At 59.2% G+C, this 56,663-nt stretch carries 52 protein-coding genes, 4 tRNA genes, 1 rRNA gene and 1 pseudogene (2 of these 58 only partly in view); 26 read left to right on the top strand and 32 right to left on the bottom strand.

What is annotated here, in order from left to right:
* The 4 genes in view from ACEN8E_RS25485 to thiO are tightly spaced (at most 56 nt apart) and all read left to right on the top strand, a layout consistent with a single transcriptional unit that may run on beyond the window.
* On the top strand, positions 1-360 hold the 3' portion of the coding sequence (locus tag ACEN8E_RS25485) for a pilus assembly PilX family protein (protein ID WP_495590328.1). It extends 120 nt beyond the left edge of the window; only the last 360 of its 480 coding nucleotides appear in the window; its start codon lies off the left edge, out of view; it ends in the stop codon at positions 358-360.
* On the top strand, positions 347-760 hold the full coding sequence (locus tag ACEN8E_RS25480; protein WP_495590327.1) for a hypothetical protein: 414 nt from the start codon (positions 347-349) through the stop codon (positions 758-760). Before ACEN8E_RS25485 ends, ACEN8E_RS25480 begins: the two co-directional genes overlap by 14 nt.
* A gap of 14 nt (positions 761-774) precedes the next feature.
* Positions 775-1,176, top strand: coding sequence for a type IV pilin protein (locus ACEN8E_RS25475; RefSeq protein WP_495590326.1), 402 nt, complete (start codon positions 775-777; stop codon positions 1,174-1,176).
* A gap of 56 nt (positions 1,177-1,232) precedes the next feature.
* The gene (gene thiO, locus ACEN8E_RS25470; protein ID WP_429372518.1) at positions 1,233-2,333 is read left to right on the top strand and encodes a glycine oxidase ThiO; all 1,101 of its coding nucleotides are present in this window, start codon (positions 1,233-1,235) and stop codon (positions 2,331-2,333) included.
* A gap of 72 nt (positions 2,334-2,405) precedes the next feature.
* Here thiO and ACEN8E_RS25465 read toward each other — a convergent pair whose 3' ends face one another.
* The 4 genes and pseudogenes from ACEN8E_RS25465 to ACEN8E_RS25450 all read right to left on the bottom strand — a co-directional run bounded on the left by ACEN8E_RS25465 (position 2,406) and on the right by ACEN8E_RS25450 (position 5,469).
* Positions 2,406-3,743: a sigma-54-dependent transcriptional regulator gene (locus ACEN8E_RS25465; protein ID WP_495590325.1), complete on the bottom strand. Its 1,338-nt coding sequence runs from the start codon at positions 3,741-3,743 to the stop codon at positions 2,406-2,408.
* Positions 3,740-4,042: pseudogene (locus tag ACEN8E_RS25460) on the bottom strand (hypothetical protein); the annotation flags it as partial. The gene ACEN8E_RS25465 and the pseudogene ACEN8E_RS25460, both read right to left, overlap by 4 nt.
* A 46-nt stretch (positions 4,043-4,088) precedes the next feature.
* A complete protein-coding gene (locus ACEN8E_RS25455) occupies positions 4,089-4,322 on the bottom strand; it encodes a PP0621 family protein (RefSeq protein ID WP_495590324.1) in 234 nt (77 codons plus the stop codon).
* A gap of 124 nt (positions 4,323-4,446) precedes the next feature.
* Positions 4,447-5,469, bottom strand: coding sequence for an outer membrane protein assembly factor BamD (locus tag ACEN8E_RS25450; RefSeq protein ID WP_495590323.1), 1,023 nt, complete (start codon positions 5,467-5,469; stop codon positions 4,447-4,449).
* Positions 5,470-5,620: 151 nt separating this feature from the next.
* On the opposite strand from ACEN8E_RS25450, the gene rluD reads away from it, so the two are divergent.
* From rluD to ACEN8E_RS25415, 7 genes are all read left to right on the top strand, one after another.
* A complete protein-coding gene (gene rluD / locus ACEN8E_RS25445; RefSeq protein WP_008052092.1) occupies positions 5,621-6,583 on the top strand; it encodes a 23S rRNA pseudouridine(1911/1915/1917) synthase RluD in 963 nt (320 codons plus the stop codon).
* Complete coding sequence (gene pgeF / locus ACEN8E_RS25440; protein ID WP_495590322.1) at positions 6,580-7,305, top strand: peptidoglycan editing factor PgeF; 726 nt, start codon at positions 6,580-6,582, stop codon at positions 7,303-7,305. The genes rluD and pgeF overlap by 4 nt, the downstream gene beginning before the upstream one ends.
* Positions 7,306-7,435: 130 nt before the next feature.
* Positions 7,436-10,000 (top strand): ATP-dependent chaperone ClpB, encoded by a 2,565-nt coding sequence (gene clpB, locus ACEN8E_RS25435; protein ID WP_495590321.1) that lies wholly within the window; start codon positions 7,436-7,438, stop codon positions 9,998-10,000.
* Between the two features lie 300 nt (positions 10,001-10,300).
* Positions 10,301-10,376 (top strand) — tRNA-Asn (locus ACEN8E_RS25430).
* A gap of 9 nt (positions 10,377-10,385) precedes the next feature.
* Positions 10,386-10,462, top strand: a tRNA-Pro gene (locus ACEN8E_RS25425).
* Between the two features lie 5 nt (positions 10,463-10,467).
* Positions 10,468-10,543, top strand: a tRNA-Lys gene (locus ACEN8E_RS25420).
* A 95-nt stretch (positions 10,544-10,638) separates the two neighbouring features.
* Positions 10,639-10,715: transfer RNA gene (locus ACEN8E_RS25415), tRNA-Pro, on the top strand.
* Between the two features lie 173 nt (positions 10,716-10,888).
* On the opposite strand, the gene ACEN8E_RS25410 is transcribed toward ACEN8E_RS25415, so the two are convergent.
* The 4 genes from ACEN8E_RS25410 to ACEN8E_RS25395 are packed head-to-tail and all read right to left on the bottom strand — an operon-like array spanning position 10,889 to position 13,623.
* Positions 10,889-12,187 (bottom strand): NAD(P)/FAD-dependent oxidoreductase, encoded by a 1,299-nt coding sequence (locus ACEN8E_RS25410; protein WP_495590320.1) that lies wholly within the window; start codon positions 12,185-12,187, stop codon positions 10,889-10,891.
* Between the two features lie 60 nt (positions 12,188-12,247).
* Complete coding sequence (locus tag ACEN8E_RS25405; protein ID WP_007970531.1) at positions 12,248-12,421, bottom strand: DUF3094 domain-containing protein; 174 nt, start codon at positions 12,419-12,421, stop codon at positions 12,248-12,250.
* Positions 12,422-12,472: 51 nt separating this feature from the next.
* Positions 12,473-13,000: an MOSC domain-containing protein gene (locus tag ACEN8E_RS25400; RefSeq protein ID WP_495590319.1), complete on the bottom strand. Its 528-nt coding sequence runs from the start codon at positions 12,998-13,000 to the stop codon at positions 12,473-12,475.
* Positions 12,997-13,623, bottom strand: coding sequence for a DUF1780 domain-containing protein (locus ACEN8E_RS25395; protein WP_057400461.1), 627 nt, complete (start codon positions 13,621-13,623; stop codon positions 12,997-12,999). Before ACEN8E_RS25395 ends, ACEN8E_RS25400 begins: the two co-directional genes overlap by 4 nt.
* Before the next feature lie 137 nt (positions 13,624-13,760).
* On the opposite strand from ACEN8E_RS25395, the gene ACEN8E_RS25390 reads away from it, so the two are divergent.
* Positions 13,761-14,450: an energy-coupling factor ABC transporter permease gene (locus tag ACEN8E_RS25390; protein WP_495590318.1), complete on the top strand. Its 690-nt coding sequence runs from the start codon at positions 13,761-13,763 to the stop codon at positions 14,448-14,450.
* A 34-nt stretch (positions 14,451-14,484) separates the two neighbouring features.
* Here the strand turns inward: ACEN8E_RS25390 and yacG are convergent, their stop codons facing one another.
* Genes yacG through ACEN8E_RS25370 form a run of 4 tightly spaced genes read right to left on the bottom strand, consistent with a single transcriptional unit; the run spans position 14,485 to position 17,393 of the window.
* On the bottom strand, positions 14,485-14,685 hold the full coding sequence (yacG, locus tag ACEN8E_RS25385) for a DNA gyrase inhibitor YacG (RefSeq protein ID WP_495590317.1): 201 nt from the start codon (positions 14,683-14,685) through the stop codon (positions 14,485-14,487).
* Positions 14,682-15,305 carry a dephospho-CoA kinase gene (gene coaE, locus ACEN8E_RS25380; RefSeq protein WP_495590316.1) on the bottom strand — a complete coding sequence of 208 codons (624 nt, stop codon included), beginning with the start codon at positions 15,303-15,305 and terminating at the stop codon, positions 14,682-14,684. The genes yacG and coaE overlap by 4 nt, the downstream gene beginning before the upstream one ends.
* On the bottom strand, positions 15,302-16,174 hold the full coding sequence (locus ACEN8E_RS25375; RefSeq protein WP_495590315.1) for a prepilin peptidase: 873 nt from the start codon (positions 16,172-16,174) through the stop codon (positions 15,302-15,304). The genes coaE and ACEN8E_RS25375 overlap by 4 nt, the downstream gene beginning before the upstream one ends.
* A 1-nt stretch (position 16,175) precedes the next feature.
* Positions 16,176-17,393, bottom strand: coding sequence for a type II secretion system F family protein (locus ACEN8E_RS25370; RefSeq protein WP_495590314.1), 1,218 nt, complete (start codon positions 17,391-17,393; stop codon positions 16,176-16,178).
* 227 nt (positions 17,394-17,620) lie between these two features.
* Between ACEN8E_RS25370 and ACEN8E_RS25365 the strand changes: the two genes are divergently transcribed.
* Together ACEN8E_RS25365 and ACEN8E_RS25360 are read left to right on the top strand one after the other, a co-directional pair.
* Entirely contained in the window at positions 17,621-18,034 is a 414-nt protein-coding gene (locus ACEN8E_RS25365) for a pilin (RefSeq protein ID WP_495590313.1), read from the top strand.
* 447 nt (positions 18,035-18,481) lie between these two features.
* Positions 18,482-18,838, top strand: a complete 357-nt coding sequence (locus tag ACEN8E_RS25360) for a BON domain-containing protein (RefSeq protein WP_008022426.1) — start codon at positions 18,482-18,484, stop codon at positions 18,836-18,838.
* Between the two features lie 180 nt (positions 18,839-19,018).
* Here the strand turns inward: ACEN8E_RS25360 and ACEN8E_RS25355 are convergent, their stop codons facing one another.
* The 16 genes from ACEN8E_RS25355 to dksA form a co-directional block, all read right to left on the bottom strand.
* Positions 19,019-19,315 (bottom strand): DUF2845 domain-containing protein, encoded by a 297-nt coding sequence (locus ACEN8E_RS25355; protein ID WP_495590312.1) that lies wholly within the window; start codon positions 19,313-19,315, stop codon positions 19,019-19,021.
* The gene (locus tag ACEN8E_RS25350) at positions 19,315-22,272 is read right to left on the bottom strand and encodes a DUF748 domain-containing protein (RefSeq protein ID WP_495590311.1); all 2,958 of its coding nucleotides are present in this window, start codon (positions 22,270-22,272) and stop codon (positions 19,315-19,317) included. Before ACEN8E_RS25350 ends, ACEN8E_RS25355 begins: the two co-directional genes overlap by 1 nt.
* A gap of 93 nt (positions 22,273-22,365) precedes the next feature.
* Complete coding sequence (locus ACEN8E_RS25345; protein WP_495590310.1) at positions 22,366-23,382, bottom strand: class I SAM-dependent rRNA methyltransferase; 1,017 nt, start codon at positions 23,380-23,382, stop codon at positions 22,366-22,368.
* A gap of 146 nt (positions 23,383-23,528) precedes the next feature.
* Complete coding sequence (locus ACEN8E_RS25340) at positions 23,529-24,395, bottom strand: oxygenase MpaB family protein (RefSeq protein WP_495590309.1); 867 nt, start codon at positions 24,393-24,395, stop codon at positions 23,529-23,531.
* Positions 24,396-24,523: 128 nt separating this feature from the next.
* A complete protein-coding gene (gene acs / locus ACEN8E_RS25335) occupies positions 24,524-26,461 on the bottom strand; it encodes an acetate--CoA ligase (RefSeq protein WP_495590308.1) in 1,938 nt (645 codons plus the stop codon).
* 192 nt (positions 26,462-26,653) lie between these two features.
* Entirely contained in the window at positions 26,654-28,318 is a 1,665-nt protein-coding gene (pgi, locus tag ACEN8E_RS25330) for a glucose-6-phosphate isomerase (protein WP_495590307.1), read from the bottom strand.
* Between the two features lie 223 nt (positions 28,319-28,541).
* Positions 28,542-28,922: an aspartate 1-decarboxylase gene (gene panD / locus ACEN8E_RS25325; protein ID WP_003228271.1), complete on the bottom strand. Its 381-nt coding sequence runs from the start codon at positions 28,920-28,922 to the stop codon at positions 28,542-28,544.
* Between the two features lie 204 nt (positions 28,923-29,126).
* Positions 29,127-29,987, bottom strand: a complete 861-nt coding sequence (gene panC, locus ACEN8E_RS25320; protein ID WP_495590306.1) for a pantoate--beta-alanine ligase — start codon at positions 29,985-29,987, stop codon at positions 29,127-29,129.
* A complete protein-coding gene (panB, locus tag ACEN8E_RS25315) occupies positions 29,984-30,784 on the bottom strand; it encodes a 3-methyl-2-oxobutanoate hydroxymethyltransferase (RefSeq protein WP_495590305.1) in 801 nt (266 codons plus the stop codon). The genes panC and panB overlap by 4 nt, the downstream gene beginning before the upstream one ends.
* A 276-nt stretch (positions 30,785-31,060) precedes the next feature.
* A complete protein-coding gene (gene folK / locus ACEN8E_RS25310) occupies positions 31,061-31,546 on the bottom strand; it encodes a 2-amino-4-hydroxy-6-hydroxymethyldihydropteridine diphosphokinase (protein ID WP_495590304.1) in 486 nt (161 codons plus the stop codon).
* 3 nt (positions 31,547-31,549) lie between these two features.
* The gene (locus ACEN8E_RS25305) at positions 31,550-32,950 is read right to left on the bottom strand and encodes a polynucleotide adenylyltransferase PcnB (RefSeq protein WP_495590303.1); all 1,401 of its coding nucleotides are present in this window, start codon (positions 32,948-32,950) and stop codon (positions 31,550-31,552) included.
* Positions 32,951-33,772: 822 nt separating this feature from the next.
* Positions 33,773-35,212, bottom strand: a complete 1,440-nt coding sequence (locus ACEN8E_RS25300) for a sigma-54-dependent transcriptional regulator (protein WP_057400438.1) — start codon at positions 35,210-35,212, stop codon at positions 33,773-33,775.
* A 22-nt stretch (positions 35,213-35,234) separates the two neighbouring features.
* A complete protein-coding gene (locus ACEN8E_RS25295; RefSeq protein ID WP_165798740.1) occupies positions 35,235-38,189 on the bottom strand; it encodes a sensor histidine kinase in 2,955 nt (984 codons plus the stop codon).
* Positions 38,173-38,349, bottom strand: coding sequence for a hypothetical protein (locus ACEN8E_RS25290; RefSeq protein ID WP_003176118.1), 177 nt, complete (start codon positions 38,347-38,349; stop codon positions 38,173-38,175). The genes ACEN8E_RS25295 and ACEN8E_RS25290 overlap by 17 nt, the downstream gene beginning before the upstream one ends.
* Positions 38,350-38,426: 77 nt before the next feature.
* Positions 38,427-39,320 carry a tRNA glutamyl-Q(34) synthetase GluQRS gene (gene gluQRS, locus ACEN8E_RS25285; RefSeq protein WP_495590302.1) on the bottom strand — a complete coding sequence of 298 codons (894 nt, stop codon included), beginning with the start codon at positions 39,318-39,320 and terminating at the stop codon, positions 38,427-38,429.
* 201 nt (positions 39,321-39,521) lie between these two features.
* The gene (gene dksA, locus ACEN8E_RS25280; protein WP_007995322.1) at positions 39,522-39,962 is read right to left on the bottom strand and encodes an RNA polymerase-binding protein DksA; all 441 of its coding nucleotides are present in this window, start codon (positions 39,960-39,962) and stop codon (positions 39,522-39,524) included.
* A gap of 333 nt (positions 39,963-40,295) precedes the next feature.
* Between dksA and ACEN8E_RS25275 the strand changes: the two genes are divergently transcribed.
* Positions 40,296-41,468, top strand: coding sequence for a pyridoxal phosphate-dependent aminotransferase (locus ACEN8E_RS25275; RefSeq protein ID WP_495590301.1), 1,173 nt, complete (start codon positions 40,296-40,298; stop codon positions 41,466-41,468).
* Positions 41,468-42,181, top strand: coding sequence for a DNA/RNA nuclease SfsA (gene sfsA / locus ACEN8E_RS25270; RefSeq protein ID WP_495590300.1), 714 nt, complete (start codon positions 41,468-41,470; stop codon positions 42,179-42,181). Before ACEN8E_RS25275 ends, sfsA begins: the two co-directional genes overlap by 1 nt.
* On the opposite strand, the gene ACEN8E_RS25265 is transcribed toward sfsA, so the two are convergent.
* From ACEN8E_RS25265 to ACEN8E_RS25250, 4 genes are all read right to left on the bottom strand, one after another.
* Positions 42,178-42,495: a Rieske (2Fe-2S) protein gene (locus tag ACEN8E_RS25265; RefSeq protein WP_495590299.1), complete on the bottom strand. Its 318-nt coding sequence runs from the start codon at positions 42,493-42,495 to the stop codon at positions 42,178-42,180. The genes sfsA and ACEN8E_RS25265 overlap by 4 nt on opposite strands.
* 453 nt (positions 42,496-42,948) lie before the next feature.
* Positions 42,949-43,221: a TfoX/Sxy family protein gene (locus ACEN8E_RS25260; protein ID WP_008020494.1), complete on the bottom strand. Its 273-nt coding sequence runs from the start codon at positions 43,219-43,221 to the stop codon at positions 42,949-42,951.
* Between the two features lie 245 nt (positions 43,222-43,466).
* On the bottom strand, positions 43,467-43,811 hold the full coding sequence (locus ACEN8E_RS25255; RefSeq protein ID WP_008020496.1) for a pentapeptide repeat-containing protein: 345 nt from the start codon (positions 43,809-43,811) through the stop codon (positions 43,467-43,469).
* A 91-nt stretch (positions 43,812-43,902) separates the two neighbouring features.
* A complete protein-coding gene (locus ACEN8E_RS25250) occupies positions 43,903-45,459 on the bottom strand; it encodes a bifunctional aminoglycoside phosphotransferase/ATP-binding protein (protein WP_495590298.1) in 1,557 nt (518 codons plus the stop codon).
* Between the two features lie 115 nt (positions 45,460-45,574).
* On the opposite strand from ACEN8E_RS25250, the gene mrcB reads away from it, so the two are divergent.
* From mrcB to ACEN8E_RS25200, 10 genes are all read left to right on the top strand, one after another.
* Entirely contained in the window at positions 45,575-47,893 is a 2,319-nt protein-coding gene (gene mrcB / locus ACEN8E_RS25245; protein ID WP_495590297.1) for a penicillin-binding protein 1B, read from the top strand.
* Positions 47,894-47,909: 16 nt separating this feature from the next.
* The gene (locus tag ACEN8E_RS25240; protein WP_495590296.1) at positions 47,910-48,647 is read left to right on the top strand and encodes a tetratricopeptide repeat protein; all 738 of its coding nucleotides are present in this window, start codon (positions 47,910-47,912) and stop codon (positions 48,645-48,647) included.
* Entirely contained in the window at positions 48,647-48,982 is a 336-nt protein-coding gene (locus tag ACEN8E_RS25235; RefSeq protein WP_495590295.1) for a YqcC family protein, read from the top strand. Before ACEN8E_RS25240 ends, ACEN8E_RS25235 begins: the two co-directional genes overlap by 1 nt.
* Positions 48,983-49,465: 483 nt before the next feature.
* On the top strand, positions 49,466-51,190 hold the full coding sequence (locus ACEN8E_RS25230; RefSeq protein ID WP_413426283.1) for an acetolactate synthase 3 large subunit: 1,725 nt from the start codon (positions 49,466-49,468) through the stop codon (positions 51,188-51,190).
* 2 nt (positions 51,191-51,192) lie between these two features.
* Positions 51,193-51,684, top strand: a complete 492-nt coding sequence (ilvN, locus tag ACEN8E_RS25225) for an acetolactate synthase small subunit (protein ID WP_003205610.1) — start codon at positions 51,193-51,195, stop codon at positions 51,682-51,684.
* A 45-nt stretch (positions 51,685-51,729) separates the two neighbouring features.
* The gene (gene ilvC / locus ACEN8E_RS25220; protein WP_003228216.1) at positions 51,730-52,746 is read left to right on the top strand and encodes a ketol-acid reductoisomerase; all 1,017 of its coding nucleotides are present in this window, start codon (positions 51,730-51,732) and stop codon (positions 52,744-52,746) included.
* Positions 52,747-52,890: 144 nt separating this feature from the next.
* Positions 52,891-53,745, top strand: coding sequence for a CDP-diacylglycerol--serine O-phosphatidyltransferase (pssA, locus tag ACEN8E_RS25215; protein ID WP_495590294.1), 855 nt, complete (start codon positions 52,891-52,893; stop codon positions 53,743-53,745).
* A 58-nt stretch (positions 53,746-53,803) separates the two neighbouring features.
* Positions 53,804-54,817, top strand: a complete 1,014-nt coding sequence (gene msrP / locus ACEN8E_RS25210; protein WP_495590293.1) for a protein-methionine-sulfoxide reductase catalytic subunit MsrP — start codon at positions 53,804-53,806, stop codon at positions 54,815-54,817.
* On the top strand, positions 54,817-55,437 hold the full coding sequence (msrQ, locus tag ACEN8E_RS25205) for a protein-methionine-sulfoxide reductase heme-binding subunit MsrQ (RefSeq protein ID WP_495590292.1): 621 nt from the start codon (positions 54,817-54,819) through the stop codon (positions 55,435-55,437). The genes msrP and msrQ overlap by 1 nt, the downstream gene beginning before the upstream one ends.
* 486 nt (positions 55,438-55,923) lie before the next feature.
* A 16S ribosomal RNA gene (locus tag ACEN8E_RS25200) occupies positions 55,924-56,663 on the top strand (it continues 797 nt past the right edge of the window).

Below are 56,663 nucleotides of genomic sequence, written 5' to 3'. Positions count from 1 at the left end.
GAAAAAATGGCCGGCAGCGTCGCCTTGCGCAACCAGTCGTTTCAGGGGGCCGAAGCCGCCTTGCGGGTGGGCGAAAGTGCAGTGCAACGGGACAGTTATGCACTACCTGTTTGTAGCGGCATCGTTCAATGTGCACCGCCATCCGAGTCCTCGACAATTACCGCTGCCGGTTTCAATGCCACTTCCGGAGTGACCTGGATTGCATCGGACAACGGCTTTTATGGCGTGCAAAACATCGGTGTCAGTCGAGATGCGGTGAATGTGCCAATCAATACCCCGGCGACGTTGTATCGGGTAACGGCAGTAGGCATCGCGGGTCATTTGCGCAGTGTGGTGGAGAGCATCTATGCGAAATACTGAGCGATATATCCGGCTGTGGCCGCAACTGTTCGGATTTGTAGCCGCGCTTAACCTGTCGGTGCCGGCGTACGCAGCCACGCCACCGGATTCGCCGGCGCTGAACCGGCCAACCTGTCTGGCGAATGGCAACTGGTACGGGTTCTACCACAGCAATCAGGGATTGATAGCCGTCTGCCTGAGGCTGCCCGATGCGATCAGCGTTAAGATGCTCGACAGCAATGCCGATGGCGTGGTCGACAACATCGACACGCTGTCCGATGGTGTGATCTTTGTTGGAGAGCATTCGACCCAGGACGTCAGCGACAATGGCGGGGCCGTGAACGATTCCACTGGCGACGATACGCCGGGAATGGAAAAATCCGGCGGTAGCCGTCGCATCATGTGGCGACAAATACAGTAAGTGAGAGTTGAGGCATGCGTAGTACCAACCGCGGTTTTACCCTGATCGAAATCATGATCGTGATTGCGATCATCGGGATTGTCATGACCATTGCTGCCCCGAGTTTCACCGAATACCTGAACAAGGGCCGTCGCGCAGAAGTGGCGGGTCTGCTCTCGGAGCAGGCACAGACCCTGGAACGCTTCTACTCGCAGAAAAATGTCTACACCGACGCGACGGGCCTCAGTGCCGGCAATGATTACTACAGCATCACACCGACCCTGACCGACCAGACTTTTCTGCTGACGGCGGTGCGCAAGGCTGGCACGAGCATGGCCACTGACAAGTGCGGTGATCTGACCATCACCAACACCGGTGTCCTCGGCATGGTCAACGCAAAGTCCGGCCTGACCAGCAAAGACTGCTGGGGGCGCTGAGTTTCCATTTCGGGTGTCTTTTGCACCCTCTGTCTATTTAACGATTGGATCAGAACATGACCAGGCAACAGCAAGTGGTGATCGTCGGCGGTGGGGTGATTGGGTTGCTGACGGCCTTCAATCTCGCCTCCGAAGTGCAAAGCGTTGTGCTGCTGGATCGCTCGAGCGTCGGCCAGGAGTCGTCCTGGGCTGGCGGTGGCATCGTTTCGCCGCTTTATCCGTGGCGCTACAGCCCGGCGGTCACTGCGTTGGCTCATTGGTCCCAGGATTTTTATCCACAACTGGGCGAGCGCTTGTTTGCCGCCACTGGCGTTGATCCTGAAGTGCACACCACCGGTCTGTACTGGCTGGATCTGGATGACGAGGCTGAAGCGCTGGCCTGGGCTGCCCGGGAACATCGTCCGTTGAGTGCGGTGGATATTTCGGCTGCGCACGACGCCGTGCCGGTGCTGGGCAGTGGTTTTTCCCGGGCGATCTACATGGCCGACGTCGCCAATGTGCGTAATCCGCGCCTGGTGAAGTCGCTCAAGGCCGCGTTGCTGGCGCTGCCGAACGTGACGATCCATGAGCAGTGCGAAGTCAGCGGGTTTGTTCGTGACGGCAACAAAGTGGTCGGCGTGCAGACATCCACAGGTACTGTCCTTGGCGATCAAGTCGTCCTGACGGCGGGGGCCTGGAGCGGTGACTTGCTCAAGCATCTTGACCTGACACTGCCGGTCGAGCCGGTGAAAGGGCAGATGATTCTCTACAAGTGCGCGGCGGATTTCCTGCCGAGCATGGTCCTGGCCAAGGGCCGTTATGCGATTCCCCGGCGTGACGGGCACATACTGATCGGCAGTACGCTGGAGCATGAAGGCTTTGACAAGACGCCGACCGGGTCGGCGCTGGAAAGCCTGAAGGCGTCTGCGGTGGAGTTGATCCCGGCGCTGGCCGATGCAGAAGTGGTGGGGCATTGGGCCGGATTGCGCCCGGGATCTCCCGAGGGCATTCCTTATATCGGCCCAGTGCCGGGGTTTGACGGGCTGTGGCTCAACTGCGGGCATTACCGTAACGGGCTGGTGCTGGCGCCAGCGTCATGCCAGTTGTTTGCCGATGTGATGCTGGGCCGGGCGCCAATTATCGATCCGGCGCCTTATGCGCCTGCCGGGCGGCTCTGACTGGCGGCCAGTGGATCCCCATCGCGAGCAAGCTCGCTCCTACAGGGAGCGAGCTTGCTCGCGATGGCGGTCTCAATCCAGTCCCAACTTCTTGAGCCGGTAGCGCATCGACCTGAATGACAGATTCAACCGCTGAGCCGCCGCCGTGCGGTTCCAGCGGGTTTCTTCCAGTGCCTGGAGCAGCAGCTGGCGTTCGACGTTTTCCAGGTAGGTTTCCAGATTGTCGATCCGGGTCAGGTCCGGCAGGCCAGCTTCAGCCCCATGGTTGCCTTCGGCCAGGCGCAGGTCCTCGGCTTCGATCTGATTGTTTTCACTCAGGGTATGCGCCCGTTCGAGCATGTTTTCCAGTTCCCGCACATTGCCCGGGAAGCGATAGTTTTTCAGCGCATCGAGGGCTTGGGGGTGGAGTCTCGCCGCGGGTTGACCGGTATTGGCGGCCAAGCGCTTGAGCATGTGGCTGGCCAGCATTTCGATGTCGTCACGACGCTCGCGCAAGGGCGGCACCCGGAGTTCGATCACGTTCAACCGGTAGTAAAGGTCATGACGAAATCGCCCAGCGGCGACTTCGGCGTCAAGGTCCTTGTGTGTGGCGCAGAGAATGCGCACATCCACCGCCACTTCCTGCTGCCCGCCAACGCTGCGTACGGCTTTCTCCTGAATCGCGCGCAGCAGTTTGACCTGCATGGCCAGCGGCAGGTCAGCCACTTCGTCGAGGAGCAGGGTGCCGCCGTGAGCGGTCTGGAACAGACCGGGTTTGTCTTCGATGGCGCCGCTGAAGCTGCCTTTGCGGTGGCCGAAAAACTCACTCTCCAGCAGTTCCGAAGGGATTGCCGCACAGTTGATCGGAATGAACGGCTGATTGGCGCGGGGGCTCTGATCATGGATCAGGCGCGCGACCAGTTCCTTGCCGCTGCCGGACTCTCCGCTGATGTATACCGTCGCATGGCTGCTGGCCAGTTTGGCGATGTGTTTTCGCAGGTTGCGCATGGGCAATGAATCGCCCAGCAAGCGACGATCGATGCCGACCCCGCGGGCAGGAAGCAGCAGGGCGCTGGTGACCAGTTCACGCAGGCGGGTAAGGTCCACCGGTTTGGTCAGGAAGTCGAATGCCCCGGCCTTGAGCACATCGATCGCGGTTTCGAGACTGGCATAGGCGGTGATCATCGCCACCTGTACCTGAGGGTGACGTTGCTGGATGTGCTGCACCAGCTCCAGGCCGGTACCGTCCGGCAACTGCATGTCGGTCAGGCATAGATCGAAGCTTTCGCGTTTCAGCAGGGATTGCGCTTCGCCGAAGTTGCGGGCGTTGAACGTCTCCAGTTTCATCCTTCCCAGGGTGATTTCCAGGAGTTCGCGTATTTCCGGTTCGTCATCGACGATCAAGACTTTTTGTCGGGGTCTGGTGTTCAACGTGGGTTCCGTCCGTGAGCAAGGGTCATGCAAAAGCAGCCGCTTTCCTGGCGTGCCTTGAAGTCTAGGCGCGACAGAATGCTTTCGCCCGGCTCGCCGGACAGATAAGGCCCCAGGCCCCTGGTTTGGGGGACGGGGGTTTCGTTATCGAGTATTTCCAGTGATTTCAGATTGAGCCGTAGCGGCGACATTTGCTCGCGGCGCTGCAGCTGCAGAACGTTTTCGATTACCCGGTTCATTCGCAGAGTGTGGTCTTGAATAATCTGCGTCAGACGTCGACCGACGCCTTTCAGTTCCTTGGGTGCGTGCGATAGACCTCAATCGGTCGCCATTCTGAGTGAGGTGTCAGCGGCCACTGGAACCCTTGTCTTGCTCGAGATGAGCCTGGCTGCAATACCACCGCTGGTCGAGGCTCAGCGCGCGGTCACGGGGCAGGTGAACGCCGCAATGGGCGCAACGGACCATAGGCGCCGCTTCCCGCTCGGTTGGGGACCTGGGGGTGGACGCCTGCCCCTTGAACTTGCGCCAGAACCATACTGCAGCGGCAATCAGGGCAATCCAGAACAATAAACGAAGCATGGTGAACTGCTTTTCGACGGATGATTCGGCAGTTTAGCCAAGGACCTGTCAGGCGCACAGTGCAATAAATCGCTGAAACAAAAAAGGGAGACTCGAAAGTCTCCCTTTTTGCACAACCCGAGTGTCAGTCGAACACGCCGAAGGTCATGTAGCTGAACCACGAACGGTCGCTGTTGTTGCCTTGCGCTTCGTGATCTTCTTCTTTGATCGCGTCGTCATTGTTGTCTTTAGGCTTGAGTTCGGCCGGGATTGCATCCTTGGCGTCCTGGAACTGCTTCTGCACGTCCTGGTTGGCGCGGGTTTCTCCCGGTGGCAGCGGCGGACGGGACTCGATCAGGCCCAGGGTCGCCTTGCTCAGCCACGAACGGTTGTCGGCTTCGGCGACGGTTGGCACGAACTGACCGTCCACCAGTGTCGGGTGGTTCGGGTAGTTGAGCTTCAGGGTTTCCAGGCTGGTAGCAGCCAGATCGTCCAGGTGCAGGCGCTGGTAGGCCTCGGTCATCACCGCCAGGCCGTCGCCGACCGAAGGGGTTTCCTGGAAGTTTTCCACCACGTAGCGACCGCGGTTCGCGGCGGCGACATAGGCCTGACGGGTCAGGTAGTAGTCGGCTACGTGAATTTCGTAGGCCGCCAGCAGGTTGCGCAGATAAATCATGCGCTGCTTGGCGTCTGGCGCGTAACGGCTGTTCGGGAAGCGGCTGGTCAGCTGGGCGAACTCGTTATAGGAGTCGCGGGCGGCGCCCGGGTCACGCTTGGTCATGTCCAGTGGCAGGAAGCGCGCCAGCAGGCCGACGTCCTGGTCGAAAGAAGTCAGGCCCTTGAGGTAGTAGGCGTAATCGACGTTCGGATGCTGTGGGTGCAGGCGAATGAAGCGCTCCGCAGCTGACTTGGCCGCCTCTGGCTCGGTGTTCTTGTAGTTGGCGTAGATGAGTTCGAGTTGTGCCTGATCGGCATAACGACCGAACGGATAACGCGACTCCAGAGCCTTCAGCTTGGCGATGGCGCTGGTGTAGCTACTGTTGTCCAGGTCTTTTTGAGCCTGTTGGTACAGTTCGACTTCACTGAGGTTTTCGTCTACGACTTCCTTCGATGAGCAAGCAGCGGTCAATGCGAGGATGGCGATCAGCAGCAGGTGTTTCACTTGCATGGCGGCTTGCGTCCCTATGACGGCCGCTGTCTTGGGCGTGGCCGTCCTGTTATGATGAGCGCCCCGTTGAATAGCCTCGGGGCAAAAGACGCCGTATTTAACCACAAGCGCGCAGCCGAAACCAAAGGCTGTGCCGACGCCTAGTCTGAGCATGTCCGATAAAATTGAACTTCGCGCAGAGGTGCCGTCCGAACTGGGCGGCCAACGCCTCGATCAAGTCGCCGCACAATTATTCGCTGAGCACTCGCGCTCGCGCCTTTCCGCCTGGATCAAAGACGGCCGCCTGACTGTGGATGGGGCGGTTATCCGCCCGCGAGACATCGTCCATGGCGGCGCCATCCTTGAGTTGACTGCCGAGCAGGAAGCTCAGGGCGAATGGGTCGCTCAAGACATTGCCCTGGACATCGTCTACGAAGACGACGACATCCTGGTGATCAACAAGCCTGCGGGCCTGGTGGTGCACCCGGCTGCCGGCCACGCTGATGGCACCTTGCTCAACGCCTTGCTGCACCACGTGCCGGACATCATCAATGTGCCCCGCGCCGGTATCGTGCATCGCCTGGACAAGGACACCACCGGTCTGATGGTGGTGGCCAAGACCATTCAGGCGCAGACGCAACTGGTAACGCAGTTGCAGAGCCGCAGCGTCAGCCGCATCTATGAATGCATCGTGATTGGTGTGGTGACAGCCGGCGGCAAGATCAACGCGCCGATCGGTCGCCACGGCCAGCAGCGCCAGCGCATGGCCGTGATGGAAGGTGGCAAGCAAGCCGTCAGTCATTACCGTGTGCTTGAGCGCTTCCGCTCCCACACTCACGTGCGGGTGAAGCTGGAAACCGGTCGCACGCACCAGATTCGCGTGCACATGGCGCACATCAACTACCCGTTGGTCGGAGATCCTGCCTACGGCGGTCGTTTCCGCATTCCGCCGGCCGCCAACCCCACCATGGTCGAATCCCTGAAAAACTTCCCGCGTCAGGCGCTGCATGCGCGTTTCCTGGAACTGGATCATCCGACCACCGGTCAGCGCATGAGCTGGGAATCACCATTGCCGGAAGATTTCGTCTGGCTGCTGACCCTGCTCAAGCAAGACCGCGAGGCGTTCATCGGATGAGTGACTGGCTGATTCCTGACTGGCCCGCACCGGCCGGGGTCAAAGCCTGTGTCACCACCCGTGCGGGCGGCGTCAGTGTGGCGCCGTTCGACAGCCTCAATCTTGGCGATCATGTCGATGACAGCCCTGAAGCTGTTGCCGAGAATCGCCGTCGTCTTACCGATCATTTCTCCATTCGACCGGCCTGGCTGCAGCAGGTCCACGGCATTGCCGTGGCCCATGCCGATCCAGCCCGAGTGGACACTGCCGATGCGAGTTGGACGTCGACACCCGGTATCGCCTGTGCGGCGATGACCGCCGATTGCCTGCCTGTGCTGTTTTGTGACTGTGCCGGCACTCGCGTTGCTGCGGCCCATGCCGGTTGGCGCGGGTTGGCGGCGGGCGTGCTGGAAGCCACCCTCGACAGTCTGGCGGTGCCACCTGCCGAGGTATTGGTCTGGCTTGGTCCAGCCATTGGTCCGCAAGCCTTTGAAGTCGGCCCGGAAGTGCGCGAAACCTTCGTCGACCAATTGCCTGAGGCTGCCAAAGCCTTTGTACCGAGTCAAAACCCCGGCAAGTTCATGGCCGACATCTATATACTGGCCCGCTTGCGTCTGGCGGTTCGCGGCGTCACCGCTGTCTACGGTGGCGGTTTCTGCACAGTGACCGACCCCCGCTTCTTTTCTTATCGCCGTGCCCCTCGCACCGGTCGATTCGCCTCCCTGATCTGGCTCGCCCGCTAAGCTTCCCTGACCTGCATCAACGTCACGACGCTTGAAACTCCCAGAATCGACCACATCTATTGCGGTATCTGGCAGGTTTCTTCATTCAGGATGTTTTATAGGTCCGGCCTGCTCAAAAGGAAGGTGACCCATGCGTATAGACCGTTTAACCAGCAAATTGCAGTTAGCGTTGTCCGATGCCCAATCCCTGGCTGTCGGCCACGATCATCCGGCCATTGAGCCGGCGCACTTGATGCAAGCCTTGCTCGAACAGCAGGGCGGCTCGATCAAGCCCCTGCTGATGCAGGTGGGCTTCGACGTCAACAGCCTGCGTAAAGAGCTGACCAAAGAGCTCGACCAGCTACCGAAAATCCAGAACCCGACCGGCGACGTGAACATGTCGCAGGATCTGGCGCGCCTGCTCAACCAGGCAGACCGTCTGGCTCAGCAGAAAGGCGACCAGTTTATCTCCAGCGAGCTGGTGCTGCTCGCCGCCATGGACGAGAACAGCAAGCTCGGCAAACTGTTGCTCGGCCAGGGCGTGAGCAAGAAAGCCCTGGAAAATGCGATCAACAACCTGCGCGGTGGCGAGGCCGTCAACGACCCTAACCACGAAGAGTCTCGTCAGGCCCTGGATAAATACACGGTCGACCTGACCAAGCGCGCCGAAGACGGCAAGCTCGATCCAGTGATCGGTCGAGACGATGAAATTCGCCGGACCATCCAGGTGCTGCAACGGCGTACCAAGAACAACCCGGTTCTGATCGGTGAGCCTGGCGTGGGTAAAACCGCCATTGCCGAAGGCCTGGCCCAGCGCATCATCAATGGTGAAGTGCCGGATGGTCTCAAGGGCAAGCGCCTGTTGTCCCTGGACATGGGGGCGCTGATTGCCGGTGCCAAGTATCGCGGTGAGTTTGAAGAGCGGCTCAAGGCGTTGCTCAATGAACTGTCGAAGCAGGAAGGGCAGATCATTCTGTTCATCGACGAACTGCACACCATGGTCGGCGCCGGCAAGGGCGAAGGCTCGATGGATGCTGGCAACATGCTCAAGCCGGCCCTGGCCCGCGGTGAGCTGCACTGTGTGGGCGCCACGACGCTCAACGAGTACCGCCAATACATAGAGAAAGACGCCGCTCTGGAGCGACGTTTCCAGAAAGTGCTGGTGGATGAACCGAGCGAAGAAGACACCATCGCCATCCTGCGTGGCCTCAAGGAACGCTATGAGGTTCACCACAAGGTGGCGATCACCGACGGCGCGATCATTGCCGCGGCCAAACTCAGTCATCGTTACATCACTGACCGGCAGTTGCCCGACAAGGCCATCGACCTGATCGATGAAGCCGCCAGCCGCATCCGCATGGAGATCGACTCCAAACCGGAGGTGCTGGACCGTCTGGAGCGTCGCCTGATTCAGCTGAAGGTGGAATCCCAGGCACTGAAGAAAGAAAGCGACGACGCGGCGAAGAAACGTCTGGAAAAATTGCAGGACGAAATCGCTCGTCATGAGCGTGAGTACTCTGATCTCGAAGAAATCTGGAATTCGGAAAAAGCCGAGGTCCAGGGTTCTGCGCAGATCCAGCAGAAAATCGAACAGTCCCGTCAGGAACTGGAAGCGGCCCGCCGCAAAGGCGACCTGAACCGCATGGCCGAGTTGCAGTACGGGGTGATCCCGGACCTGGAACGTAGCCTGCAAATGGTCGACCAGCATGGCAAAGCTGAAAACCAGTTGCTGCGCAGCAAGGTGACTGAAGAAGAGATCGCCGAAGTCGTGTCGAAATGGACCGGTATCCCGGTGTCGAAGATGCTCGAAGGCGAGCGCGAAAAACTGATGAAGATGGAAAGTCTGTTGCACCAGCGTGTGATCGGCCAGGACGAAGCGGTGGTCGCGGTTTCCAACGCAGTGCGGCGTTCGCGTGCCGGGTTGTCCGACCCGAATCGCCCGAGCGGCTCGTTCATGTTCCTCGGCCCGACCGGTGTCGGTAAAACCGAGCTGTGCAAGGCGTTGGCCGAATTCCTCTTTGATACCGAAGAGGCGATGGTGCGGATCGACATGTCCGAGTTCATGGAGAAACATTCCGTGGCTCGCCTGATCGGTGCGCCACCGGGCTACGTGGGGTATGAAGAGGGCGGTTACCTGACCGAGGCGGTGCGTCGCAAGCCGTATTCGGTGATCCTGATGGATGAGGTCGAGAAGGCGCACCCGGATGTGTTCAACATCTTGCTGCAAGTGCTCGAAGACGGTCGCCTGACCGACAGCCATGGCCGCACGGTGGACTTCAAGAACACCGTGATTGTCATGACCTCCAACCTGGGGTCGGTGCAGATCCAGGAACTGGTCGGTGATCGTGAGGCGCAGCGTGCAGCGGTGATGGATGCGATTTCCAGCCACTTCCGGCCGGAGTTCATCAACCGGGTCGACGAAGTGGTGATCTTCGAGCCGTTGGCGCGGGATCAGATCGCCGGTATTACCGAGATCCAGTTGGGTCGTCTGCGCCGCCGCCTGACCGAGCGGGAGCTGAAGCTTGAACTCAGCCCTGAAGCCATGGACAAGCTGATTGCGGTCGGTTACGACCCGGTGTACGGCGCACGGCCGCTCAAACGAGCGATCCAGCGCTGGATCGAGAACCCGCTGGCGCAGCTGATCCTGTCCGGTCGGTTCATGCCGGGCGATACCGCTCACGGCGTGGTGGAAAGCGACGAAATCGTCTTCGTCTGATCCGGATCGGCAACAAAATTGAAAAGGCCTCGCATAACGAGGCCTTTTTTTCGTTAGGCTGTTGAACTCAAAGGAAAAGGCTTGTAAAGTGCGCCCCGCAGTAAGTCACCCGCCAGGGTTTCCGCTCCCCAAGCAGGAATCCAAAATAAGTTGCAAATCATTAACTTGAAAGCAATTTAGGGGGTTGACAGAGGTTCTGAAGATTGTAGAATAGCGCGCCTCAGACACACGAACGCAGCGATGCAAACGGGTTGAAGAGAACGCAGTAAAGCTTCAAAGTTGTAAATTGAAATGTGTAGTTCCGTGATAGCTCAGTCGGTAGAGCAAATGACTGTTAATCATTGGGTCCCAGGTTCGAGTCCTGGTCACGGAGCCAATTTCAAACCGGGGTATAGCGCAGTCCGGTAGCGCGCCTGCTTTGGGAGCAGGATGTCAGGAGTTCGAATCCCCTTACCCCGACCATTTTTGGGTCGTTAGCTCAGTTGGTAGAGCAGTTGGCTTTTAACCAATTGGTCGTAGGTTCGAATCCCACACGACCCACCATTTTTGAAACCAGTTAACACTGGAATCGAATCTTAAGATCAGACGCCAAAAGCTCTGTTCGCAGAAGGCGCCTTTCGAAGGTGCCTTTTTTTTACCGGGGTATAGCGCAGTCCGGTAGCGCGCCTGCTTTGGGAGCAGGATGTCAGGAGTTCGAATCCCCTTACCCCGACCATATTAAAAATCCTCGTATCGAAAGATACGGGGATTTTTTTTGTCTGCGAGAAACTCAGGACATCGCAAAACCAATGTGGGAGCGAGCCTGCTCGCGAAAGCGGTGTGCCAGTCAACATTGATGCCGGCTGACTCGACCTCTTCGCGAGCAGGCTCGCTCCCACAGGTTTTACATCAATGCAGCTTCAGCCGCGGCTCGGTGCCACGTCCGATCTTGCTGCCCAGCATCAGCATCGCTGTGCGGAACGGCCCGTACAGCGCCATCTGGTGCATGCGGTACAGCGACACGTAGAACATCCGCGCCAGCCAGCCTTCGAGCATCACACTGCCGGTGAGGTTGCCCATCAAGTTACCCACAGCCGAAAAGCGCGACAGCGAGATCAGCGAGCCGTAGTCGGTGTACTTGTACTCCGGCAATGCCTTGCCTTCGATCCGCAGTTTCAGCGATTTGGCCAGCAACGAAGCCTGTTGGTGAGCGGCCTGGGCGCGTGGCGGCACATTGCGGTCGCTGCCCTGTTGAGGGCAGGCGGCGCAGTCACCGAATGCGAAGATGTTCTCGTCGCGGGTGGTTTGCAGGGTCGGCAGCACTTGCAGCTGATTGATGCGGTTGGTTTCCAGGCCATCGATGTCCTTGAGGAAACCCGGTGCGCGAATCCCCGCGGCCCAGACTTTCAGGCTGGCCTTGATTACGTTGCCGTCGGCGGTGATCAGGCTGTCGGCCGTCACTTCGCTGACCGCGGCATTGGTCATGACGTTGACCCCGAGTTTCTCCAGGGTTTTATGCACAGGTCCGCCAATCCGTTCTGGCAGAGCCGGCAGGACGCGTGGACCGGCTTCGATCAGGGTGATGTGCATGTTTTCCGGCTTGATCCGGTCCAGGCCATAGGCCGCCAGTTCATGGGCGGCGTTGTGCAGCTCGGCGGCCAGCTCGACCCCGGTGGCACCGGCACCGACGATGGCCACACTGATTTGCTCGACCGTATCGGTCTGACCGGCATGAGCGCGCAAGTAGTGATTGAGCAGTTGCTGGTGGAAGCGCTCGGCCTGTTTACGGGTGTCGAGGAACAGGCAGTGTTGCGCAGCACCCTGGGTGCCGAAATCGTTGGTGGTGCTGCCGACGGAGATCACCAGCGAGTCGTAAGGCACTTCACGGGCTGGCACCAGTTCCAGGCCGGCTTCGTCATAGGTGGCGGCCAGCTGGATTTTTTTCCTCGCGCGATCGAGCCCGCTCATGCGCCCCAGCTGGAACTCGAAGTGGTTCCATTTGGCCTGGGCGACATAGTTGAGTTCGTCTTCGGAAGAGTTCAGGGAACCGGCGGCCACTTCGTGCAACAACGGTTTCCAGATGTGGGTCAGGTTCGCGTCGACCAGCATCACACTGGCCGTGCCACGCTTGCCCAGAGTCTTACCCAGACGGGTAGCCAACTCCAGACCGCCGGCGCCGCCGCCGACAATGACAATACGATGGGACATGGGGATAACTCGCAAGGCTAAAGGAAATCGGTGCAATTACCCGAGCGAGCGCAAGGCAGCTCATAGCGTCAGGTAACTGATAAGGCGGCTCAACAGGCCCAGACCAATGGTCACTGCCAATACCAGTACAAGGAGCATCCACGGCCGGAAAGGCCGGCGCTCGACTTGGTGCTGGGACAACTGCAGGTACTCTTCGACATGCTTTTGGTCGTCGGGGTTCAGGCGGCTGGTCATAAAGGCCTCGTCAGGTAGACGTAGCTAAATGTGTAGAAGCTACAGGCTGATTTAACGAACGTTGAACGGAGCATAGCCGCTGTCCGCAAGGGGCTCGACGCTCACCGTATCGTCCAGGCGAATGATTCCACTTTGTAACACTCGGGCAGTGATTCCGCCATGTCCGCGCACGGCCTGAAAGGTGCCGATGCCCAGGTTGCTTTCAAGGCGCGCGCAGGGCTGGCACCAACCGGTGGTTTCGAACGTTGCCTGGCCAATCCGGAAGCGGCGGCCCTTGAGGCTGAACAGATTGATGCCACTGATAACCAGATTGCGCCGTAGATCTTCAGGCCGGACCGGATGATCGTGCGCACGCCCCATCAACGAGCTGATCACCGCCAGGTGCTCCCACTGAATCAGCGTGACCTGCCGCGCATTGCGCACGCCGGGGCGGGCGTGGTCGCCGGTCAGGCCGGCCTCGAGGCGCGCTTCCACGGCCTCGAGTGCAAGCATCGGCGCACGTGATTGCGGACGCACGCCGATCCAGCGTACGCGACCTTGTTGCGGCACCTCGGCGATCAGCTCCTGCAGCGGGCTCACAGGCTGATCCCGACGTCAAAAACAATGCTGCGCCCCAGGTTGCTGCGCAAGAAGTCCGGCGCATCCGGGTGAGCGAACAGCACGCGGGCGAATGTCGGCCCGACCAATGACAGCGAGCGCCAGCCCTGGCGCAGGTATTCGGTCGGCGGCGGGAAATGGCTGTTGAGGTCCAGCACTTCACGTTTGAGGCTGGCGAAGGCAATGATGTCCAGTTCACCCAGATCCATGCCGCGCTCTTTGTAGTTGTGCGCTTTTTTGCGCAAGGTCGGCGCCAATCGCAGCAAGAACTCGTTGGCGGGAATACGTCGTGGCTTGGCCTCGCGGCGCACCAGTTGGCTCAGGGAAAACGCGCTGCGCCGGCGTTGCAGTTCGTCGCGCCATTCATCGTTGAGACGCCGGCCTTCGTCGAGCACGAAGAACACCTCGAAACTGGCATCGCGAAACAACACATCCGGTGGCTCCCCGGCGGGAGTGAACTCATCGGCACGATAGGGAATGTTCAAGCCTTGCAGCAGGCGCTGGCAGACCCAACGCTCACGCTCCCATTTACGGGCGTTGGACAGGAACGCGTTGGCTTGCTCGGCCGCGATGGTCAGCAGGCGTAAATAATCTGAGTCATCCATAGGCCCAAGCTTAGCGTTCAATTGCGACAAGCAGAAAGCTTTGCATCGACTGGAGCGACTTCATCGCCGTAGTAGACTGCCAGGTATCGGGTCTGAACAACCAGGGAGTTTGCAGTGAAGGACAGAGGATTGCTCAGGTGATCGGCGCAGAGTTGCTGTCACCGGAAACACTGTCAGTCGGCTGGCTGATTTACCTGCCGGTGTTGATCTGGGCGGTCTGTCGCGCGCCGTGGGTTGAACTGTTCACCGACAGCCGTCGTCAGCATCTGCTGTTTGGAACGGTGTTTGCGCTGTTTCTGCTGTGGCTGGTGCGACAGGATTTCGATACCGGCGTGTCTTATCACCTCATCGGCATGACAGCGGTAACCCTGCTGCTGGACTGGCCGCTGGCGCTGGTCGGTGGGTTGGTTGCACAAACGGGGCTGGTGTTGCTCGGCCGACAGGACCTGGCGGCGGTCGGGGTCAATGGTGCGTTGTTGATTGCGCTGCCGGTGCTGGTCACCGAGTGCTGCGCCATTCTGGTGGAGCGTGCGCAGCCACGAAATCCCTTCGTGTATATCTTCGTTTCCGGATTCTTTGCCGCCGCGCTGTCGGCGTTGCTGTGCCTGCTGCTGGGGCTGTGGTTGCTGTGGTTCGATGAGCGTTTCGAAATGCCATATTGGCTCGAGGATTTTGTCGGTTACCTGTGGCTGATCATTTTTCCCGAAGCGTTTATCAACGGCATGATCGTCAGTGCGCTGGTGGTGTTTTGTCCGGAGTGGCTTGAGACGTTCAACCGCACCCGCTACCTCTCGGCTCCCTGGAAGGACGACGATCCCAAGTCCTGATCCCCTCAAAACCTGGAATCGCCCACCCGATGGATCAGTGACGCGGGTCGAAATCGCCGCTGAACAACTCGTCCTCGGCATCGGGAGCCAATGGAATCTTGTGTTCTTCGGACGCCCAGGCGCCCAGGTCGATCAGTTTGCAGCGGTCGGAGCAGAAGGGCCGGAATTTGCTCTCGGCGCTCCATTCCACGGGTGCACCACAAGTTGGGCATTCGACGGTTGTTGGTTGGCTCATGACTGGCCTCCACGCAAAGTAAGATAAAAGTGATGCAGGCGTTCGACCTCGCTGTGCAGCCAGGCAAGGTCGCGGTCATTGATCACGACGTCGTCGGCATGGCTCACGCGATCCTGGCGGCTGGCCTGGGCCTTGAGGATTGCCTGGACTTGCTGTTCGCTGGTCTGGTCACGTTGCAGGGTGCGTTCAACCTGCAATTGTTCCGGGGCATCGATCACCAGTACGCGTTGGGTCATGGCGTATTGCCCGGACTCGATCAGCAGCGGCGAAACCAGAATCGCATAAGGCGATTTTGCCAGTGCCAGGTGGTGAGCGATTTCCTCGCCGATCAGTGGATGCAGGAGGGCCTCCAGCCAGCGGCGTTCTTCAGGCACTTCGAAGATCAATTTGCGCAGCGCCGCGCGGTCCAGTTGCCCGTCGCTGTGCAACACGCCGGGGCCGAAGTGCCCGGCGATCTGTGCCAGGGCCGGGCGGCCAGGCTCAACGACCCAGCGAGCAGCATGATCGGCGTCGACCACGTGCACGCCCAGATCGATGAAGTGCTGGGCGGCCGCGCTTTTGCCGCTGCCGATGCCGCCGGTCAGGCCGAGAATCCAGGGTTTTTCCACAGGGCTATTCATTTCAAACCGACAAACTGCCAATAAGGGTCGGTTATTTGACCACCCCAGAGCAACGCAATCCAGCCGGCAATGGCCAGATAGGGACCGAAAGGGATCGGCGTCGAGGTTTTCGCATTGCGCCAGCGCAGCAATATCATCCCGATAATGGCACCCACCAGCGAGGACAGCAGGATGGTCAGTGGCAAAATCTGCCAGCCACCCCAGGCGCCCAGCATCGCCAGCAGCTTGAAATCACCGTAGCCCATGCCGTCCTTGCCCGTGATCAGCTTGAACAGCCAGAACACCGCCCACAGCACGCTGTAGCCGGCTATTGCACCCCAAAGCGCCTCGTGCAACGACACGAACAGGCCGAAACTGTTGACGATCAACCCCAGCCATATCAACGGCAGCACCAGCACGTCCGGCAATATCTGATGTTCGGCGTCAATCAGGCTCATCGCCAGCAACCCCCAACTCAGGATCAGCATCAGGCAGGCTGGCCAACCGAAGCCGAAATGCCAGGCCACAAACGCCGACAGCGCACCACAGGTCAGTTCGATCAACGGATAGCGCGGGCTGATCGCTGCTGCACAGGATGAACAGCGACCGCGCAAAAACACATAGCTGAGCAGCGGAATGTTTTCCCAGGCGCGGATCCGGTGACCGCAATGCGGGCACTGGGAATGGGGTAGCAGCAGGTTGTAGGTCGGCACCGGCGTTTCGCCGGGCAGCCCGAGAATGTCATGGGCCTGCACACGCCAATCGCGTTCGAGCATTTTCGGCAGGCGCCAGATCACCACATTGAGGAAGCTGCCGACCAGCAGGCCGGTAACTCCGGCGAGAAGGACAAAGGCCAGCGGATAGTGAATCAGGATTTCATTCAAGGGCATGTCAGATCGCTGAGCCGAGTTGGAAGATGGGCAGGTACATGGCAACTACCAGTCCACCGACGATAACACCCAGCACCACCATGATGAACGGCTCCATCAGGCTGGTGAGGTTATCGACCATGTTGTCGACGTCGTCTTCGTAGAACCCCGCGACTTTGTCGAGCATATTGTCGAGGGTGCCGGACTCTTCGCCGATGGCAGTCATCTGTATGGCCATGTTCGGAAATACGCCAGAGGTGCGCATGGCGAAATTCAACTGCATGCCGGTCGAAACGTCTTGCCGGATGCGCAATACGGCGCGCTTGAACACGCTATTGCCGGTCGCACCGGCCACTGATTCCAGGGCCTCCAGCAGTGGCACGCCGGCAGCGAAAGTAGTCGACAGTGTGCGGGCGAACCGGGCCACGGCGGACTTGTACATCAAGGTGCCCACCAGTGGCAGTTTCAGCAGCCAGCTGTCCATCCGGTCACGAAAGGCCGGGGATGTCCCGAGGGCGTGGCGCACACCGAAGGCCATTGCGATCAGCGCGCCAAGGACCGTCCACCACCAGGCCTGCATGAATTGCGACAGGCCGATGACCATCACGGTGAAGGCCGGCAGTTCAGCGCCAAAGCCTTTGAACACCGACTCGAACTGCGGTACGACATTGACCAGCAGAATCCCTGTGACAATCGCCGCAACGAACACCACCACCAGCGGGTAGGTCATGGCTTTCCTGATCCTGGCCTTGAGGCTTTCGCTTTTTTCCTTGTAGGTCGCGACCCGTTCCAAAAGGGTGTCGAGGGCACCGGCCTGTTCGCCGGCATCCACCAGGTTGCAATACAGTTCATCGAAATACCGGGGCTGCTTGCGCAGGGCGGTGGCGAAGCTGTTGCCTGCCGCGACTTCCTGTTTCAGCTCATCCACCAACCGGCGCATGGCCGGATTGTCGAAGCCTTCGCCGATGATGTCGAACGACTGTAACAAGGGCACGCCGGCCCTGATCATCGTCGCCATTTGCCGGGTGAACAGGGCAATGTCCTGAGCCTTGATGCGCTTGCCCATGTTGAAAACCGAATGGTTTTTTTTGCGAACCTTGCCCGGGTTGATGCCTTGCTTGCGCAATTTCGCCTTGAGCAGCGCCGGGTTTTGAGCGCTGAGCTCACCGGTTACCTTTGTGCCTTTGCGGTCGATGCCTTCCCATGCATACACACTTATTTTCGCTGCCTTGACCGCCATGTTCAGTCCTGGGTAATCCGGTTGAGTTGCTCTTATAGCCTAGTCAATCAACGGAGCCAAACCAGCAAGGGTGAGGTGACAAAAAACGTCAGATAGTGCTGATCCTGGTAGTAGGACAGGGCTTTGCAACCGCTACGGCCCCAGCCAACAGGGGGCTTTTGCCTTGGCACAGGCTGTGCTGCCAGGGGGCAGGTCATGAGCTTTCGTCTCATGCATGGAGCCTGTATATGAATCAAAAAGGTTTTACCCTGATCGAGTTGCTCGTCGTGGTGGCGATCATCGGGATCCTGGCAACACTGGGTCTGCCGATGTATTCCAAATACCAGGCTCGGGCCAAAGTCACGGCGGCGTTGGCCGAACTGACGGCGATGAAAGTACCGTTCGAGGATGTGATCAGTCAGGGGGACACCCCGACTATTGCCAACGTGGCGCCCGCCGGCGCGACATCGACTATCCACTGCGCCCTGGCTGTAACGGCTTCGACTCCGGAGGGCGCGGGATCAATCGTTTGTACGTTGCAGAATGCCCCGGGGACGGTCCTGGGCAAAACCGTCGTCCTGACACGGGACGAAACCAAAGGTTGGTCGTGTAAAAGCACGGTATCCCGGGATTACTTGCCGAAAGGGTGTTCCGCGACGTGAATCGGTGCCTCAAGCCCCCGCCATTGCGGTAGTACTGTTCAGTCAAGAATTCTGTAGGAGCGAGCTTGCTCGCGATGGTCGTTAACGATGCCGCGTGTTTACTGACTAAACGCAGCGCTCTTGAATCCATCGTCGGATCGCCGCCCGGAGCAAGCTCGCTCCTACAGCAGATCATTACCGCCATTGCGGGTTCGTCCTGTCGTCAAAAACTTCAGAGAAAGCGTAGGAATTCAGGATCTTAGGAACTTTCCACAAACCCGCAACTTGCATGCAGCGTTTCGGCGCCTCGTGCATTTTGCATGATTTCGAAAATCAAACTAATTTCTAAGATGTTGATTTATAAGGTTTTATTGTTTTTTTCAAAGTTGGCACAGCGTTCGCAATACCCCTGGTAACCCTGCCGACATGACACCCGGCAGACTTTTCAGAAAAACAGGAGTTACTCGTATGAAGAAGTTCGCTATCGCTGCCGCTACTGCTACCGCGTTGACTCTGACCATGGCAAATGCGGCATTCGCCCAGACCACTCAAGCCACCCAGTCTCCAATGACCCTGGCGGCGGGTGAAATGACCAAGGCTAAAGAGGCTACTTCCGATACCTGGATCACCACCAAAGTCAAAGCCGACCTGATGACCGAAAAAGGCATTCCAGGTACCGACATCAAGGTTGAAACCAACAAGGGCGTGGTATCGCTGTCGTCGACCGCTGCCGTGACCGATTCGCAAAAAGACATGGCTGTGGCCATCGCCAAGAAAATCAAAGGCGTCAAGGCGGTTTCCGCTGACGGCCTCAAAGCCGAATAAGGCAGGCTTCTCGCCTGGACCGGGAGAGGGCGCGACAGACGGGCCGAGTCATACGTCTGTTGCAGCCTGACAGTTCATGCGAGCGGCCAAACGGAGTTTGGCCACCACAGGCCCCGCGCATTTTTGCCGGGGCCTGTTTTATTTACAGCGGTGCCAATCAACTGTGGGGGGCGTGCCTGATCAATTGCCGCGTTTGCTGGTGATCTGTTTCAGCCGATTACCTTCGAAACGCAAGTATTGATACATGCCGCCATTCGGTCCGTATGTCCATTCCTCGACCTGAAATTCCTCGCGCCGGTCTGCACTGCGCTTGTAACCCAGCAAGTCGCGACTGACCGGCTCACCGCATTTCTGCAGAACCTCACTCGAACGATCACCGACACTGATCAATTGGCTGCCACAGCGCAGGGTATCGGCTGCCCCGGCCTGACTGGCGGCCAGCGCCAGAATCAGGCCTGTCAGCAGCCGTCGAATCATCACTCGGCATCCAGATGCATCGGCGTCACCACGCTGCCATCGCTTTGCGCTTCGCCCAGATTGGCGTCGATGAAATACACCCGGTCATCTTCCAGCTGGGCCTTGTCGACCAGGTAATCCTTGATGCTGCTGGCGCGTTCCTGGCCCAGTTGACGCAACAGCACGTCGCTGGAGCTCCAGAACTTGATCACCTCGGCACGCATTTTCGCGGTGCGCTCTTCCTTGCCCAGATCCTTCCATTCGGCTGGGGGCTGGGTTTTCAGGCGGGTGCGGTAGATACCTTCGAGCAACGGGCCTTTTTCCCCGTCCGGCACTTCCAGCAACGAAGCCTGGGCCGGGACCTTGTCGCCGCGGCGCTGGAGCATTTTGTAGTAGTTGTACTGATATTCACGTTCCAGGCGTTGTTCGGCGATCAATGGGCCATCGCTGCTCTGGGCGGCGGTGCCTTCGATTTCCAGGCGCAGTGCCGGGCGTTCCTTGAGCGCTTTGGACAGTTTGTCCAAGGCGCCTTCGGCGTCCTTGCTCAGGTCGCTGGAACCCGCTGCGAACGACACGCTGCCCAGATCCTCCGCGCCACCGCCGTTGATCAGCCCGCCTATGAGCTTGAACGGTGCTGCCGCCGCTTTGACGATCAGGTTGCGCAGGGTCTGCCAGATAATCGGCATGACACTGAACTGGGGGTTGTTCAGGTCGCCGGTCACCGGCAGTTCGATGGAGATCTTGCCGTCGACGTCCTTGAGCAAGGCAATGGCCAGTTTCAGCGGCAGGCTCACGGCATCCGGGCTGTCGACTTTTTCACCCAGTTGCAGTTGTTCGACCACCACTTTGTTTTCAGCTTTGAGCTGGCCCTTGGTGATCTGGTAGTGCAGGTCGAGATTGAGCCGGCCCTTGCGGATTCGGTAGCCGGCGAACTTGCCGGAGTAGGGCGTCAGCGTGGTCAGTTCCACGCGTTTGAAGCTGGTGGCGATGTCGAGGCTGGCCATCGGGTCGAACGGATTGACGGCGCCCTTGATGGTCACCGGCGCGTAACGATCGACCTTGCCCTTGACGTCGACACCGGCCGGTTTCGGCTGGCGACTGTCGATGGTGCCGATCTGCCCGTTGAGTTGCTGGATGGCGGTGGCGAAGTTCGGGGTCAGGCTGAAGTCGGCGAAGTTGGCCGAACCATCATTGATGAAAATGCCGCCGATATGGATGCCCAGCGGTTTTTCGTTGCTGGCCGGTTTGTTCGCTGCCGGTTTTGCCCCGGAGTCCGGCGGCTGTGGAATCAGCAGGTCATCGATGTTGGTGGTGCGATCATCGTTGATCATGAAGCGCGCATAGGGCTGGAACAGGTTGATCCTGTCGATCGAAAGGCTGTCCCCGTGCTGATAGTTCAGGCCTTCGAGCACGACCTGTTGCCACTTGAGGAAATCGCGGGTTTTCAGGGTGTCCAGGGTATGCAACTGATCGACCTGGGCGCGGCCGGTGACGTTGAACGCCAAAGGCTCGGTGCTTTTCAGGTTGACCGCCAGATCGCTGCCGAGCATGCCGCTGCGCAGTTCCAGGCGAATGAATGGCGTGATGTAGGACTGGGCAACCCGCAGGTCGATGTCCCTGGTCTGTACCTTCAGTTGGGCGCTGACGGGGGCCAGGTTGACCTCGCCGTCGGCGATGATCTTGCCTTGCTTGCCCACGCCGGTATCGAGCTTGAGGGTAAAGGGCGAGCCGTTGAGGCTGTCGAAGTTTTGCAGGTCGAGGTTCAGCGGGCTCAGATCCAGGGCGACGGCAGGTTGTGCCTTGCGGTCAGCCAAGTGCACCCGGTAATCGCGCAACTGCACATCCTTGAGCAGCACCTGCCAGGGTTTGCCTGGCGCGGCCGGCTCAGGTTTCGGTGAGTCTGCCGCCGCCGGAGCGCTGGCCGGTTCGGCATCTGCCTTGGCTTTGGCGGAGGGTTTTGACGGTTGGCTGGCGAAGAGTTTCTGCCAGTCGAGTTGGCCGTCGGTTTCCAGCGCGGCCCAGGTTTCCAGTTTGTTGCTGCGGATCTTGCCGACCACCACTTGCTGCCTGGCCAGGTCCACTGTGGTTTCACTGACGTCCAGGCGTTCAAGCTTCGCCAGTTGCCGGCCATCCGGGGCCTTGATCGCGAAGGGGGCAATGTTGACCGCCAGATTGCTCAGCAGCAGCTCGGTTTCCTTGGCCAGGTTGAGTTTGTAGTCGGTACTGATGCTCATGATGCCGCTTTCGAGGTCCAGTGGTACGGCATCGCGCACATAGGGCCAAAAGGCTTTCATCTTGCCATCGGTGATTTTCAGCTTACCTTCGGAGGCGATCGGGATCAGGCTGAAGTTACCGGTCCAGTCGATCTGGCCACCGTTTGGGCCGATAGCCACCAGGTTCATGGCGGCGCTGTCATCGGGCAAGGTGCTGAGGTTGTTCAGCTCGAAATCGAGCGAGTCGTAGAGAAACTCGATGGGCTCGCTGGGGCGGGCATCTTCAAAGTGCACGGCGCCGCCCGCCAGTTTGATCCGCTCGATGCGCATCGGGAACGGCTTGGCATTCGGGTCGGCAGGTGTGGGTTCGCTCGCTGGCAGTTTGAACAGCCCCAGCAGATTGAGTTTGCCGTCCTTGCTGAACAGTATTTCGGCCTTGGGCTTGTCCAGTTCGATATCGGACAGGTGCACGGCCTTGGTCCACAGGCTGTCGAATTGCAGATTGGCGTACAGGCGTTCGAAACCGACCTGCTCCTTGCCGGGCTCGCCGATATTCAAACCCCAGAGGGTCAGTTCAAGGCTGAACGGATTGAACTCGATCCGCTGGATCGTGGCGGGGGTGGTGGCGTAGTTGGCCAGTTGCTGGTTGGCAACGCGCAACGCGACCCCCGGTAAAATCAGAAAGCCCAGCAAGCTGTAGAGGGCCAGAGCAGTCAACAAGGCGCCGAGGGCGCGAATCAATCCTTTGTACATGTGCGGCTTCATCTGTCTGGATCGGAGTGCGTTGGAGTATGGCACGCGTTTCCGGTTCCGAAGTGATCGGCCTGTTCAGTAAATTTCAGATTTCTCCGACGGCGATCAGAGCTGCAGAATCAGGGTTTTCAGCGGAGGTTGCTGATCCATCGACGGGAAGTCGGCGCCTGGTTTCATCACGGTCCACTCACGTACCGGCCGCCCGGCCTTCTCTGCACAACGCAAAACCTGCTCGCGCCAGTCGTCCATGCTGACTTTCGCCAGGTTGTTGCAGCAGATCAGCACGCCGTTGTCGGCGGTGGTCAGCAGGGCTGGTTTGAGCAGGCTCTGGTAGTCGCGCAGCAGGTCTACGGTGCCGAATGCACTCTTGGCCCAGGCCGGTGGGTCCAGCAGTACCAAATCGTACTGGTGCTGTTCCAGGCGCTGATAGCCTGGCAGTTTCTGCCCGCGGCGCTGGCTGACCGGCAGGCCGGCCAGTTGGCGAATGGCCGGGAAGTAGTCGGACTGGATAAACTCCATGGTCGGCAACTGCGGATTAAGTAAACCGTTCTCCCGACCGACCGCCAGGTTGCCTTCGGCGAAGTCCAGGTTGCATACCTCGCGCGCGCCACCGGCGGCGGCACTGAGGCCGACACCACAGGTGTAGGCGAACAGGTTCAGTACGCTTTTGTCTTTACTGTGTTCCTTGACCCAGCCACGGGTGTTGCGCAAGTCGAGGAACAGCAGCGGGTCTTGTCCGGCATGGCGGCCCCGCACCCGATAGTTCAGGCCCCATTCGTGGCCAACCAGGTCTTGCAGGGCGGCTTCATCGGCGCGGTAGACGGTGTCTTCGCGATCGATGCGCGAGTTGCCACGGGAGCGGTCGTTGTAGACCAGCAGGGTGGCAAAACCCAGATGCTGATTGATCGCTTCGTGCAGTTGCAACAGCGTCTCGCGCTCCAGCGGCTGGTGGAAACTTTGCACCAACAGTTGCGGGCCGTAGCGGTCGATGGTCAGGCCACCGGCGCCTTCCTGGCTGCCATGGAACAGGCGATAGCAATCGGTACCTTGCTGGTGCAGTTCGGCGAGCAGGTCCTGGCGTTGATCGAGGGCGGCGCGCAGCGCCTGATTCAAGGAAGACATGCTGGGCGCCTTGCAGGAGGGAATTGGGCGCGGGAGTTTAACAGCTTGGAGCACAACCTGGAGCGAGCTCGCGATGGCCGACAACGATAATGCGTGCTGTTTGAATGATCGCGCTTTCCGGGTGTTTTTCGCGAGCAAGCTCGCTCCTACAGGCCCATCCTTCGTTTTGCGCGTTGAACCGATCCATTACGCACCGCCCAGCGCAGCATCGGCGCGCTGCGGTTGACGCTGGCGCGGATCAGCTTGCGTTGCAGCGGGTTCTGGCTGACGCCGAGCATGTCACTGGCCCAGTCCGGCAGCAGATCGATCCCGGCCTGCATCATCAAACTGCCGAAAGGCTTGGCCAGGCGGCTGGGGGAGGGGGCGTTCAGCAGCAGGCGCAGGACTTCACGACTGCGCTCGTCGCACAGCAGTTGTGGACGGATGCGCTTGAGGTAGTCGGCAATTTCCCGCCGTGAACGGGGCACATCCCGAGCACCCAGGCGTTCGGCGACCAAGGCGATTTCCGCGTAATAGCGATCCTGGTCGGCAGGTGAAAGATGCGGGTTGCGATAGCGCAAATGCGCGGCGAGAAAGTTGCTGACTTCTGCCACGTGCACCCATGTCAGCAATTCGGGATCGCTGGCGGCGTAAGGGCGTCCATCCGGCGCCGTGCCGGTAATCTGCAAATGGATGGTGCGGACTTTTTCGATCAGCCACTCGGCATCCTGTCGAGAACCGAAGGTGGTGCCGGAGATGAACTGCCCGGTGCGGCGCAAGCGGCCGAGCATGTCCTCACGAAAATTCGAATGGTCCCAGACCCCGGCCAATGCCAGCGGGTGCAGGGCCTGCAGCATCAGGGCGGCGATGCCACCAATGAGCATGCTGCTGAAATCGCCATGGACTTGCCAGCTCACCGAGTCTGGCCCGAACAGCCCGGGGTCGCCCTTGGGGTTTTCCAGGTCGAGTTTGCCCAGGGACAAACCGCTCAGGCTCATGATCTGGGTTTCGATGCGGGTGCGGATGAATTCCATGGTTACTCTGTAAATCTGTAGGAGCGAGCAAGCTCGCGATGGACGCTAACGATAACGCATGCTTCCTGAATATACGCGGCGCGTCTGAGTTCATCGCGAGCGAGCTCGCTCCTACAGGGCACAGTCCGTTATTGATTCAGACGTTTGTCGATCAGGCCCTGCACCACGCTTGGATCGGCCAGGGTCGATGTGTCGCCCAGACTATCGAGCTCATTGCAGGCAATCTTTCGCAGAATGCGTCGCATGATCTTGCCTGAGCGGGTTTTCGGCAAGGCCGGTGCCCACTGGATCAAATCCGGTTTGGCGAAACTGCCGATTTCCTGGCTGACCAGGGCCAGCAATTGCTTCTTCAGTTCATCGCTGGTTTCGACGCCGTTCATGGGCGTGACGAAGACATAGATACCCTGGCCCTTGATGTCGTGGGGGTAACCGACTGCGGCGGCTTCGGCGATGCTCTCGTGCAGCACCAAGGCGCTTTCCACTTCGGCGGTGCCGATACGGTGGCCGGACACGTTGATCACATCATCGATGCGCCCGGTGATCCAGTAATCGCCATCTTCATCGCGCCGCGCGCCATCGCCGGTGAAGTAGTAACCGGGATACGGCTTGAAGTAGGTGTCAATCATGCGTTGCGGGTCGCGATAGACGCTGCGGATCTGCGCCGGCCAGCTGGACTTAATGGCGAGTACGCCACTGCCGGCGCCTTTGATTTCCTTGCCTTGCTCGTCGAGCAGCACCGGTTGCACACCGAACATCGGATGCGTGGCGCAGCCGGGTTTGATCCGCTGTGCGCTGACCAAAGGGCTGAGCATGATGCCGCCGGTTTCGGTCTGCCACCAGGTATCGACGATTGGGCAGCGCTCTTCGCCGACCTCATGGAAGTACCATTCCCACGCTTCCGGGTTGATCGGCTCACCGACGGTACCGAGCAGTCTGATGCTTTGGCGCGACGTTTCCTTCAACGGCTCGGGACCTTCGCGCATCAGGGCGCGCAGGGCGGTGGGGGCGGTGTAGAAGATGTTCACCTTGTGCTTGTCGATCACTTGCCAGAAACGCGACGTGCTCGGGTAGCTCGGCACGCCTTCGAAGATCAGCGTGGTCGCACCATTGGCCAGCGGGCCGTAGACGATGTAGCTGTGGCCGGTGACCCAGCCGACATCGGCGGTGCACCAGAACACTTCGCCGTCGCGGTAATCCAGCACGTATTTGAAGGTCATCGCCGCTTGTAGCAGGTAGCCGCCGGTGGTGTGCAACACGCCTTTGGGTTTGCCGGTGCTGCCCGAGGTATAGAGGATGAAGAGCGGGTCTTCGGCGTCCATTGGTTCGGGTGGGCAATCGTCGCTGACGTCGCGCAGCGCCTGGTGATACCAGAGGTCACGGCCATCAACCCAATTCACCTGGTTCTGGGTGCGCTCGACCACGATCACGCTGCTGACATCGGGGCAGCTTTGCAGGGCCTTGTCGACGTTGTGCTTGAGCGGCACGAATTTACCGCCGCGCACGCCTTCGTCGGCGGTGATCACGGTGCGGCAGTCGGCGTCGAGGATCCGGTCGCGCAGGGAGTCCGGGGAAAAACCGCCGAAGACCACCGAATGCACGGCACCGATGCGCGTACAGGCGAGCATGGCGTAGGCCGCTTCAGGGATCATCGGCATGTAGATGCACACCCGATCACCTTTCTTCACGCCACGGCTTTTGAGCACATTGGCCAGGCGGCAGACGTGGTGATGCAGTTTTTTGTAGGTGATTTGGATGGATTCGGCGGGGTCATCGCCTTCCCAGATGAAGGCGACCTGATCGCCGCGTTTCTCCAGGTGCCGGTCAATGCAGTTGTAGCTGACGTTCAATTGCGCGCCGGCAAACCAGCTGGCCTCACCGGTTTTCAGGTTGTATCGCTGTACGGTGTCCCACGGTTTGCTCCAGTCGAGGAAACGCGTGGCCTGTTCGGCCCAGAAGGTACTTGGGTGTTCGACGGATTCGCGGTACAGGCGGTGGTAGTCGTCTTGACTCAATTGTGCGGCCCGGCGGACGGCATCGGCTTTGGGGAACGTGCTGATATCGAACATGACGGTTCCTTATGCTTGTTTTGCGACAAGGATAAAGATGCGCCGAGTGACCAATGGGTTCAAGTCGTACACAAAACAACTGTGGGAGCGAGCCTGCTCGCGAAAGCGATCTCACATTCACCATCATCGTTGAATGTCAGACCGTCTTCGCGAGCAGGCTCGCTCCCACAGGGGGTAGCAGGTTTGTTCAGTTTATCCGCGGTGACGACCACGGAAGTAGTTGATCAACCCTTGGGTCGAGGCGTCCTCGGCCGGGGTTTCCTCACTGCCGACCAGGCGGTTGTAGACACCTTTGCCCAGCTCCTTGCCCAGTTCCACACCCCACTGGTCGAAGGCGTTGATGCCCCAGATCACGCTTTGCACGAAGACCTTGTGTTCGTACATCGCCACTAGCGCGCCGAGGCGACGCGGGCTGATGCGCTCGACCACCAGGGTGTTGCTCGGGCGGTTGCCCGGGATCACCTTGTGCGGTGCAAGCTTTTGCACGTCCGCTTCGCTCATGCCTTTGTCACGCAACTCGGCTTCGGCTTCCGGCAGGGTCTTGCCGAGCATCAGCGCCTGGCTCTGGGACAGGCAGTTGGCGTACAGCCACTGGTGGTGGTCGGACACCGGGTTGAAGCTGACGATCGGCACGATGAAGTCGGCCGGGATCAGTTGGGTGCCCTGGTGCAGCAACTGGTGGTAGGCGTGCTGGCCGTTGCAGCCGACGCCGCCCCAGATCACCGGTCCGGTGTCGGTGGACACGGGCTTGCCGTCCTGGCGCACGCTCTTGCCGTTGGATTCCATGTCCAGCTGTTGCAGGTGCTTGGTGATGTTACGCAGGTAGTGATCGTACGGCAGGATCGCATGGCTTTGCGCACCCCAGAAGTTGCCGTACCACACGCCGAGCAAGGCCAGCAGCACCGGCATGTTCTGTTCGAACGGTGCGCTCTGGAAGTGCTGGTCCATGGTGTAGGCACCGGACAGCAACTCCTTGAAGTTGGACATGCCGATGGCCAGGGCAATCGGCAAACCGATGGCCGACCACAGCGAGTAGCGCCCGCCGACCCAGTCCCACATCGGGAAGATGTTCTCTTCGCGGATGCCGAACGCCACCGCGGCGGCGTTGTTGCTCGATACCGCGATGAAGTGGCGATACAGCTCGGCTTCCGAACCACCCTGGGCCAGATACCAGGCACGGGCGGCCTGGGCGTTCTTCAGGGTTTCGAGGGTGTTGAAGGATTTCGACGAGACGATGAACAGCGTGGTTTCGGCACGCAGTTTCATGGTCAGTTCGTGGAACTCGCTGCCGTCGATATTTGCCAGGTAATGGCAGCGCACGCCTTTCTGGGCGTAGGACAGCAAGGCTTCGGACACCAGCTCCGGGCCGAGGAAGGAGCCGCCGATGCCGATGTTGACCACGTCAGTTATCGGCTTCTCGGTGTAACCGCGCCACAGACCGTCGTGGATGCGGCCGACGAGGTCGGTGATCTGGTTCAGCACCTTGTGCACTTCCGGCATCACGTTGACGCCATTGACCGACAGCTTGTCGCCAACCGGGCGGCGCAGGGCGGTGTGCAGGGCTGGACGGCCTTCGGACGCGTTGACGATTTCGCCGTCGAACAGCGACTTGATCGCCCCCTTGAGGTCGACTTCGTTGGCCAGGCCCACCAGCAAGTTGCGGGTCTCGGCGTTGATCAGGTTTTTCGAGTAGTCGAGAAACAGGCCGCAGCTGCTGAGGGTGAATTGGGTAAAGCGCTGCGGATCGGCATTGAAGGCTTCGCGCATGCTGAAATCCTGCATGGCTTGGCGGTGGTCATTCAACGCTTGCCAGGCGGGCAGAGCGGTAACGTCGTGAGGAGTGCGGTAGTACGCCATCGCTGCGGGTTTCCTTATTACTTGAACGGCCTTTTGAACACTAAAAATCCCGGAGCACTGTGGGTGGGCGTTCCGGTCAACTGCGTCGACACGATTTCATGGCGCAGGGCGAATACAGTAAACCCCGCGCAATGATCTGTCTTGACTTTGTCTGACCTGTTTCCGGTACTTTTTTAACATCGAGTCAGGAAAAGTCCGACAAACGGAAGAGACAGGGCTCGGATCAGGCGACCTGGACCGGAATGGCGTTGCTGGTGTGGCTCAGTTCATTGCCCGGCGCCATGTAGAGCATGCGTGGCTTGAAGTTGAGCAGTTCGGCTTCGCTGTAGTGGGCATACGCGCAGATGATCACGCGGTCGCCGACCTTGGCCTTGTGCGCCGCGGCGCCATTGACCGAGATCATGCGCGAACCTTCCTCGCCACGGATGGCGTAGGTGGTGAAGCGCTCGCCGTTGTCGACGTTGTAGATCTGGATCTGTTCGTACTCGCGGATGCCGGACAGGTCCAGCCATTCACCGTCGATGGCGCAGGAGCCTTCGTAATCGAGTACAGCGTGGGTGACTTCGGCGCGATGCAGCTTGGCTTTGAGCATGATGGCGTGCATGAGTGTTTCCCAGGTCGGAATCGAACGGCGGGCAGTTTGCCCGATGGGTTTGTGGGCGGCAATACAGTCTGTTCGGGCGCAGAAGCCCCTGTAGGAGCGAGCTTGCTCGCGATGGACGTTAACGATTACGCGTATTTCCTGAATGTACGCGGCGCGTCGGAGTTCATCGCGAGCAGGCTCGCTCCTACAGGGGAATTTCGGTGTTTAGATTGGCGCGTCGAGGTTCAGGTGCAGGTTGTCGATCAACCGGGTGGTACCCAGGAACGCCGCCACCAGAATCACCAGATCCCGATCTTCCGGCCTCGCCGGACGCAAGGTCAGGGCGTGGCGAATCTCCAGGTAATCCGGGCGCAGGCCGGCAGCTTCGAGCTGTTGCAGTTTCACGCGGATCAACACCGGGAAGTCGCGCTCACCTTGCCTGATCGATTCGGCGATCTCGCTCAACGTGCGGTACACCACCGGCGCCACAGCCCGCTGCTCTTCGTTGAGGAAACCGTTGCGCGACGACAGCGCCAGGCCATCGGCCGCCCTTACGGTCGGTTCACCGATGATCTGGATCGGCATGTTCAGGTCATGTACCAGTGCGCGAATCACTGCCAGTTGCTGGAAGTCTTTCTCGCCGAAAATCGCCAGGTCCGGCTGAACCATGTTGAACAGCTTGCTGACCACCGTTGCTACACCTTCGAAATGCCCAGGCCGGCTGGCACCGCACAGTCCTTCGGACAATTGCGGGACACTGACGCGGGTCTGGCCGGTCATGCCGCCGGGATACATTTCTTCAACAGTGGGGGCAAACAGCAGGTGGCAACCGGCCTGGAGCAGTTTTTCCTGGTCGGCGGCGAGAGTGCGCGGGTACTTGTCGAGGTCTTCGCCAGCACCGAATTGCAGCGGATTGACGAAAACGCTCGCCACCACGAAGTCCGCCCGTTGAGAGGCTTTGGTTACCAGCGCAACGTGGCCGCTGTGCAGGTTGCCCATGGTTGGCACAAAGGCGATGCGCTTGCCTTCGCTACGGGCACGGGCCACGGCGGCCCGCAGTTCGCGTACGGTTTTTACGGTGTTCATGCAGAAAACCCGTGTTCGATCCCAGGGAAAGTCGCCGCTTTGACTTCAGTCACGTAGGCATTCAGTGCAGCTTCAATGCTGGTCTGGCCAGTCATGAAATTTTTCACGAATTTTGGCACACGGCCGGAAATGGACAGCCCCAGCATGTCGTGCAGAACCAGAACCTGGCCATCGGTGCGATTGCCGGCGCCAATACCTATCACCGGGATCCTCACCGCCTGGGTGATTTCTTCTGCCAGTTCGCTCGGGACGCACTCGAGCAGCAGCATTGCCGCGCCGGCCTGTTCCAGGGAGATCGCGTCGGCACGCATCTGCCGCGCCTGGTTTTCATTGCGCCCCTGGACCTTGTAGCCGCCAAGGATGTTCACCGATTGCGGCGTCAGGCCCATGTGCGCGCATACAGGGATGCCGCGCTCGGCCAGCAGGCGGATCGAGTCGGCCAGCCACAACGCTCCCTCAACCTTGACCATGTGCGCGCCGGCCTGCATCAACAGGGCACTGTTGATCATGGCTTGCTCGGTGGTGGCGTAGGCCATGAAAGGCAGGTCGGCGAGGATCAGTGCATCGCTGTTACCACGTTTGACGGCAGCCACGTGGTAAGCCATTTCTGCGGTGGTGACAGGCAAGGTGCTGTCGTGGCCCTGCAAAACCATGCCGAGGGAGTCGCCCACCAGCAGCACTTCGACACCGGCCTGATTGCAGGCATGGGCGAAGGTCGCGTCGTAGCAGGTCAGCATGGTGATCTTTTCACCTTTTTGCTTCAGACCTTGCAGGGTGGTCAGGGTGATGGCTGGCATGAAAAGTTCCTCATTCAGGCGCTGTGGAAACTACTGCGAGTAACGCGCGTGATTCTTCGTTAAATACAGGCGCACGCTCTTCTTGTCGTGCTTTTAAGGCCTGGATTGCGCCCTTGAACGCCGTGTTGGCGGCAGCGGGACGCCTATAGTCGTGAGGAGAACGAGGGAAGTCAATTGCGTGTGTTACCGCATTGTTACGGGTGGGGTGTTACCGGGGTAACTGATGCGATTCAGCAGTAGATCCAATGCCTGACCCAAACCCAATGTGGGAGCGGGTCAGATCGGGGGAAGGCGTTCCAGGCCGACGAACGGGCATGCCATGAGCAGTTGGGCCAAAGTCCGGCCATCAGCCAGTCGCAGATCCGCAGGTGCCAACTCCGCCAGCGGATAAAGCACGAAGGCCCGTTCCTGCATGTGGTAATGGGGGACCTTGAGGCGCGATTCGTCGATCAGGCGATCACCGAACAGCAGAATGTCGAGGTCAAGCGTGCGGGGCCCCCAGCGCTCGAGGCGCTCGCGACCCTGGCCGTTTTCGATGGCTTGCAAGGCATCCAGCAGTTCCAGCGGCGCAAGTGTGCTTTCAAGAGCGGCCACCGCATTGGTGTAGCGCGGTTGTCCGGGAAGCAGCGAGTCGCTTTGATAAAACGCGGAAACCCCGACCAGCTCCGATTGCGGCAACTGCGCCAGTGCCTCGACGGCACTGCGCAGTTGTTCGGCAGGGTCAGCCAGATTGCTGCCCATGCCGACGTAGATGCGTTCCATGGATTACTCGCCCGTGGTGCTCGAAGCACCGGCGGTGCGTTTGCGTTTGGAACCACCACTGCGGCGGCGCTTGCGCGGGGCGCCGGTGCCTTCTTCCTTGCCGCTGAGGTCGCGAATCATGTCGCGGCGCTCACTGTCGTTGGCGTCCTGGTAGTCCGTCCACCATTCGCCCAGGCCGTCGGTCTGCTCGCCAGCGCTTTCGCGTAGCAGCAGGAAGTCGTAGCCGGCGCGGAAGCGCGGATTGTCCAGCAACAGGTCGGCACGCTTGCCGCTGCGACGCGGCAGGCGTTCCTGCATGTCCCAGATCTCGCGGATCGGCATGGTGAAGCGTTTCGGAATCGCGATCCGCTGGCACTGTTCGGCAATCAGTTCGTGCGCTGCTTCCTGCATGGCCGGAATCGGTGGCATGCCACGCTCCTGCAGGCGCAGGACCCGCGCCGGCAGGGCAGGCCAGAGCAGGGCTGCAAACAGGAACGCGGGGGTAACCGGTTTGTTCTGCTTGATCCGCAGGTCGGTGTTGATCAGGGCTTCGCTGATCAGCGTGTGGGTGTACGTCGGGTTGTATTCCAGTGCTTCGGCGCTGGCCGGGAACAGTGGATCGAACAATTGCAGGTCGACCAGCATTTCAAACGTATCGGCGGCATGGCCGGAGAGGAACAGCTTGAGCACCTCTTCGAACAGGCGGGCCGACGGGATCTCGCGCAGCATCGGTGCCAGGCCACGGATCGGCAGGGCGCTGTGTTTTTCGATGCCGAAGTTCAGCTTGGCGGCGAAACGCACGGCTCGCAGCATGCGTACCGGGTCTTCCTGGTAGCGTTGCGTCGGATCGCCGATCAGGCGGATCAGGTGATTGCGGATGTCGTGTACGCCATTGGCGTAGTCGAGGATGCGTTCGCTGACCGGATCGTAATACAGGGCATTGATGGTGAAGTCGCGACGTTGCGCGTCTTCTTCCAGGGTGCCATAGACGTTGTCGCGCAAGATGCGCCCGCTTTCGTTGCGCGAAGACTGGTTGCTGTCTTCCTCGTCTTCGTTTTGCGGGTGATTGGCGCGGAAGGTCGCGACTTCGATGATTTCGCGGCCGAAGTGGATGTGCACCAGTTTGAATCGGCGCCCGATGATTCGCGCGTTACGGAATTCAGCCCGCACTTGCTCGGGGGTGGCGCTGGTGGCAACGTCGAAATCTTTCGGTGTGATACCCAGCAGCATGTCGCGCACGCAACCGCCAACCAGGTAAGCCTGATAACCGGCGCTCTGCAGGCGTTCAACGATATTCACCGCGTAGCGGCTGAATTGCGTCTTTTGCAGCGAATGTTGGCCGCTGTTGAGCACTTCAGGCGTGCTGCGAATGTGTTGCGTAGGACGCTTGGGAGAACGGAATGACTGGAACAGCTTCTTCAGCATGGGATGCACTGTTTGAAGGAATATTCGGCCATAACAGAAGAATGACCGCATGATGGGCGGGGATTCTAGCATTTAGTCGGGGGATGGTGTAGGAGACTGCAGATATGAGCTGTAGGAGCGAGCTTGCTCCGGGTGGCGTTCCGACGATGGACGTGAACGATGACGCGCAGAACCAGATACCCAGTGTTGCCTGTGGGTTTTTCGCGAGCAAGCTCGCTCCTACAGGGACAGGAAGCGGGTAGGGGTGAATCGCAGAAACCACAAGGGGAGCCGAAGCTCCCCAAGAAGTAGTTGCATGCTCTATTTTTATTTTTGGTTTTGGGCTTCTTGTTTTTGTTGAGCGCCCTCGCCATGAAGTTTTCCTTCATGACCCTCCCAATCGGGAGCCAAGAGCAAACGGATTGCTTTGGTCGCTGAATTGCAGTGATCTTTCGATCCAACCAGTACAGGCTCTGTCTTAGGACAGTTTTTGTTGTTCTCGGCCTGGTCGTGGGGCAAGCCCCAAATACAACGCCTCTCCAAAAGAATCAGTTAGCTGCGCCTCTCGCCGTCTTGTTTTTATTGTGCGTGAGTCGATTCGTCTTATTTTTATTGTCTTGTGCATTGCTTGTTATTGTTCTTGTACCAAACATATAGCAGGGTGCGTGCCAACTTTTACGAAGCCCAATAAAACAAGGGGTTAGGCCGACTGGCAGGCATTTCGAGGGCCAAAAAAAGCCGGAGCTTCGTTACCGTAAGCCCCGGCTTCTGTTACGTGAAAAAACTGAGGTAACAGTTTTTTCCACAAAGTCACGTGTTACCCGCACATCAGACAGGCGTGGTTCAGCTCTCGCTGGCCACCCCGGTCTTGCGCCGTGGAATGCCCAGGCGTTGACGGCGCTCCCACAGGCATTTGCGACTGACCCCGAGCTTGCGAGCCAGCTCGGTTTCGGTCATGTGGTCCTGATGCTCGAGCACGAAATGCTGGAAGTAGTCTTCCAGGGAGAGGTCTTCGGTCGGCTCGTGGTTGTTGTTACTGGCATTGCCGTTGCCCTGTTGTGGGGGCAGGCCAATGAACTCGTCGTCTTCCAGGTCACCCAATTCGATGTCGATGCCCAGCAGTTCGGCAGAAATCTCCGGGCTTTCGCACAGGATAACGGCGCGCTCGACGGCGTTCTCCAGTTCACGAACGTTGCCCGGCCAGGAGTAGTGACGAATGGCTTGCTCGGCATCCGCGGCGAACTTCAGGTCGGTGCGGTTGATTCGCGCGCTTTGCCGTGCGAGGAAGGCGTTGGCGATTTCGTTGACGTCGGCACCGCGTTCGCGCAGGGCTGGCAGCTTCAGCGCGATGACGTGGAGGCGATAATACAAGTCTTCGCGGAACTGGCCGATCTTCGCCAGGCTCTTGAGGTCACGGTGAGTCGCTGCGATCAGGCGCACATCGACTTTTTGCGACTGCACCGAGCCGACTCGACGAATTTCGCCTTCCTGCAATACGCGCAGCAGGCGAGCCTGGGCTTCCAGTGGCAGTTCGCCGATTTCATCGAGGAACAAGGTGCCGCCGTCCGCCGCTTCCACCAGACCGGCACGCCCGGCGCTGGCGCCGGTGAATGCGCCTTTCTCGTGGCCGAACAGTTCGGATTCGATCAGGCTTTCCGGAATGGCCGCGCAGTTCACCGAAATCATCGGTGCCTTGGCGCGTTTGGACAGGTTGTGCAGGGCGCGCGCCACCAACTCTTTACCGGTACCCGATTCGCCCTGGATCAGAACGTTGGAGTCGGTCGGTGCGACTTTGCGGATCTTGCCGTACAGGTCCTGCATCGGCGGGCACGAGCCGATAATGCCGATTTCACCGTTGCTGTTGTCGGTAGCGGATTTCACCGCACCATTGGCGGCCTTGCCGGCAACCGCTTCGCCACCGGCTTGTGCCGTTTGTCGGTCACGCAGGATTCGTGCGGCGGCTTGCAGCATTTCGTCGTGGTCGAATGGCTTGGCAATGTAATCCACCGCGCCCATCTTCATCGAGTCGACCGCCGAGCGCAGGCTGGCATAGCTGGTCATGATCAGCACCGGCGTGCCTTGGGCGAGCTTGATCAACTCCGTGCCAGGTGCGCCCGGCAGGCGCAGGTCGCTGACGATCAGATCGAACGAGGGAATGGTGAAGCGTTCTTGTGCTTCCTGCACTGAACCGGCTTCGCTGACCTGGTACTGGTTACGTTCCAGCAGGCGGCGCAAGGCGGAGCGGATAATGGTTTCGTCTTCGACGATCAAAATGTGCGGCATTGATTCGATACTCTCGACGGTCTCAGTTCACAGCGGACGTCGCTTCGACATGACGCGGCAAGGTAACCCTGATTCGGGTGCCGCGCTGGCTTTGAACATCAGCCGGGCTGTCGATGGTGATTTGTCCATAATGCTCTTCAACGATGGAATAGACCAGTGCAAGGCCCAGACCGGTGCCTTCGCCAGGGTCCTTGGTGGTGAAGAAAGGTTCGAACAATCGGTCCATGATGCTCGAGGGAATACCGCTGCCTTCGTCCTCCACGATCAGGTCGACCGTGTGTTCGCCGGCTTCGCTCTTGACCCGTACCGCACTGCCGGGAGGCGAGGCATCACGGGCGTTTGAAAGCAGGTTGATCAATACCTGGGCCAGCCGTTGCGGGTCGCCTTCGACCCAGTGCTCGGGGTCGCACAGGTTGTAGAACTGCACTTCGAAATTGCGTCGGTTCAGGGCCAGCAGGCCGATGGCATCCTGAGCCACTTCGGCCAGACAGACGGGCTCGTCGCTGTGCTGATGGCTGCCGGCATGGGCAAAGCTCATCAGCGACTGGACAATGCGCGATACGCGTTTGGTCTGTTCGAGGATCTGGCCGCTGATTTCCTTCAGCTCGCCATCTTCTTCCCGTTCTTCGCGCAGGTTCTGCGCCAGGCAGGCGATACCGGTGATCGGGTTGCCGATTTCATGGGCCACGCCGGCCGCCAGCCGACCGATGCTGGCCAGGCGCTCGGAGTGCACCAGCTTGTCCTCGAGCATCTGGGTTTCGGTCAAGTCTTCCACCAGCAATACCAGGCCGCTATTGCCCGGCGCCAGCGGTTCATCGATGGCCGCTTTGTGCAGGTTCAACCAGCGTGTCTGGCCGTCGAGGGCCAGATGCTGTTTGTGCAAGTGCTCGTCCGGCAGATTGATGAAACCTTGCAGCAGTTCTTTCCATGGGTCGGCAATGGTACTCAGGCGCGAACCGACCACGCGCTGCGCAGCGATGCCGGTGAGTTCCTCCATGGCCTTGTTCCACATGAGGATCTCCTGATCCTTGGCCAGCGAGCAAACGCCCATTGGCAATTCCTGCAGGGTCTGGCGGTGATAGCGGCGCAGGGCATCGAGTTCGGCGGCCAGGCCGGTCAGGCGCGAGTGGTAGTCCTCGAGACGGCTTTCGATGAAGTGAATGTCTTCGGTGACGTAGTTTTCGCCGCCAGCTTTGTATGGCAGGAACGTCTCGACCATGTCCTGGGCCACGCTCGGCCCCATCAGGCCGGAGAGGTTGGCTTCGATGCGGTCACGCAAGCGGCGCAGGGCATACGGCCGGCGTTCGTCGAAGGGCAGATAGAGGTCGCGCAGTGCCTGTTCCACTTCTTTCTGCGCGGCTTTTGCACCCAATGGCTTTGCAAGCTGTGTGGCGAATTCCTGGGGCGAGGCGGCGTGCAGTTCCCGGCGTTGCGGGCGGCGAACGTTGTCCACGGCGCAGGCTTCGGCGGCGCTGGCCTCTTCGGTGCTGGCGTTGGTGAATAGCGAGATCAGGGTGAACATCAGTACGTTGGCCGCCAGCGAGGCAATCGCCGCCATGTGCCAGCTGGTGTCGTCCAGCACGTAGATCATGTTCAGCAGCGGAATGTAGAAGCCCTGCAGGTTGCCGACCAGCGGCAGCAGCATGGTCACCAGCCATACCAGAATCCCCGCCAGCAAGCCGGCAATGAAGCCGCGACGGTTGGCGGTCGGCCAATACAGGACCGAGAGCACGCCCGGCAGGAACTGCAACGTGGCAACGAATGCGACAATACCGAGGTTGGCCAGGTCCTGCTCGGCACCGAGCATCAGGTAGAAACCGTAGCCGGCCATGATGATCGCGACAATCAGCGCCCGGCGGGTCCACTTCAGCCAGCGGTAGATGTTGCCTTCGGCCGGAGGCTGGTACAGCGGCAGCACCAGGTGGTTCAAGGCCATGCCGGACAGCGCCAGCGTGGTGACGATGATCAGGCCGCTGGCGGCGGACAGCCCGCCGACATACGCCAGCAACGCCAGCGCCTTGCTGTTGGCGGCAATACCGATGCCCAGGGTGAAATATTCCGGATTGGTGGTGGCACCCAGTTTCAGGCCGGCCCAGAGAATCAGCGGTACCGCCAGGCTCATCAGCAGCAGGAACAGCGGCAGGCCCCAGCTCGCACTGACCAGCGAACGCGGGTTGAGGTTCTCGGTAAAGGTCATGTGATACATGTGCGGCATCACGATCGCCGAGGCGAAGAACACCAGCAGCAGCGTACGCCACGGGCCCTCCTGCAACGGCGTGTGCAAGGCCGCGAGCGCGGTCTGGTTTTGCAGCAGCCAGAGTTCGAGCTGTTGCGGGCCGTCGAACACACCGTAAAGCGCATACAGCCCGACACCGCCCAGGGCGATCAGCTTGATCACCGACTCGAAGGCAATCGCGAACACCAGGCCTTCATGCTTCTCGCGGGTGGCAATGTGGCGGGAGCCGAAGAAAATCGTGAACAGCGTAATCAATGCGCAGAAGCTCAGGGCCACGCGGTGCTGGACCGGCTCTCGGGTGAGAATGCCGATGGAGTCGGCGACCGCCTGAATCTGCAGGGCCAGCAGCGGCAGTACGCCGATCAGCATGAAAATCGTGGTCAGCGCTCCGGCCCAGGTGCTGCGAAAGCGGAAGGCAAACAGGTCCGCCAAAGACGACAGTTGATAGGTGCGGGTGATCTTCAGGATCGGGTAGAGCAGCACCGGCGCCAGCAGAAAGGCCCCGGAGACACCCAGGTAGCTGGACAGAAAGCCGTAGCCGTACTGATAGGCCAGGCCCACGGTGCCGTAAAACGCCCAGGCACTGGCGTAGACACCCAGTGACAGGGTGTAGGTCAGCGGGTGGCGAATGATCGCCCGCGGGATCATGCCCCGTTCACTGATCCAGGCCACGCCGAACAGCACTGCCAGGTACGCGGCGCTGATCAGGATCATCTGGGTCAGGCTAAAGCTCATCGGCATCTTTTTGGCTCTGCAGGATGAAGGTCACGACGATCAGAATCAGCCAGAGCAGATAAGGGCGATACCAGGCGCCAGTGGCGTCGATCCACCAATCCATGATGGCCGGGGAAAACAGGTAAATCCCCACTACCAGAAGCAGGACCAAGCGATAGATGTACATCCCGGCCTCTCTTTTTTATGCGCGTGCCCGAAAACGTGCGGCGATGGTAACGGATGGGCGCGCCACTGCAAGTGCGATCACAATAGCTGTGCCTCGGGCAGGTTCAGTGTGCGCGGGATCAGCGAAGCATCCCAGTGGGCAATACCCCAGTTCAACACTTCCCGTGGCGTGGCGTAAGCCAGCTCGGTTCCCGGGGTCTGCCCCAGTGCCCGCAGCGCTCGCAGCAACAGCGGCGTTGCCTGATCCTCGGTCAACGGCGGCGAGCGGTAGGATTTACCCAGTTTATTGCCATCAGGCTGAGTAATCAGCGGGATATGCAGATAACGCGGCTGAGGCAAGCCGAGCAGCTCCTGCAGGTAGAGCTGGCGGGGTGTGGAGTCCAGCAGGTCGGCACCCCGAACGATATCGGTAATGCCCTGCCAGGCATCGTCCAGGACCACGGCTAGTTGATAGGCGTAGAGCCCGTCGCGGCGGCGAATCACGAAATCGCCGACTTCCCGACCCAGGTGTTGGCGGTATTCGCCCTGCACCCGGTCGAGGAATTGGTATTCCAGTTCCGGTACGCGCAGGCGGATGGCGGCATCCTCCGTGCCATGACCGGCATTGCGGCACAGCCCCGGATAAATCCCGTGATAGGGTTCCAGCTGTTTGCGCGAGCAGGTGCAGGCGTAGGCCAGACCGTGATTGAACAGGCGATCGAGCACCTCGGCGTAGGCAGCGTGGCGTTCGCTTTGGCGAACCATTTCGCCATCCCACTCGAAGCCATAGCTTTCCAGAGCCTTGAGAATGGCCACCTGGGCGCCGGGTTCTTCACGGGGCGGATCAAGGTCTTCCATTCGCATGAGCCAGCGTCCGCCCACCGAGCGCGCGTCAAGGTAGGAGGTCAGCGCGGCGACCAGCGAACCGAAGTGCAGATGGCCGCTGGGGGTGGGGGCGAAGCGCCCGATGTAAGTGGGGGAGGTGGCGGTCATGAATGCAATGTCACTTGTTTCGGGCTTGCACCAGGCACCTGTGGGAGCGAGCCTGCTCGCGAAAGCGGTGTATCAGCCAGCATCGATGTTGAAGTTGATGGCCTCTTCGCGAGCAGGCTCGCTCCCACAGTGTTTTGCCGAGGCGAATTTTGGAAACAAAAACGGAGCGTTCGCACGCTCCGTTCTTCGTTCAAGTCGCCATTATTTGCCGACTTGCTTTTCCTTGATTTCTGCCAGGGTCTTGCAGTCGATGCACAGGTCGGCGGTAGGGCGCGCTTCGAGGCGCTTGACACCAATCTCGATGCCGCAGGATTCACACCAGCCGTACTCTTCGTCTTCGATCAGCTGAAGTGTCTTGTCGATCTTTTTGATCAACTTGCGTTCACGATCGCGGGCACGCAGTTCGAGGGCGAATTCCTCTTCCTGGCTGGCACGGTCTGCCGGATCAGGAAAATTGGCCGCTTCGTCCTTCATGTGGTCCACGGTCTTGTCGACACCTTCCATCAGCTCTTTTTTCCACTGATTCAGAACCTTGGTGAAGTGCTTGCGCATGGGCTCGCCCATGTACTCTTCGCCGGCTTTCTGAACATAGGGCTCGAAGCCGCTGATCGTCTGGTTTTGCTGCTTTGCTTGGGTGGACATGAAATAGACCGCCTCTACTCTTGTAATCCATCTGCGCAGGATTGCTCCATCACCGACACCTGCCGGCCCTGCGGCTGCAAGCGGGCGAACTTACCAGATCAACTCGGGCCGCGCTACTCCCGGATGTCGAGCTCGCGGCACATGCTGCTTGCCAATGATGACAAAGCGTTGTCTGGTGGCTCTGAATCCTGCTCAATTATTGATTTTAGTCAAACCTTGCGTACGCGCTTGAGTCGTTTGTGGTTGGGGTTATAAGGCCTGTGACCGCTTTAGGTTCTCGCTCGTTCCTGTGCTTGGGTAGAATCGGTTTTTTTCCCCGTTGAAGGAAGGCCAATGGCTCAGTCCTACAGTGCCCGCAGTCGTGCGATCGAACCTTTCCATGTCATGGCGCTCTTGGCGCGGGCCAATGAATTGCAGGCAGCCGGCCACGATGTGATCCACCTGGAAATTGGTGAACCTGACTTCACCACAGCCGAACCGATCATTAAGGCCGGCCAGGCCGCGCTGGCGGCAGGGCGGACCCGTTACACCGCCGCGCGCGGCATTCCGGAGCTGCGCGAGGCGATCTCGGGGTTTTATCAGCAGCGTTATGGATTGAACATCGACCCTCGGCGCATCCTCATCACGCCCGGCGGGTCCGGCGCGTTGCTGCTGGCCAGCGCTTTGCTGGTAGATCCCGGTAAACACTGGCTGCTGGCGGACCCTGGCTATCCGTGTAACCGGCATTTCCTGCGACTGGTGGAAGGCGCGGCACAATTGGTGCCGGTTGGTCCCGATGTGCGTTATCAATTGACGCCAGGCCTGATCGAGCGTCATTGGGATCACGACAGCGTCGGCGCATTGGTGGCGTCGCCGGCCAATCCGACCGGCACGATCCTGGCCCGCGATGAACTGGCAAAGCTGTCTGTGGCGATCAAGGAGCGCCACGGTCATCTGGTGGTCGACGAGATTTATCACGGCCTGACCTATGGCACCGATGCGGCCAGCGTGCTGGAAGTCGATGACGGTGCATTCGTTCTGAATAGTTTTTCGAAGTATTTCGGGATGACCGGTTGGCGGCTGGGATGGCTGGTGGCCCCCGACGCGGCCGTCGGTGAGTTGGAAAAACTCGCCCAGAACCTCTACATCAGTGCTCCAAGCATGGCGCAGCACGCTGCACTGGCCTGTTTCGAGCCGGCAACCATCAGCATTCTCGAAGAGCGTCGCGCCGAATTTGGCCGGCGTCGGGATTACCTGCTGCCGGCCTTGCGTGAAATGGGCTTCGGCATTGCGGTGGAGCCGGAGGGCGCTTTCTACTTGTACGCCGATATCAGCAAGTTCGGCGGCGATGCCTTCGCGTTCTGCAAACACTTTCTCGAAACCGAGCATGTGGCGTTCACCCCGGGGCTCGATTTCGGGCGTTATCAGGCCGGGCATCATGTGCGGTTCGCCTATACGCAAAATATCGAGCGTTTGCAGGAGGCGGTCGAGCGCATTGCCCGTGGGTTGCGGAGCTGGCAAGGCTGATGCGATTTCATCCACCACTCGAAGAAGGTCGGCTGATTCGTCGTTACAAGCGTTTTCTCGCCGATATCGAAACCGTTGGCGGCGAGTTGTTGACCATTCACTGCCCGAATACCGGCTCGATGCTCAATTGCCAGGTCGAGGGCGGGCAGGTCTGGTTCAGTCGCTCCAATGACCCGAAACGCAAATTGCCCGGCACCTGGGAGATCGGTGAAACCCCGCAAGGGCGGCTGTTTTGCGTGAACACCGCCCGGGCCAATGCTTTGATCGAAGAGGCGTTGCGTGCGGGCATCATCACTGAGCTGAACGGCTTTACCGGGCTCAAGCGTGAAGTGGCCTATGGCCAGGAAAACAGTCGCATCGATTTTCGCCTTGAATACCCCGAAGGGCCGGCTTACGTCGAAGTCAAAAGCGTGACCCTGGGCTTCGACGGTACGGCGGTGGCGGCGTTCCCCGATGCGGTCACCCAGCGTGGCGCCAAGCATTTGCGGGAGTTGGCCCACCTGGCCAGGGACGGTGTTCGCGCGGTGCAGTTGTACTGCGTTTGCCTGACCGACATCGAGGCCGTGCGCCCGGCGCAGGAAATCGATGCGGCCTATGCGCAGGCCTTGCGTGAGGCGGTGGCCTGTGGGGTCGAGGTGTTGGCTTACGGTGTGCGCTTGAATCACGAAGGAATGTTGGTCGATCGGCGTCTGGACGTGTTGCCGGGTGCCTAAAGGCTGATCCAGATCCCTTGTTCATCTTCGCGACAGGCCACGGTGGTCAAGGCTTGTCCCGCGCAAGGGCCGGCGACGCATTCACCGTCTTCGATCAGGAACAGTGCGCCATGGGTGGCGCACTGGATCAGGCTGTTGCTGGGGTCGAGAAACTGGTCGGGATGCCACTCCAGGCCGACTCCCCGGTGCGGGCAGCGATTGATGTAGACATAAACCTGGCCGCTGCGGCGCACCGCAAAAAGCTTTTGGCCATCGATGTCGAACCCGCGGCTGCTGTCGTTGACCAGCACGGCGCCTGCGCAAAGCAGCTTCATGTCTATCCTCGGTCCCGCAGCTCGTGACCGGAGATGTCCGAGCGTGATGGTTAAATGCAACAAATTATCAAATGGCCGTCTTGCCCGTCGGGTACAAGTGCCTGTTGTCGAGAATACTTGGCCTGCTCCTTCGATGCCCGGGAAACCTTTAAAGAAAGCCGTTTATGTGCGTTATGCGCGGGTTCCGTCAATACTTTTCCACAGGCAAAAAAAGACCCGGCAAGAGCCGGGTCAAATAACCGTGATTAGCCTGATGAGGAGATAATCCGAGAGTCCGAACCAAGGGCTTTTCAGAATATCGACCAGTCTCGCGACCAGTTGTGATAATCATATCGATTCTCATTACCAGGTCAACTGCTGTTTCCCTGATTCTTTTCGATTTGCCGGATTTTCGTCTGCGGGTCCTGTAATCATTGGGCGGCAGTTTGCAACGCTTCAGTAAAATTTGCCGGGTCAGTTCTTGTGGCGTGAAGAAATGGCTTCCAGTTGTCTGTTCAACGCCTCCTTGCGCTCGGCAGGAATGTCATTCCAGTGAACGTCCATCAGGGCACCTTCGATTGCGTACAACAACACCTTGGACGCCCGAAAGCCGCGCGTGCGCACAGCCCGATAAGCATCCACCGCCCCGAGGCGACGCAAGTCCGAAGCACTATGGATGCCCACGGCATGCAGCCATTGCGCTGACGTCTTGCCAAGATTCTTCAGGTGTTGCAGTTCATCATTCATCAAGCCTCCTTGCGATGGCCGAATGGAGATCGTGGGCAATCTTCTGAGGAGTGTAGCCATCAGCAGGAAAAGCGTGATTGTTTGCTCGTTTTCGACGCAAATGCTTCTAAGAGGCGAGTATTGGCAGTGTGTGAAAAGTCTGCGAACACGGGAGGAAGGCGCGGGGAACAATCAGGAATTACGGGTGAATATACCCCGCAGTCCAGCGCAATGGGGGCGCTGGACGTGTCAGTCAGCGACGTTGATCAGCGGGTGCGATAGCGCAATCGCGTGCCGAAGTTCATTGACATCAGGATTTCGTCGGCACTGAGTTCCACCGGAAAGTAGGCACCGGAGATTTGCGCGTGGGCCAGGCTCGCGCCTTCCAGGTTCGCCTTGCGAAAATCGATGCCGCGCAAGTCGGCGGAACGGAAGTAGGCGTCGCTGAAATCCACGCCGTCAGCATTCAGCTCGCGCAGGTCCAGCCCCCGGAAGTCTCCACCCACCATGTCGATGGGGCCATCCTTGGGGCGTTCACTGTTGAAGCCTCTGATGTCGTCTTTGTGCAGCAGGGCATAAAGCGGAGTGTCGAGAAGTTTCGGCTGGCTCATGTCATATCACCTGATGTTTTTATGACGCCAGTATAGTGCCACTATTTCTCGGTCGTGAAGCCAACGCCGGCCTCACGACTGAAATAGTTTCCTACAGGCCTGGCAGGCGCTGGCGAATCTGAGCCACAACGGTATCGAGAGTCCCGCTTTCGTTGGTCTGGACACGCTTGCTGCAGAGGATTTCTGCGGGCGTCAGCGCTTCACGGCTGGCTTGCTGGGCTGCGATAACAGCCAAGGTGGCATCGGACGGGTCTTTCTTGTCTGCCTGGCGCACGGCCAGCCAGCTTTCGATCACGGCCTGTGGCGCATTGCAGTCGAGAATCAGGAATGGTGCGCCGGTGGCCTCGGCCACCTTCGCGGCGCTGTCACGCTGATCACGCTTGAGGTAAGTGGCGTCGACCACCACCGGGAAGCCTGCACGCAAAATGATGTCGGCGATTTCGTGCAGGCGGGTATAGGTCGCCGCGCTGGCGTCGGCACTATAGATGCCGGCCTGTACGTCATTCTCGACGGTTTGCTCGCCGAACAGTCGCTTGCGCTCGACATCGGAGCGCAGGCGGATCGCGCCCAGGGCTTCGACCAGGCGCATGGCGACATGGCTCTTGCCGACGGCGGAAACGCCGTGGGTAATGGCCATGAAGCGCGAAGGAATGGTGCTGTAGCTTTCCGCCAGGTTGGCGTAGTTGCGGTATTGGCGCAGGGTTGTGGCGCGTTGCACGGCAGTGGCGTCGGCCGGCATGCTGAACAGGGCAACCTTGGCGCGAACCAGTGCGCGGTAGGCTTTGTAGAAATTCAGCAGTTCGAGGCCACGATAGTCACCGGTCAGTTCCAGGTACTGGCTGATGAAGCGACGCGCCAGGCACTTCAGGCCGCGGTCTTCCAGGTCCATCGCCAGGAAACCGGTGTCGGCATAAACGTCGGTAAAGCGAAACGGTTCATTGAATTCGATGCAGTCGAAGATTACGACCTTGCCATCGATCACGGTCGCGTTGCCCAGGTGGATATCACCGTGGCATTCACGAATGAAGCCGTCGGCCTTGCGCTGGGCGAACAGTGGTTTGAGGCGCTCGAAGCTGCTTTCGGCCCAGGCTTGCAGGGCGTCGAGTTGCAGCAGGTCGGTTTTGTCGCTGAGGAACGGACGGATCTGTTCGAAGTTCTGCCGCACCGGCGCCATGACGCTGTCCGGGGTGCCAGCTTCATGCTCGGCTGGCACTTTCGGTGCGCTGAGGTGGAAGCGGGCAATTTGTTCGGCCATCTCGTCGATGTGTGCGGTGGTCAGTTCGCCATTGGCCTGAAGGGTGCTCAACAATCCGTTTTGCGGGAACTGGCGCATCTTCAGTACATATTCGATGGCCGGGCCTTCGCCGCCCAGTTGCGGGGCCTCGGCGCTGCCGGTGACGGGCAGCACTTCGAGGTACAAATCGTCAGTCAGGCGCTGGTTCAGGCGCAGTTCTTCGGTGCAAAAGTGTTCGCGAGCTTCGAGGCTGGTGAAGTCGAGAAATCCGAAATTGACCGGCTTCTTCACTTTATAGGCGAAGGGGCCTGTGAGAACGACCCAGGAGATATGGGTTTCGATGACCTGGAATCCGTCTACAGGATGCGGGTAGAGGGCAGGGTTTTGCAGGGCAGCGATCAGGGACTGGCTCACAGGCGATCCTTCAGAGTCTGGAAAATCAAGGCCGCCATTATGGCCGTAAGTCCGCTTGGCGCAAACCTCGGAGCGCTCCTGTCGGGTATGAATAAAGTGCGTATAATCCGCCGCCATGACTCGTACTCGAACTCCCCGTACCCCAAAAAAACCACCCTCCAGGGGCCTGCGCCCGTGGCTCGGCTGGGCCATTAAACTCAGTCTGGTCGGCCTGGTAGTGCTGGCCGGATTCGCCGTTTACCTTGATGCGATCGTCCAGGAGAAGTTCTCCGGCAAGCGCTGGACCATTCCGGCCAAGGTTTACGCGCGCCCGCTCGAGCTTTTCGTCGGACAAAAGCTGAGCAGGGACGATTTCCTCACCGAGCTCGATGCCCTGGGCTATCGCCGTGAAAGCGTGGCTAACGGTCCGGGTGCGGCGTCGGTCAACGGAAATACCGTTGACCTGAACACCCGTGGCTTCCAGTTCTATGAAGGCATGGAGCAAGCGCAGCCGGTGCGCGTGCGTTTCTCTGGCGATTACGTGGCCGAACTGTCGGGAGCAAAGGACTCGAAACTTTCCGTGGTGCGCCTGGAGCCGCTGCTGATCGGCGGTCTGTACCCGAAAAACCTCGAAGACCGGATTCTGATCAAGATCGATCAGGTGCCGCCGTACTTGCTTGAAACGCTGGTGGCTGTCGAGGACCGCGATTTTTATCATCACTTTGGTGTTTCGCCGAAGTCGATCGCCCGTGCAATCTGGGTCAACGGTGCGGCCGGCCGCATGCGTCAGGGCGGCAGTACGCTGACTCAGCAGCTGGTCAAAAACTTCTACCTGACCAACGAGCGCAGCCTGAGCCGCAAGCTCACCGAAGCGATGATGGCGCTGCTGCTTGAACTGCATTACGACAAGCGCGAAATCCTCGAGGCTTATCTCAACGAGGTGTTTATCGGGCAGGACGGTCAGCGCGCGGTGCACGGTTTCGGTCTGGCCAGTCAGTTCTTCTTCAGCCAGCCACTGGCCGAACTCAAGCTGCATCAAGTCGCACTGCTGGTGGGTATGGTCAAAGGGCCTTCTTCCTATAACCCGCGTCGTTATCCGGAGCGTGCCCTTGAGCGGCGCAACCTGGTGCTCGATGTCCTGCAAGAGCAGGGCGTCGCGACTGCCGAGCAGGTTGAGGCAGCGAAGAAAATGCCGCTGGGCGTGACCAAGCGCGGCAGTCTCGCGGACAGTTCGTTCCCCGGCTTCCTCGATCTGGTCAAGCGCCAGTTGCGCGAAGATTATCGCGACGAAGACTTGACCGAAGAAGGCCTGCGGATCTTCACCAGTTTCGACCCGATCCTGCAGATGAAGGCCGAGGCGTCGGTCAACGACACCTTCAAGCGCCTGGCCGGGCGCAAGGGTTCCGATGACGTCGAAGCGGCAATGGTTGTGACCAACCCGGAGACCGGCGAAGTACAGGCCATGATCGGCAGTCGCCAGGCCAGCTTTGCCGGGTTCAACCGGGCGCTTGATGCGGTACGGCCGATCGGCTCGCTGATCAAGCCGGCGGTTTATCTGACTGCGCTGGAGAAACCTAGCCAGTACACGTTGACCAGTTGGTTGTCGGACGAATCCTTCTCGGTCAAGGGCGCCGACGGCCAGGTCTGGAAGCCGCAGAACTACGATCGTCGTTCTCACGGTACCGTCTTCCTTTATCAAGGCCTGGCGCATTCCTACAACCTGTCGACCGCGCGTCTCGGTCTGGCGGTCGGCGTACCGAACGTCTTGAAGACGCTGGCGCGCCTGGGGGTGACTCGTGAGTTCCCGGCCTTCCCGTCGATGTTGCTCGGCGCTGGCGGCATGACGCCCATCGAAGTGGCGACCATGTATCAGACCCTCGCCAACGGCGGCTTCAATACGCCAATGCGCGGGATTCGTAGCGTGCTGACTGCCGAGGGTGAGCCGCTCAAGCGTTATCCGTTCCAGATCCAGCAGCGTTTTGATCCGGCCTCCATTTACCTGATCCAGAGCGCCATGCAGCGCGTGATGCGTGAAGGTACCGGCAGCTCGGTTTATAACGTGTTGCCAAGGACTCTGACCCTGGCGGGTAAAACCGGTACCAGTAACGACTCGCGGGACAGTTGGTTTGCCGGTTTCAGCCAGGACTTGCTGGCAGTGGTCTGGCTGGGTCGCGACGACAACGGCAAGACGCCTTTCACTGGCGCCACCGGGGCCTTGCAGGTCTGGACCAGCTTCATGCGCAAGGCTGACCCACTTCCCTTGGACATGCCGCAGCCGGACAATATCGTACAGGCCTGGGTTGATTCGCGAACCGGACAAGGTTCTGACGCCGGTTGCCCAGGCGCGGTGCAGATGCCGTATATTCGCGGCAGCGAACCGCCTCCAGGTGCCGTCTGCGGTGGTGAAAACCCTGCCGAGACGGTAATGGATTGGGTCAAGGGCTGGATGAATTAAGCAAAGAGGGTTTCAAGTGAACAAGTGGTTGATTCCAGCGGTTGCCGCCGTAGCTTTGCTCAGCGGTTGCTCCACCGTACAACGTGGTTCGATTCCGGTTGAGGATTCCGGGACTGCCGTGTCCAACAGTGAGCGTATCTCGGCCAATGGCGGCTTCCGCCAGACAACCGTCAAGCGCCCTGTACAAGGTCAGTCGCGGGCCCAGGCGATTCCGCAAGGTGACAGCGGCGTCGTGGTGATGGTGCCAGGTGCTGCAACGACTTCAACGCCGATCAGCACCACGCCTATTACTCCAGGGCCGATCACGCCAGGGCCGATTGACACGTCGCCGATCCAGTCGGCGCCGATCAATCAGGGCAGCTACAGCATGCCGTCGTCTCCAAGCGGGATTCCGTCGGCCAGTTCGGGCGGGCTGTCTGCCGACGAGCAACTCGACGGCCCGGTATTGGCTTTGCTGACCACCGCTCAACAGCAGCAGGCGAACGGTGATCTCAATGGCGCTTCCTCCAGTCTTGAGCGCGCGCAGCGGGTTGCTCCGCGTGAGCCGCAGGTGCTTTACCGTCTGGCGCAGGTGCGGATGGCTCAAGGCGATGCTGCCCAGGCCGAGCAGTTCGCTCGCCGTGGGCTGACCTTTGCCAGCGGCCGTCCAGCCCTTCAGGCCAACCTGTGGGGGCTGATTGGCCAGGCACGAGAAAAACAGGGTGACTCCCAGGGCGCGGCATTGGCTCGTCAGAAGGCCAAGGTAACGCTGTGATGGATGCGCGCTTTGTGAAAATCGCCGATCAACTGTTGTTGATCGAGCGCGAATTGCGCGTGCAAGGATGGTGGGATGAGGTCTCGCCATCTGCTGAAGCGCTTTCCAGCGTCGAGCCGTTTTCGGTCGATACACTGGATTTCGAGCAATGGCTGCAATGGATCTTCCTGCCGCGCATGAAGATGATCCTCGAGCAGAATTTGCCGCTACCCAATGCTTCAGGCATTCAGGAAATGGCCGAAATGGTCTTTGCCGGACGCAATGTCCAGGGCAAGGATCGGCAGTTGCAGGCATTGCTCAAACAGTTTGATCAACTGATCACCGCGTCTCGCTGAGCCAGAAGCTGCCAGCGTCCGCTGGCAGTTGTCCACAATCTCTCTCTATTTTGTCGGCCATTGCAGCCTAAGTGCATGCGCGTGCCAATTTTTTGCCAAAACTTGCGCAATTGGAGCTAACACACAGCGGATTTACAGGTTTTTTCTTGCGTTCTCATGTGCTTACTAGAATAAAGCTCATAGACGACTTGACTTGCGAAGGGCGAAACAGAAGAATCCAAAGTCCGCTGTACAGGGACTGCCAGAAGCAGACCCTCTCAGCAGATCATGAGGCGCATATCCGCGTCGACCTGTTACACCCGCAACGCGTTACCTCGCGCTGGGTGGGAAAGGCCCGCAACACTTGGGACGATCCCAATACTTGCTCAGTCAGTGCTGACGTAGTCGGCGACCACCGTCGCTCATGCTCTGCTGAGAAGTAAACCTATTAAGACCCGTCCCATTTTTCGTGGGCGGTATTCTGGCGTTTTAGAGGTGAGCAACGTGGAGCTTTTATCTGGCGGTGAGATGCTCGTCCGCTTTTTGCGCGACGAAGGCGTCAAATATATCTACGGGTACCCGGGTGGTGCTCTTCTTCATGTATACGATGCCCTGTTCAAAGAACCGGAAGTGACCCACATCCTGGTTCGTCATGAGCAAGCGGCTACCCATATGGCTGACGGCTACGCCCGTGCCACCGGTAAAGCCGGCGTGGTACTGGTGACTTCCGGTCCCGGTGCAACCAATGCCATCACCGGTATCGCCACGGCCTACATGGACTCCATTCCGATGGTGATCATTTCCGGCCAGGTACCGAGCACCATGGTCGGCACCGATGCTTTCCAGGAAACCGACATGATCGGTATCTCCCGGCCAATCGTGAAGCACAGCTTCATGATCAAGCACGCGTCGGAAATCCCGGAAGTCATGAAGAAGGCGTTCTACCTGGCGCAATCCGGTCGTCCTGGCCCGGTCGTTGTCGATATTCCGAAAGACATGACCAACCCGGCCGAGAAGTTCGAATACGTCTTCCCGAAAAAAGCCAAGCTGCGTTCCTACAGCCCGGCTGTTCGCGGTCATTCCGGTCAAATCCGCAAGGCGGCAGAAATGCTCCTGGCGGCCAAGCGTCCTGTGTTGTACTCGGGCGGCGGCGTGATCCTCGGCGGTGGTTCGGCACCACTGACCGAACTGGCGAAGATGCTCAACCTGCCAGTGACCAATACCCTGATGGGCCTCGGTGGCTACCCTGGTACCGACCGTCAGTTCATCGGCATGCTCGGCATGCACGGCAGCTACACCGCCAACCTGGCGATGCACCATGCTGACGTGATCCTCGCTGTCGGCGCACGCTTCGACGACCGCGTCATCAATGGCGCGTCGAAGTTCTGCCCGAACGCCAAGATCATTCACATCGACATCGACCCGGCTTCGATCTCCAAGACCATCAAGGCCGACGTGCCTATCGTCGGTCCGGTTGAGAGTGTCCTGACCGAAATGGTCGCGATCCTCAAGGAAATCGGCGAGACCCCGAACAAGGAGTCCGTGGCCAGCTGGTGGAAGCAGGTTGACGAGTGGCGTGGTGATGGCGACCTGTTCCCGTACGACAAGGGTGACGGCAGCAAGATCAAGCCACAAACCGTGATCGAAACCCTGTGCGAAGTGACCAAGGGCGATGCCTTTGTGACCTCCGACGTGGGCCAGCACCAGATGTTCGCTGCGCAGTACTACAAGTTCAACAAGCCGAACCGCTGGATCAACTCCGGTGGCCTGGGCACCATGGGCTTCGGTCTGCCGGCAGCCATGGGCATCGCCTTGAGCTTCCCTGACGCTGACGTTGCATGCGTCACCGGCGAGGGCAGTATCCAGATGAACATCCAGGAGCTGTCGACCTGCCTGCAATACGGTTTGCCGGTGAAGATCGTCATCCTCAACAACGGTGTGCTGGGGATGGTTCGCCAGTGGCAGGACATGAGTTACGGCAGCCGTCACTCGCATTCCTACATGGAGTCGCTGCCTGATTTCGTCAAGCTGGCAGAGGCCTACGGCCACGTCGGCGTACGCATCACCGAATCGAAAGACTTGAAGTCGAAGATGGAAGAGGCGTTCGCCATGAAGGATCGCCTGGTGGTGATCGATATTTCGGTCGATACCAGCGAGCACGTCTACCCGATGCAGATCAAAGACGGCTCCATGCGCGATATGTGGCTGAGCAAGACGGAGCGTACCTAATCATGCGGCACATTATTTCCTTGCTTCTGGAAAACGAACCCGGTGCTCTGTCTCGTGTGGTTGGTCTGTTCTCGCAGCGCAACTACAACATCGAAAGCCTGACCGTGGCCCCAACCGAAGACCCGACCCTGTCGCGTCTGACGCTGACCACTGTCGGTCACGATGAGATCATCGAGCAGATCACCAAGAACCTGAACAAGCTGATCGAAGTGGTAAAACTGGTCGACCTGTCGGAGAGTGCTCACATCGAGCGCGAACTGATGCTGGTCAAGGTCAAGGCCACCGGCGCCCAGCGCGCCGAGATCAAGCGCACTACCGATATTTACCGTGGACAGATCGTCGATGTCAGCGCCAGCGTGTATACCGTTCAACTGACCGGTACCAGCGACAAGCTCGACAGCTTCATTCAGTCCATTGGCACCGCCTCGATTCTGGAAACCGTCCGTAGTGGCGTGACCGGCATTGCCCGCGGCGACAAAGTACTCAGCATCTAAACCAAATTAGCGAACGGCCTGAACGGCCTGATATAGGGGAAATTCATGAAAGTTTTCTACGATAAAGACTGCGACCTGTCGATCATCCAGGGCAAAAAAGTTGCCATCATCGGTTACGGTTCCCAGGGCCACGCTCAAGCGTGCAACCTGAAAGACTCCGGCGTTGACGTGACTGTCGGCCTGCGTAAAGGTTCTGCTACCGTTGCCAAGGCTGAAGCCCACGGCCTGAAAGTGACCGACGTTGCTTCCGCTGTTGCAGCTGCCGACCTGGTCATGATCCTGACCCCGGACGAATTCCAGTCCTCCCTGTACAAGAACGAAATCGAGCCGAACATCAAGAAAGGCGCCACCCTGGCCTTCTCCCACGGCTTCGCGATCCACTACAACCAGGTTGTGCCGCGCGCTGACCTCGACGTGATCATGATCGCGCCGAAGGCTCCGGGCCACACCGTGCGTTCCGAATTCGTGAAGGGCGGCGGTATTCCTGACCTGATCGCTATCTACCAGGATGCCTCGGGCAACGCCAAGAACGTCGCTCTGTCCTACGCTGCCGGCGTTGGCGGCGGTCGTACCGGCATCATCGAAACCACCTTCAAGGACGAGACCGAAACCGACCTGTTCGGCGAGCAAGCCGTTCTGTGTGGCGGTACCGTTGAACTGGTCAAAGCCGGTTTCGAAACCCTGGTTGAAGCTGGCTACGCGCCGGAAATGGCCTACTTCGAGTGCCTGCACGAACTGAAGCTGATCGTTGACCTCATGTACGAAGGCGGTATCGCCAACATGAACTACTCGATCTCCAACAACGCCGAATACGGCGAGTACGTGACCGGCCCTGAAGTCATCAACGCCGAATCCCGTCAGGCCATGCGCAACGCCCTGAAACGTATTCAGGACGGCGAATACGCCAAGATGTTCATCAGCGAAGGCGCTACCGGCTATCCTTCGATGACCGCCAAGCGTCGTAACAACGCCGCTCACGGTATCGAAATCATCGGCGAGCAACTGCGCTCCATGATGCCGTGGATCGGTGCCAACAAGATCGTCGACAAAGCCAAAAACTAAGTCACGCGCTTGTACGAAAAACGCGGCTTAGGCCGCGTTTTTTCGTTTGAGAGACCGGTTCTGGTATAAAGCTGCATCGTTTGCGGTCGAACCGTCGTCCCAGACACCTGTCCAGACTTTCCACCCCGTTGCAAGGTAATGTCCATGAGCGAACGCCCCGAAGAGCCAAACCAGGCTTCTGACGCCGAAAGCCTGCTGCCCGTCGATGAACATGTCGAGGAAGGGCATGACGCTGAAGGTCGTAAAGTCCGGCATCGTGGTATCTATCTTCTGCCGAATCTGTTCACCACTGCGAACCTGTTCGCAGGGTTCTATTCCATCATCAACTCGATGAGCGCCCAGGCTGCCTTGAGCGCCGGCGACTCGGTCAATGCGAGCAAGTACTTTGCGTTTGCCGCCATCGCCATTTTCGTTGCGATGGTACTCGACGGCCTTGATGGTCGGGTTGCGCGCATGACCAACACGCAGAGCGCTTTTGGTGCCGAGTACGACTCGCTGTCGGACATGGTCGCCTTTGGTGTTGCGCCGGCATTGCTGGCCTTCGGTTGGGCCCTGGGTGACATGGGTAAGGTCGGCTGGATGGTCGCCTTCATTTATGTCGCGGGTGCGGCGCTGCGTCTCGCGCGTTTCAATACTCAGGTCGGTACGGCGGACAAGCGCTACTTCATCGGCCTCGCCAGTCCGGCGGCGGCGGGTGTTGTTGCGGGCATCGTCTGGGCGTTCAGCGATTACGGTATCCAGGGCTCCAAGATGTCATTCCTGGTTGCGCTGATGGTTGCAGCGGCCGGCATGCTGATGGTCAGCAACATCAAGTACAACAGCTTCAAGGAGCTGGACCTGAAGGGGCGGGTGCCATTCGTGGCGATTCTCGCTGTGGTGCTGGTGTTCGCAGTGGTGTTCAGTGACCCGCCGCGCATCCTGCTGCTGGTGTTTCTCGCCTACGCAGCCTCCGGTCCGGTTCAATACCTGTTACGTCTTCGCCGTAACAAGAGCGCGTAACTTCCCTCATACTCCGCAGTCTATGGGTGCATCTGTCCTCCAAAGCTGCGGAGTAACCATGCTGATCAAAGTCTCAAAAGCGTCCGACTGCCATGAGTCGGACGTCACGCCTGAATCCCTCTATCTGTCTCGACGCAAGGTGCTCGGTGCCACGGTTGCCGGTCTCGCTTTGGGCAGCCTGCCGCAATGGGCCAACGCTGGTGATGCTGCACGCTACCCGGATGTTGAATCCGGCAAGGCGCCTTCCTGGTTCAGCGAAAAGCTTCCGGCTACTCAGTGGGGCGCGGTCAATGTCAAGGATGAGGCGATCACGCCGTTCAAGGATGCGACCCATTACAACAACTTCTACGAGTTCGGCACCGACAAAGGTGATCCGGCCACCAATGCCGGCGCGCTGAAGACGCAGCCGTGGTCGGTGGTGGTGGATGGGGAGGTGGGCAAACCTGGGCGTTATGCGCTGGAAGACTTCATGAAGCCGTATCAGTTGGAGGAGCGAATCTACCGACTGCGTTGCGTGGAGGCCTGGTCGATGGTCATTCCCTGGATCGGTTTTCCGCTCTCGGCTTTGCTCAAGGAGGTCGAGCCGACCTCGAAAGCCAGATTCATTCGCTTCGAAACCCTGCAGGATCCCAAGAGTATGCCGGGTCAGCGTTCCGGTTTTGCCTTGATCGACTGGCCATATATAGAGGGGCTGCGTCTTGATGAGGCGATGAATCCGTTGGCGATTCTGGCAGTAGGCATGTACGGGCGTGAGCTGCCTAATCAAAACGGTGCGCCGCTGCGTCTGGTGGTGCCCTGGAAATATGGTTTCAAGAGCATCAAGTCCATCGTGCGCATCAGTCTGGTCAGCGAGCCGCCGAAAACCACCTGGCAGGGCATTGCGCCTGATGAATATGGCTTTTATGCGAACGTGAATCCCACGGTTGATCATCCTCGCTGGACTCAGGCTCGTGAACGCCGCCTGCCCAGTGGCTTGTTCAAGCCCAATGTGCGCGACACACAAATGTTCAACGGCTATGCAGAGGAAGTCGCCTCTCTATATACGGGGCTCGACCTGAGGGCGAATTACTGATGCGCTATCCGCTTTGGCGTATCGGCGTCTTTATCGTGGCATTGGTGTGGCCGCTGCTGTGGTTGTACCAGGCCTGGGAGGATGTCCTCGGGCCAGATCCGGGCAAGGTGCTGGTCGATCGATTGGGTTTGGGGGCGCTTGTGCTGCTGCTTGTAACCTTGAGCATGGCGCCATTGCAGAAGCTCACCGGTTGGGCGGGGTGGAACGCCGTGCGGCGTCAGTTGGGGTTGTGGTGTTTTGCCTATGCATTGCTCCACCTCAGTAGTTACTGCGCATTCATTCTTGGTTTTGACTGGTCGCAGCTGGGTGTCGAGTTGCGCAAGCGGCCTTACATCATTGTCGGGGCGCTGGGCTTTCTTGGTTTACTGGCATTGGCGGTGACTTCCAATCGCTACAGTCAGCGGCGATTGGGTGCCCGCTGGAAGCAGTTGCATCGCCTGGCTTATGTGATTCTCGGGCTTGGATTGCTGCACATGCTCTGGATTGTGCGCGCCGACCTGAAGGAGTGGGCGATCTATGCCTCTATAGGTGCATTGCTTTTAGTGCTGCGGCTACCGCCTTTGGCTCGTCGAATCCCGCGGTTAATGGCTAAAAAGGGCTCTTCTGCCAAAAAGGCGTAAATAGTGGTTGACGGCAGATTCTGGAAGCCTATAATTCGCCCCACTTCCGGCGCAGTCGAAACGGAAAACTCCTTGTAAAACAATGAGTTATGAAGGTTTCGGCAGCAAGTTGCTTCAGGTCATCGAAGCCAAAAGGAAGTTGAAAAAGAGGTGTTGACAGCAGCGTGTAACGCTGTAGAATTCGCCTCCCGCTGACGAGAGATCTGAAGCGCAAGTGGTTGAAGTTGTTAAGGATTCCTTGAAAACTTCTGAAAAAAATCACTTGACAGCAAATGAGGCTGCTGTAGAATGCGCGCCTCGGTTGAGACGAAAGCTCTTAACCAATCGCTCTTTAACAACTGAATCAAGCAATTCGTGTGGGTGCTTGTGGAGTCAGACTGCTAGTCAACAGATTATCAGCATCACAAGTTACTCCGCGAGAAATCAAAGATGTAACCAACGATTGCTGAGCCAAGTTTAGGGTTTTCTCAAAACCCAAAGATGTTTGAACTGAAGAGTTTGATCATGGCTCAGATTGAACGCTGGCGGCAGGCCTAACACATGCAAGTCGAGCGGATGACGGGAGCTTGCTCCCTGATTCAGCGGCGGACGGGTGAGTAATGCCTAGGAATCTGCCTGGTAGTGGGGGACAACGTCTCGAAAGGGACGCTAATACCGCATACGTCCTACGGGAGAAAGCAGGGGACCTTCGGGCCTTGCGCTATCAGATGAGCCTAGGTCGGATTAGCTAGTTGGTGAGGTAATGGCTCACCAAGGCGACGATCCGTAACTGGTCTGAGAGGATGATCAGTCACACTGGAACTGAGACACGGTCCAGACTCCTACGGGAGGCAGCAGTGGGGAATATTGGACAATGGGCGAAAGCCTGATCCAGCCATGCCGCGTGTGTGAAGAAGGTCTTCGGATTGTAAAGCACTTTAAGTTGGGAGGAAGGGCATTAACCTAATACGTTAGTGTTTTGACGTTACCGACAGAATAAGCACCGGCTAACTCTGTGCCAGCAGCCGCGGTAATACAGAGGGTGCAAGCGTTAATCGGAATTACTGGGCGTAAAGCGCGCGTAGGTGGTTTGTTAAGTTGGATGTGAAAGCCCCGGGCTCAACCTGGGAACTGCATTCAAAACTGACAAGCTAGAGTATGGTAGAGGGTGGTGGAATTTCCTGTGTAGCGGTGAAATGCGTAGATATAGGAAGGAACACCAGTGGCGAAGGCGACCACCTGGACTG

The sequence above is a fragment of the Pseudomonas sp. Pseusp9 genome (assembly GCF_059491265.1).
Note: the sequence above shows the minus strand (reverse complement) of the source record. Positions and strands in the feature narration are given on the sequence as shown.

Bases quoted from the DNA above. Each gene is read 5' to 3' on its own strand.
- gluQRS (WP_495590302.1), bottom strand. From the start codon at position 39,320: ATGACCGCCACCTCCCCCACTTACATCGGGCGCTTCGCCCCCACCCCC.
- ACEN8E_RS25450 (WP_495590323.1), bottom strand. From the start codon at position 5,469: ATGCAAGTGAAACACCTGCTGCTGATCGCCATCCTCGCATTGACCGCT.
- yacG (WP_495590317.1), bottom strand. From the start codon at position 14,685: ATGAGCCAACCAACAACCGTCGAATGCCCAACTTGTGGTGCACCCGTG.
- acs (WP_495590308.1), bottom strand. From the start codon at position 26,461: ATGTTCGATATCAGCACGTTCCCCAAAGCCGATGCCGTCCGCCGGGCC.
- rluD (WP_008052092.1), top strand. From the start codon at position 5,621: ATGTCCGATAAAATTGAACTTCGCGCAGAGGTGCCGTCCGAACTGGGC.
- pgeF (WP_495590322.1), top strand. From the start codon at position 6,580: ATGAGTGACTGGCTGATTCCTGACTGGCCCGCACCGGCCGGGGTCAAA.
- coaE (WP_495590316.1), bottom strand. From the start codon at position 15,305: ATGAATAGCCCTGTGGAAAAACCCTGGATTCTCGGCCTGACCGGCGGC.
- ACEN8E_RS25300 (WP_057400438.1), bottom strand. From the start codon at position 35,212: ATGCCGCACATTTTGATCGTCGAAGACGAAACCATTATCCGCTCCGCC.
- ACEN8E_RS25375 (WP_495590315.1), bottom strand. From the start codon at position 16,174: ATGCCCTTGAATGAAATCCTGATTCACTATCCGCTGGCCTTTGTCCTT.
- ACEN8E_RS25365 (WP_495590313.1), top strand. From the start codon at position 17,621: ATGAATCAAAAAGGTTTTACCCTGATCGAGTTGCTCGTCGTGGTGGCG.
- ACEN8E_RS25290 (WP_003176118.1), bottom strand. From the start codon at position 38,349: ATGTACATCTATCGCTTGGTCCTGCTTCTGGTAGTGGGGATTTACCTG.
- ACEN8E_RS25235 (WP_495590295.1), top strand. From the start codon at position 48,647: ATGGATGCGCGCTTTGTGAAAATCGCCGATCAACTGTTGTTGATCGAG.
- msrP (WP_495590293.1), top strand. From the start codon at position 53,804: ATGCTGATCAAAGTCTCAAAAGCGTCCGACTGCCATGAGTCGGACGTC.
- ACEN8E_RS25350 (WP_495590311.1), bottom strand. From the start codon at position 22,272: ATGAAGCCGCACATGTACAAAGGATTGATTCGCGCCCTCGGCGCCTTG.
- ACEN8E_RS25360 (WP_008022426.1), top strand. From the start codon at position 18,482: ATGAAGAAGTTCGCTATCGCTGCCGCTACTGCTACCGCGTTGACTCTG.
- pssA (WP_495590294.1), top strand. From the start codon at position 52,891: ATGAGCGAACGCCCCGAAGAGCCAAACCAGGCTTCTGACGCCGAAAGC.
- thiO (WP_429372518.1), top strand. From the start codon at position 1,233: ATGACCAGGCAACAGCAAGTGGTGATCGTCGGCGGTGGGGTGATTGGG.
- msrQ (WP_495590292.1), top strand. From the start codon at position 54,817: ATGCGCTATCCGCTTTGGCGTATCGGCGTCTTTATCGTGGCATTGGTG.
- ilvN (WP_003205610.1), top strand. From the start codon at position 51,193: ATGCGGCACATTATTTCCTTGCTTCTGGAAAACGAACCCGGTGCTCTG.
- ACEN8E_RS25455 (WP_495590324.1), bottom strand. From the start codon at position 4,322: ATGCTTCGTTTATTGTTCTGGATTGCCCTGATTGCCGCTGCAGTATGG.
- ACEN8E_RS25255 (WP_008020496.1), bottom strand. From the start codon at position 43,811: ATGAGCCAGCCGAAACTTCTCGACACTCCGCTTTATGCCCTGCTGCAC.
- dksA (WP_007995322.1), bottom strand. From the start codon at position 39,962: ATGTCCACCCAAGCAAAGCAGCAAAACCAGACGATCAGCGGCTTCGAG.
- ACEN8E_RS25260 (WP_008020494.1), bottom strand. From the start codon at position 43,221: ATGAATGATGAACTGCAACACCTGAAGAATCTTGGCAAGACGTCAGCG.
- ACEN8E_RS25405 (WP_007970531.1), bottom strand. From the start codon at position 12,421: ATGACCAGCCGCCTGAACCCCGACGACCAAAAGCATGTCGAAGAGTAC.
- ACEN8E_RS25395 (WP_057400461.1), bottom strand. From the start codon at position 13,623: ATGGATGACTCAGATTATTTACGCCTGCTGACCATCGCGGCCGAGCAA.
- ACEN8E_RS25305 (WP_495590303.1), bottom strand. From the start codon at position 32,950: ATGCTGAAGAAGCTGTTCCAGTCATTCCGTTCTCCCAAGCGTCCTACG.
- ilvC (WP_003228216.1), top strand. From the start codon at position 51,730: ATGAAAGTTTTCTACGATAAAGACTGCGACCTGTCGATCATCCAGGGC.
- sfsA (WP_495590300.1), top strand. From the start codon at position 41,468: ATGCGATTTCATCCACCACTCGAAGAAGGTCGGCTGATTCGTCGTTAC.
- ACEN8E_RS25480 (WP_495590327.1), top strand. From the start codon at position 347: ATGCGAAATACTGAGCGATATATCCGGCTGTGGCCGCAACTGTTCGGA.
- panC (WP_495590306.1), bottom strand. From the start codon at position 29,987: ATGAACACCGTAAAAACCGTACGCGAACTGCGGGCCGCCGTGGCCCGT.
- ACEN8E_RS25475 (WP_495590326.1), top strand. From the start codon at position 775: ATGCGTAGTACCAACCGCGGTTTTACCCTGATCGAAATCATGATCGTG.
- panB (WP_495590305.1), bottom strand. From the start codon at position 30,784: ATGCCAGCCATCACCCTGACCACCCTGCAAGGTCTGAAGCAAAAAGGT.
- ACEN8E_RS25355 (WP_495590312.1), bottom strand. From the start codon at position 19,315: ATGATTCGACGGCTGCTGACAGGCCTGATTCTGGCGCTGGCCGCCAGT.
- mrcB (WP_495590297.1), top strand. From the start codon at position 45,575: ATGACTCGTACTCGAACTCCCCGTACCCCAAAAAAACCACCCTCCAGG.
- ACEN8E_RS25345 (WP_495590310.1), bottom strand. From the start codon at position 23,382: ATGTCTTCCTTGAATCAGGCGCTGCGCGCCGCCCTCGATCAACGCCAG.
- ACEN8E_RS25370 (WP_495590314.1), bottom strand. From the start codon at position 17,393: ATGGCGGTCAAGGCAGCGAAAATAAGTGTGTATGCATGGGAAGGCATC.
- ACEN8E_RS25265 (WP_495590299.1), bottom strand. From the start codon at position 42,495: ATGAAGCTGCTTTGCGCAGGCGCCGTGCTGGTCAACGACAGCAGCCGC.
- clpB (WP_495590321.1), top strand. From the start codon at position 7,436: ATGCGTATAGACCGTTTAACCAGCAAATTGCAGTTAGCGTTGTCCGAT.
- ACEN8E_RS25275 (WP_495590301.1), top strand. From the start codon at position 40,296: ATGGCTCAGTCCTACAGTGCCCGCAGTCGTGCGATCGAACCTTTCCAT.
- ACEN8E_RS25410 (WP_495590320.1), bottom strand. From the start codon at position 12,187: ATGTCCCATCGTATTGTCATTGTCGGCGGCGGCGCCGGCGGTCTGGAG.
- panD (WP_003228271.1), bottom strand. From the start codon at position 28,922: ATGCACGCCATCATGCTCAAAGCCAAGCTGCATCGCGCCGAAGTCACC.
- pgi (WP_495590307.1), bottom strand. From the start codon at position 28,318: ATGGCGTACTACCGCACTCCTCACGACGTTACCGCTCTGCCCGCCTGG.
- ACEN8E_RS25340 (WP_495590309.1), bottom strand. From the start codon at position 24,395: ATGGAATTCATCCGCACCCGCATCGAAACCCAGATCATGAGCCTGAGC.
- folK (WP_495590304.1), bottom strand. From the start codon at position 31,546: ATGGAACGCATCTACGTCGGCATGGGCAGCAATCTGGCTGACCCTGCC.
- ACEN8E_RS25295 (WP_165798740.1), bottom strand. From the start codon at position 38,189: ATGCCGATGAGCTTTAGCCTGACCCAGATGATCCTGATCAGCGCCGCG.